General features: G+C 43.1%; 47 protein-coding genes, 2 tRNA genes, 3 rRNA genes and 2 pseudogenes (1 of these 54 only partly in view). 18 read left to right on the top strand and 36 right to left on the bottom strand.

Features of this window, described 5'->3' with window-relative positions:
- Positions 1 to 506 precede the first annotated feature (506 nt).
- From FVA72_RS00260 to repM, 5 genes are all read right to left on the bottom strand, one after another.
- Positions 507 to 2,066 (bottom strand): IS66-like element ISAba24 family transposase, encoded by a 1,560-nt coding sequence (locus FVA72_RS00260; RefSeq protein ID WP_000753551.1) that lies wholly within the window; start codon positions 2,064 to 2,066, stop codon positions 507 to 509.
- Between the two features lie 92 nt (positions 2,067 to 2,158).
- The gene (gene tnpB, locus FVA72_RS00265) at positions 2,159 to 2,515 is read right to left on the bottom strand and encodes an IS66 family insertion sequence element accessory protein TnpB (protein WP_000781558.1); all 357 of its coding nucleotides are present in this window, start codon (positions 2,513 to 2,515) and stop codon (positions 2,159 to 2,161) included.
- Positions 2,516 to 2,517: 2 nt separating this feature from the next.
- Positions 2,518 to 2,802, bottom strand: coding sequence for an IS66 family insertion sequence element accessory protein TnpA (gene tnpA / locus FVA72_RS00270; protein WP_000555098.1), 285 nt, complete (start codon positions 2,800 to 2,802; stop codon positions 2,518 to 2,520).
- Between the two features lie 49 nt (positions 2,803 to 2,851).
- Positions 2,852 to 3,193, bottom strand: coding sequence for a plasmid replication DNA-binding protein (locus FVA72_RS00275; protein WP_002026782.1), 342 nt, complete (start codon positions 3,191 to 3,193; stop codon positions 2,852 to 2,854).
- A 66-nt stretch (positions 3,194 to 3,259) separates the two neighbouring features.
- Positions 3,260 to 4,087, bottom strand: a complete 828-nt coding sequence (gene repM, locus FVA72_RS00280; protein WP_000534216.1) for a replication initiation protein RepM — start codon at positions 4,085 to 4,087, stop codon at positions 3,260 to 3,262.
- Here repM and FVA72_RS00285 point away from each other — a divergent pair.
- Positions 4,078 to 4,782, top strand: a complete 705-nt coding sequence (locus FVA72_RS00285; RefSeq protein WP_001067858.1) for an IS6-like element IS26 family transposase — start codon at positions 4,078 to 4,080, stop codon at positions 4,780 to 4,782. The genes repM and FVA72_RS00285 overlap by 10 nt on opposite strands.
- Positions 4,783 to 4,831: 49 nt before the next feature.
- On the opposite strand, the pseudogene FVA72_RS00290 reads toward FVA72_RS00285, so the two are convergent.
- A pseudogene (locus FVA72_RS00290) lies at positions 4,832 to 4,906 on the bottom strand (IS6 family transposase); the annotation flags it as partial.
- 129 nt (positions 4,907 to 5,035) lie between these two features.
- On the opposite strand from FVA72_RS00290, the gene aph(3')-Ia reads away from it, so the two are divergent.
- Positions 5,036 to 5,851: an aminoglycoside O-phosphotransferase APH(3')-Ia gene (gene aph(3')-Ia / locus FVA72_RS00295; protein WP_000018326.1), complete on the top strand. Its 816-nt coding sequence runs from the start codon at positions 5,036 to 5,038 to the stop codon at positions 5,849 to 5,851.
- A 189-nt stretch (positions 5,852 to 6,040) separates the two neighbouring features.
- Here aph(3')-Ia and FVA72_RS00300 read toward each other — a convergent pair whose 3' ends face one another.
- Positions 6,041 to 6,745 carry an IS6-like element IS26 family transposase gene (locus FVA72_RS00300; protein ID WP_001067855.1) on the bottom strand — a complete coding sequence of 235 codons (705 nt, stop codon included), beginning with the start codon at positions 6,743 to 6,745 and terminating at the stop codon, positions 6,041 to 6,043.
- A 24-nt stretch (positions 6,746 to 6,769) separates the two neighbouring features.
- Here FVA72_RS00300 and FVA72_RS00305 point away from each other — a divergent pair, with 24 nt between their 5' ends.
- Positions 6,770 to 8,344: a methyl-accepting chemotaxis protein gene (locus FVA72_RS00305; protein ID WP_071538080.1), complete on the top strand. Its 1,575-nt coding sequence runs from the start codon at positions 6,770 to 6,772 to the stop codon at positions 8,342 to 8,344.
- 152 nt (positions 8,345 to 8,496) lie between these two features.
- Here FVA72_RS00305 and FVA72_RS00310 read toward each other — a convergent pair whose 3' ends face one another.
- From FVA72_RS00310 to asnC, 22 genes and pseudogenes are all read right to left on the bottom strand, one after another.
- Entirely contained in the window at positions 8,497 to 9,144 is a 648-nt protein-coding gene (locus tag FVA72_RS00310) for a TniQ family protein (RefSeq protein WP_425288178.1), read from the bottom strand.
- A 2-nt stretch (positions 9,145 to 9,146) separates the two neighbouring features.
- Positions 9,147 to 10,178 (bottom strand): AAA family ATPase, encoded by a 1,032-nt coding sequence (locus tag FVA72_RS22175; RefSeq protein ID WP_425522858.1) that lies wholly within the window; start codon positions 10,176 to 10,178, stop codon positions 9,147 to 9,149.
- A 20-nt stretch (positions 10,179 to 10,198) separates the two neighbouring features.
- Complete coding sequence (locus tag FVA72_RS22180; protein WP_425522859.1) at positions 10,199 to 10,813, bottom strand: ATP-binding protein; 615 nt, start codon at positions 10,811 to 10,813, stop codon at positions 10,199 to 10,201.
- Positions 10,810 to 11,784 carry a hypothetical protein gene (locus tag FVA72_RS00320; protein WP_425522860.1) on the bottom strand — a complete coding sequence of 325 codons (975 nt, stop codon included), beginning with the start codon at positions 11,782 to 11,784 and terminating at the stop codon, positions 10,810 to 10,812. The genes FVA72_RS22180 and FVA72_RS00320 overlap by 4 nt, the downstream gene beginning before the upstream one ends.
- Before the next feature lie 9 nt (positions 11,785 to 11,793).
- Positions 11,794 to 12,599, bottom strand: a pseudogene (locus FVA72_RS00325) (IS5 family transposase).
- 9 nt (positions 12,600 to 12,608) lie between these two features.
- A complete protein-coding gene (locus FVA72_RS00330) occupies positions 12,609 to 13,790 on the bottom strand; it encodes a DDE-type integrase/transposase/recombinase (RefSeq protein ID WP_256372555.1) in 1,182 nt (393 codons plus the stop codon).
- Entirely contained in the window at positions 13,777 to 14,598 is an 822-nt protein-coding gene (locus FVA72_RS00335) for a TnsA endonuclease N-terminal domain-containing protein (RefSeq protein ID WP_001029679.1), read from the bottom strand. The genes FVA72_RS00330 and FVA72_RS00335 overlap by 14 nt, the downstream gene beginning before the upstream one ends.
- Positions 14,599 to 14,757: 159 nt before the next feature.
- On the bottom strand, positions 14,758 to 16,590 hold the full coding sequence (gene glmS / locus FVA72_RS00340; RefSeq protein WP_110592757.1) for a glutamine--fructose-6-phosphate transaminase (isomerizing): 1,833 nt from the start codon (positions 16,588 to 16,590) through the stop codon (positions 14,758 to 14,760).
- A 207-nt stretch (positions 16,591 to 16,797) separates the two neighbouring features.
- Positions 16,798 to 18,168, bottom strand: a complete 1,371-nt coding sequence (gene glmU, locus FVA72_RS00345; RefSeq protein ID WP_094962007.1) for a bifunctional UDP-N-acetylglucosamine diphosphorylase/glucosamine-1-phosphate N-acetyltransferase GlmU — start codon at positions 18,166 to 18,168, stop codon at positions 16,798 to 16,800.
- 126 nt (positions 18,169 to 18,294) lie between these two features.
- Positions 18,295 to 18,720, bottom strand: coding sequence for a F0F1 ATP synthase subunit epsilon (locus FVA72_RS00350; protein ID WP_004906291.1), 426 nt, complete (start codon positions 18,718 to 18,720; stop codon positions 18,295 to 18,297).
- A 21-nt stretch (positions 18,721 to 18,741) separates the two neighbouring features.
- Positions 18,742 to 20,124, bottom strand: coding sequence for a F0F1 ATP synthase subunit beta (gene atpD / locus FVA72_RS00355; RefSeq protein WP_004906293.1), 1,383 nt, complete (start codon positions 20,122 to 20,124; stop codon positions 18,742 to 18,744).
- A 34-nt stretch (positions 20,125 to 20,158) separates the two neighbouring features.
- Positions 20,159 to 21,022 (bottom strand): F0F1 ATP synthase subunit gamma, encoded by an 864-nt coding sequence (atpG, locus tag FVA72_RS00360; RefSeq protein WP_004906295.1) that lies wholly within the window; start codon positions 21,020 to 21,022, stop codon positions 20,159 to 20,161.
- A gap of 51 nt (positions 21,023 to 21,073) precedes the next feature.
- Entirely contained in the window at positions 21,074 to 22,615 is a 1,542-nt protein-coding gene (gene atpA / locus FVA72_RS00365; RefSeq protein ID WP_004906297.1) for a F0F1 ATP synthase subunit alpha, read from the bottom strand.
- Between the two features lie 14 nt (positions 22,616 to 22,629).
- Positions 22,630 to 23,163 (bottom strand): F0F1 ATP synthase subunit delta, encoded by a 534-nt coding sequence (gene atpH / locus FVA72_RS00370; RefSeq protein ID WP_004906300.1) that lies wholly within the window; start codon positions 23,161 to 23,163, stop codon positions 22,630 to 22,632.
- A gap of 12 nt (positions 23,164 to 23,175) precedes the next feature.
- Complete coding sequence (atpF, locus tag FVA72_RS00375) at positions 23,176 to 23,646, bottom strand: F0F1 ATP synthase subunit B (protein ID WP_004906301.1); 471 nt, start codon at positions 23,644 to 23,646, stop codon at positions 23,176 to 23,178.
- 58 nt (positions 23,647 to 23,704) lie between these two features.
- Complete coding sequence (gene atpE, locus FVA72_RS00380; protein WP_004093904.1) at positions 23,705 to 23,944, bottom strand: F0F1 ATP synthase subunit C; 240 nt, start codon at positions 23,942 to 23,944, stop codon at positions 23,705 to 23,707.
- 48 nt (positions 23,945 to 23,992) lie between these two features.
- On the bottom strand, positions 23,993 to 24,811 hold the full coding sequence (gene atpB / locus FVA72_RS00385; RefSeq protein ID WP_004906316.1) for a F0F1 ATP synthase subunit A: 819 nt from the start codon (positions 24,809 to 24,811) through the stop codon (positions 23,993 to 23,995).
- Positions 24,812 to 24,844: 33 nt separating this feature from the next.
- Complete coding sequence (gene atpI / locus FVA72_RS00390) at positions 24,845 to 25,222, bottom strand: F0F1 ATP synthase subunit I (RefSeq protein ID WP_004906317.1); 378 nt, start codon at positions 25,220 to 25,222, stop codon at positions 24,845 to 24,847.
- A 601-nt stretch (positions 25,223 to 25,823) separates the two neighbouring features.
- Positions 25,824 to 26,444 (bottom strand): 16S rRNA (guanine(527)-N(7))-methyltransferase RsmG, encoded by a 621-nt coding sequence (gene rsmG / locus FVA72_RS00395; RefSeq protein ID WP_110592756.1) that lies wholly within the window; start codon positions 26,442 to 26,444, stop codon positions 25,824 to 25,826.
- Between the two features lies 1 nt (position 26,445).
- Positions 26,446 to 28,335, bottom strand: a complete 1,890-nt coding sequence (mnmG, locus tag FVA72_RS00400; RefSeq protein WP_110592755.1) for a tRNA uridine-5-carboxymethylaminomethyl(34) synthesis enzyme MnmG — start codon at positions 28,333 to 28,335, stop codon at positions 26,446 to 26,448.
- A 377-nt stretch (positions 28,336 to 28,712) separates the two neighbouring features.
- Complete coding sequence (mioC, locus tag FVA72_RS00405) at positions 28,713 to 29,153, bottom strand: FMN-binding protein MioC (RefSeq protein ID WP_110592754.1); 441 nt, start codon at positions 29,151 to 29,153, stop codon at positions 28,713 to 28,715.
- Positions 29,154 to 29,244: 91 nt separating this feature from the next.
- Positions 29,245 to 29,706, bottom strand: a complete 462-nt coding sequence (gene asnC, locus FVA72_RS00410) for a transcriptional regulator AsnC (protein WP_004906326.1) — start codon at positions 29,704 to 29,706, stop codon at positions 29,245 to 29,247.
- 161 nt (positions 29,707 to 29,867) lie between these two features.
- On the opposite strand from asnC, the gene asnA reads away from it, so the two are divergent.
- Positions 29,868 to 30,860 carry an aspartate--ammonia ligase gene (gene asnA / locus FVA72_RS00415; RefSeq protein ID WP_004906329.1) on the top strand — a complete coding sequence of 331 codons (993 nt, stop codon included), beginning with the start codon at positions 29,868 to 29,870 and terminating at the stop codon, positions 30,858 to 30,860.
- Here the strand turns inward: asnA and viaA are convergent, their stop codons facing one another.
- Positions 30,861 to 32,318, bottom strand: a complete 1,458-nt coding sequence (gene viaA / locus FVA72_RS00420; RefSeq protein WP_110592753.1) for an ATPase RavA stimulator ViaA — start codon at positions 32,316 to 32,318, stop codon at positions 30,861 to 30,863.
- 2 nt (positions 32,319 to 32,320) lie between these two features.
- The gene (gene ravA, locus FVA72_RS00425; RefSeq protein WP_096863683.1) at positions 32,321 to 33,838 is read right to left on the bottom strand and encodes an ATPase RavA; all 1,518 of its coding nucleotides are present in this window, start codon (positions 33,836 to 33,838) and stop codon (positions 32,321 to 32,323) included.
- A gap of 280 nt (positions 33,839 to 34,118) precedes the next feature.
- On the opposite strand from ravA, the gene rbsD reads away from it, so the two are divergent.
- The 6 genes from rbsD to rbsR all read left to right on the top strand — a co-directional run bounded on the left by rbsD (position 34,119) and on the right by rbsR (position 39,943).
- Positions 34,119 to 34,538, top strand: coding sequence for a D-ribose pyranase (gene rbsD / locus FVA72_RS00430; RefSeq protein WP_094962013.1), 420 nt, complete (start codon positions 34,119 to 34,121; stop codon positions 34,536 to 34,538).
- Between the two features lie 7 nt (positions 34,539 to 34,545).
- The gene (rbsA, locus tag FVA72_RS00435) at positions 34,546 to 36,060 is read left to right on the top strand and encodes a ribose ABC transporter ATP-binding protein RbsA (RefSeq protein WP_096863684.1); all 1,515 of its coding nucleotides are present in this window, start codon (positions 34,546 to 34,548) and stop codon (positions 36,058 to 36,060) included.
- Positions 36,057 to 37,019 carry a ribose ABC transporter permease gene (gene rbsC, locus FVA72_RS00440; protein ID WP_004906340.1) on the top strand — a complete coding sequence of 321 codons (963 nt, stop codon included), beginning with the start codon at positions 36,057 to 36,059 and terminating at the stop codon, positions 37,017 to 37,019. Before rbsA ends, rbsC begins: the two co-directional genes overlap by 4 nt.
- Positions 37,020 to 37,037: 18 nt before the next feature.
- A complete protein-coding gene (gene rbsB / locus FVA72_RS00445) occupies positions 37,038 to 37,928 on the top strand; it encodes a ribose ABC transporter substrate-binding protein RbsB (protein ID WP_004906343.1) in 891 nt (296 codons plus the stop codon).
- Between the two features lie 80 nt (positions 37,929 to 38,008).
- Entirely contained in the window at positions 38,009 to 38,938 is a 930-nt protein-coding gene (rbsK, locus tag FVA72_RS00450; RefSeq protein WP_004906346.1) for a ribokinase, read from the top strand.
- 3 nt (positions 38,939 to 38,941) lie between these two features.
- Positions 38,942 to 39,943, top strand: coding sequence for a ribose operon transcriptional repressor RbsR (gene rbsR, locus FVA72_RS00455; RefSeq protein ID WP_164564183.1), 1,002 nt, complete (start codon positions 38,942 to 38,944; stop codon positions 39,941 to 39,943).
- On the opposite strand, the gene mdtD is transcribed toward rbsR, so the two are convergent.
- Together mdtD and FVA72_RS00465 are read right to left on the bottom strand one after the other, a co-directional pair.
- Positions 39,940 to 41,343: a multidrug transporter subunit MdtD gene (gene mdtD / locus FVA72_RS00460; protein ID WP_004906350.1), complete on the bottom strand. Its 1,404-nt coding sequence runs from the start codon at positions 41,341 to 41,343 to the stop codon at positions 39,940 to 39,942. The two genes, rbsR and mdtD, sit on opposite strands and share 4 nt — an antisense overlap.
- 47 nt (positions 41,344 to 41,390) lie before the next feature.
- Positions 41,391 to 42,089 carry a FadR/GntR family transcriptional regulator gene (locus FVA72_RS00465; protein WP_096863685.1) on the bottom strand — a complete coding sequence of 233 codons (699 nt, stop codon included), beginning with the start codon at positions 42,087 to 42,089 and terminating at the stop codon, positions 41,391 to 41,393.
- A gap of 638 nt (positions 42,090 to 42,727) precedes the next feature.
- Here FVA72_RS00465 and FVA72_RS00470 point away from each other — a divergent pair.
- From FVA72_RS00470 to FVA72_RS00495, 6 genes are all read left to right on the top strand, one after another.
- Positions 42,728 to 44,267 (top strand): 16S ribosomal RNA (locus tag FVA72_RS00470).
- A 65-nt stretch (positions 44,268 to 44,332) separates the two neighbouring features.
- Positions 44,333 to 44,409: transfer RNA gene (locus FVA72_RS00475), tRNA-Ile, on the top strand.
- 122 nt (positions 44,410 to 44,531) lie between these two features.
- Positions 44,532 to 44,607 (top strand) — tRNA-Ala (locus tag FVA72_RS00480).
- A 326-nt stretch (positions 44,608 to 44,933) separates the two neighbouring features.
- Positions 44,934 to 47,842 (top strand): 23S ribosomal RNA (locus FVA72_RS00485).
- Between the two features lie 144 nt (positions 47,843 to 47,986).
- Positions 47,987 to 48,102: ribosomal RNA gene (gene rrf / locus FVA72_RS00490) — 5S ribosomal RNA — on the top strand.
- The 16S, 23S and 5S rRNA genes sit together here with 2 tRNA genes alongside, the layout of an rRNA operon.
- 1,917 nt (positions 48,103 to 50,019) lie before the next feature.
- Entirely contained in the window at positions 50,020 to 50,448 is a 429-nt protein-coding gene (locus tag FVA72_RS00495) for a hypothetical protein (RefSeq protein WP_165119629.1), read from the top strand.
- 266 nt (positions 50,449 to 50,714) lie between these two features.
- On the opposite strand, the gene actP is transcribed toward FVA72_RS00495, so the two are convergent.
- The 3 genes from actP to acs form a co-directional block, all read right to left on the bottom strand.
- On the bottom strand, positions 50,715 to 52,364 hold the full coding sequence (gene actP / locus FVA72_RS00500) for a cation/acetate symporter ActP (protein ID WP_110592751.1): 1,650 nt from the start codon (positions 52,362 to 52,364) through the stop codon (positions 50,715 to 50,717).
- Complete coding sequence (locus FVA72_RS00505; RefSeq protein ID WP_004263244.1) at positions 52,361 to 52,672, bottom strand: DUF485 domain-containing protein; 312 nt, start codon at positions 52,670 to 52,672, stop codon at positions 52,361 to 52,363. Before FVA72_RS00505 ends, actP begins: the two co-directional genes overlap by 4 nt.
- Positions 52,673 to 52,867: 195 nt before the next feature.
- Entirely contained in the window at positions 52,868 to 54,823 is a 1,956-nt protein-coding gene (acs, locus tag FVA72_RS00510; protein WP_004263242.1) for an acetate--CoA ligase, read from the bottom strand.
- 417 nt (positions 54,824 to 55,240) lie between these two features.
- Here acs and sodA point away from each other — a divergent pair, with 417 nt between their 5' ends.
- Both sodA and FVA72_RS00520 read left to right on the top strand, forming a co-directional pair.
- Entirely contained in the window at positions 55,241 to 55,867 is a 627-nt protein-coding gene (gene sodA / locus FVA72_RS00515; RefSeq protein ID WP_004906628.1) for a superoxide dismutase [Mn], read from the top strand.
- Positions 55,868 to 56,061: 194 nt separating this feature from the next.
- Positions 56,062 to 57,671 carry the 5' portion of an Hsp70 family protein gene (locus FVA72_RS00520; RefSeq protein WP_036958621.1) on the top strand. 97 nt of this gene lie beyond the right edge of the window, so only the first 1,610 of its 1,707 coding nucleotides appear in the window; the start codon lies at positions 56,062 to 56,064; its stop codon lies beyond the right edge, outside the window.

A 57,671-nucleotide genomic window follows, 5' to 3' on the forward strand; every position in this document is an offset into this window, starting at 1 on the left:
ATGCTTGATATTTCTCTTTAAATATCATTATATTAACGTAAGCCGTTCTGGAGTATAGGGCACCAGAACGGCTTTTTATTGATTATTCATGTTCCACGATCACTAATTGAGCGATGTTCCACGGTTTTATTCAGTTTTAATAAACATCATCCGGTTTTTTGAGGAGTCATTATTTCAAGTGCTTGCACTGAAATTGGCTCTTCAAAAAACTGGAGTCTTGGCTAACCATATGGAAGGAAAAAGCGGCTTAGGAAGCCTCTCTTCTTCTGTTCTGGTTCAACATGCTCCGGGATAGGAATACGCTTATTGTCTTGCTGAGGAGTAGTCAATTCGTCATAGTTCGTTGCTAGTTCCGACCGAGGATCCGTTGCTATATCCTGTTTAAAGCTCTGATCGGTAAAGGTAGTCATATTGGCTTTTGGTGCTTCTAGTAAGCGCTGCATAGCTTCAATCTGTTCTTGATAAGTAAGCGTAACACCAACCACACCTTGCGGTGTGGCTGTTGATCAGTAAGGCAGTAGTTGTTGCAATTGCTCGTGGGTATTGGCTTTGGGCAACTCTGTCAGCAACCGGCATAAGTAATCATAGGGTTCCAGACCATTGATTTTGGCGGTTTCGACCAAGCTGTACAATGCGGCACTGGCCTGTGCACCCGACTTGGTATTGGCAAACAGCCATGCCTTGCGACCAATCACGAACGGTTTGATGGCGCGCTCAGCGCGATTGTTGTCGATATTCAACCTGCCATCATCCAGATAGCGCATCAGCTTGGGCCACTGGTTCAGGCTATACGTAATAGCGGCTCCCAGTAAACTTTCTTTCGTGACACTCTCGCTTGATTTATCCAGCCAGCTTTTGAATTGTTCTAACAGTGGCTTGGCTAGCGTTTGTCTGGCGTCATATTTCTTATCAGGCGGCACGGTTTTTAATTGACTCTCCAGTGCATAGAGTTTCTGGATATGGTTAAGGGCCACATCCGCCTTACCCGTTTTGCCTTTACCCTGCGCTTTTTGTGCTTCAACGAACTTACGTCTGGCATGTGCCCAGCAGCCGACTAAGGTTGCATGGGTTTTCTCATATCCGGCATAACCATCAACCTGCAGATAGCCGGCAAACCCCGCCAGGAAGTCGGTGGGATGTATGCTGCTGCGACTATCCTGATAATCAAACAGCACCAGTTTGGGGCCAGTACTTTGCTCTAAGCCACAGCCATATACCCACATGTAGCAGGTGCTTTTCTCAACATCCAGCACATTAACCGTGGTTTCATCTGCCCATAGCACCGGCTGTTTCAGAAGCTCAGCTTTCATTAACGCCAGTAACGGTTTCAGTTTCTCTGCACAGCTTATCAGCCAGCGGCTCATCGTTTGACGGCTAAGCTCAATGCCGGCCTGATTAAACAACTGCTCCTGACGGTACAGCGGCAAGCCATAGTGCATTTTGCTGCTGATGATTTGGGCAAGCAGACTCGGTGTGGCCATGCTTTTCGGGATAACTGCTGGCGGCACATCGGCAATTTTTATCTCGACCTTGGTGCCGTTGGTCTCACACTGCCGGCAGCTGTATTTCAGCCGCACGTTTCTAAGCACCCGGATTTGTGCTGGGACGAACTCGAGTTGCTCACTGACTTCTTCACCCATTTGATGCAGCGCATGGCCGCAGCAGGTACAGGTTTTATCGTCAATATCATGGATAACATCAACGCGCGGCAGCTCAGGGGCAATCCGTGGGCGGCGTGGCTTAGCGGCTTTCTCAGCGCTCTCGGTCGTCTGATTATCTGGCTCTGTCGCTACTGACTCGTCTTCAATCAGCTGTTCGGCCTCATTTAAGACTTCGCCATCACCTTCGTAGGTCTCGCTGCTGGGGCTAAATTTCTGGTACTTCTTCAGGTTGTAACGCTCCAGCAATTGCTGCAGCTTGTCCGACAGTTGCTGGTTAACCCGCTCTAATTTGGCGATGCGTTTATCTTTTTGCGCCAGTTTCCGCTCAAGCTTTTGCGTCTGCTCAAGCAGCATTTTCTTGAGCAGTTCAACATCATCAGGTAAGGATTGAGGTGTCTTTTTCATGGCCGCTATTGTAACGGCCAATTGGACTAAGTGCTTGGTAAGATTTAGATTGTTTTGGATGCGATCACAAGGATTTATAGCCGATCGTCATATCAGCCCACACTCTGGTAATGCAGTGGCTGATGGGCGGTGATTTTTTGAATATCGACACCTTGCAACAGCCAATGCCACTGTTGTTCGCTAATAGACAGGATTTTGCCAGGCATCTGCCTTGGCCAGCGGAACTTGTCTTTTTCAAGCCGCTTGTACCACAAGCAAAAGCCTGTGCTATCCCAGTACAGTACTTTTAACCGGGTACGCTGCTGATTGCAAAATACAAACAGTGCGCCACTAAAAGGCGAGAGCTGCATCTCTTGCTCAACTAGCAACGATAAACCATTAATAGATTTACGAAAGTCGACCGGCTGTTTATGCAAATAGACCTGGGGCACATCAAGAAACATTTTCATGGTCAGAGCGCTCTGAGCAAGGCCGCTAACCACAGCACATCAGTGCCGGCTGGAAACTGCAATTCCACATCACGCTTACGTAGTAAAATGGATTTATTCAGCTGCAAGCCCTGTGGCGTCAGCTCAATAAAGCCACCGTCATCATCCTGAAACGCCAACAATTGTCTCTTGCGATAACTAAAATATGTAGGAATGATGCCCTGACGTTTTGCAAATTCAGTTTGGGTGAGGCCACTTTGGGCTTGCTCGGCGAATAAAGCGAACCATTGTTCTTTGGTGCGGTGCATGATGATTACCCTGGCAGTTGATAATGGCAGACAGGGTAAAGTTGATCAGTTAGGATTGGAATGTGTGGTTGGCGTTACGCTTACCTTGATAAAACGATTCACGTTCTAAAGATTGATTTTCTCTCTGTATTGCCTGATTTAATTGTTTTTCCAGTATGTCAACTTGACGTTTTAGTAAGTCAACTTCTGTCAAGTTTTGACTGTTAATTGATTGACTTTGATTGACTGTATCCTCTTTTTTTTGTGGTTCCCCAAAAACTCTTAGGGCCTCTGAAAAGTCAATTAATCCATCAGATCCTTTAGATAAATTTCCTTTGTTTATATGTGCATATATGGCTTGTCTTGAATATCCATAAAGCTTAGCTAACTCTGAAACTGACAGTTTTTTCATTATGTAAACCAGTTTTCAACTTGTGTTAATACCTGACTGTTAACTTAACAATTTCAATTAACAATGTCATTGAAATCCTAATTTTCTGAGTAAAGGAAGTAATTCCTTAAATTTCTCTGCATCTTGCAGCATGGCAGCTATACGTACAGCAAACTGCTGATAGCTTTCTGTGCCTTGTGAATATTTACTCATCTCAGGAAGCTCTGAGAGCTTGTTGGCGAATAGATGGCGTTGTTTATCTGTTATTTTTGAAAAGAGGTCTAATGTATTCGGATCTCTTTTAGATTCGACTGAATGCGTGGCTGATTTTTTCTGTTTAAAGCTAAATGAAAAACCAGTAATAGATCTACCTGTTTTATGCTGTTCAACTTTGACAATAATATCGGTATGTTCATTTACTTGTTTTAATGCAATGTCTAAAACATATTTTTTAAAATCATACATTCGTTTGTATTCAGTCTCGAGTACACCTATTTTTTGTCTAAAATCATACATAGTTATGAGAGGCGTTTTTCCAGTACTACGCCATGCAATCAATATTTCATATAAACGAACAGCATAAGCACTTGTTAAATTACTTATTTGTTGTATTTCATACTTTGTAAATTGTTCTTCTAACCTAGTAATTAAAGGCACAATAGCAGGGGCAAAAATAAGTCTAACGACAGCTTCATTATCAATATAAGCCACCTCGCTCACCCATCTTGATTTGTGATTAATAGTGTTACCTTTTTCACTAAGACTCTGATAACTGAATTGTCTTGCAAACAAGTCATCGCAAGCATCTTTTAACGCCTGATAAGCCGTATTTCGATGTACACGGCACTGTTGCAAATAGTCGGTGGTGATAAACTTATCATCCCCTTTTGCTGATGGAGCTGCACATGAACCCATTCAAAGGCCGGCATTTTCAGCGTGACATCATTCTGTGGGCCGTACGCTGGTACTGCAAATACGGCATCAGTTACCGTGAGCTGCAGGAGATGCTGGCTGAACGCGGAGTGAATGTCGATCACTCCACGATTTACCGCTGGGTTCAGCGTTATGCGCCTGAAATGGAAAAACGGCTGCGCTGGTACTGGCGTAACCCTTCCGATCTTTGCCCGTGGCACATGGATGAAACCTACGTGAAGGTCAATGGCCGCTGGGCGTATCTGTACCGGGCCGTCGACAGCCGGGGCCGCACTGTCGATTTTTATCTCTCCTCCCGTCGTAACAGCAAAGCTGCATACCGGTTTCTGGGTAAAATCCTCAACAACGTGAAGAAGTGGCAGATCCCGCGATTCATCAACACGGATAAAGCGCCCGCCTATGGTCGCGCGCTTGCTCTGCTCAAACGCGAAGGCCGGTGCCCGTCTGACGTTGAACACCGACAGATTAAGTACCGGAACAACGTGATTGAATGCGATCATGGCAAACTGAAACGGATAATCAACGCCACGCTGGGATTTAAATCCATGAAGACGGCTTACGCCACCATCAAAGGTATTGAGGTGATGCGTGCACTACGCAAAGGCCAGGCCTCAGCATTTTATTATGGTGATCCCCTGGGCGAAATGCGCCTGGTAAGCAGAGTTTTTGAAATGTAAGGCCTTTGAATAAGACAAAAGGCTGCCTCATCGCTAACTTTGCAACAGTGCCGTATTTGCAGTACCAGCGTACGGCCCACAGAATGATGTCACGCTGAAAATGCCGGCCTTTGAATGGGTTCATGTGCAGCTCCATCAGCAAAAGGGGATGATAAGTTTATCACCACCGACTATTTGCAACAGTGCCGATAAAAATATATCATCATGAACAATAAAACTGTCTGCTTACATAAACAGTAATACAAGGGGTGTTATGAGCCATATTCAACGGGAAACGTCTTGCTCGAGGCCGCGATTAAATTCCAACCTGGATGCTGATTTATATGGGTATAGATGGGCTCGCGATAATGTCGGGCAATCAGGTGCGACAATCTATCGATTGTATGGGAAGCCCAATGCGCCAGAGTTGTTTCTGAAACATGGCAAAGGTAGCGTTGCCAATGATGTTACAGATGAGATGGTCAGACTAAACTGGCTGACGGCATTTATGCCTCTTCCGACCATCAAGCATTTTATCCGTACTCCTGATGATGCATGGTTACTCACCACTGCGATCCCCGGGAAAACAGCATTCCAGGTATTAGAAGAATATCCTGATTCAGGTGAAAATATTGTTGATGCGCTGGCAGTGTTCCTGCGCCGGTTGCATTCGATTCCTGTTTGTAATTGTCCTTTTAACAGCGATCGCGTATTTCGTCTCGCTCAGGCGCAATCACGAATGAATAACGGTTTGGTTGATGCGAGTGATTTTGATGACGAGCGTAATGGCTGGCCTGTTGAACAAGTCTGGAAAGAAATGCATAAGCTTTTGCCATTCTCACCGGATTCAGTCGTCACTCATGGTGATTTCTCACTTGATAACCTTATTTTTGACGAGGGGAAATTAATAGGTTGTATTGATGTTGGACGAGTCGGAATCGCAGACCGATACCAGGATCTTGCCATCCTATGGAACTGCCTCGGTGAGTTTTCTCCTTCATTACAGAAACGGCTTTTTCAAAAATATGGTATTGATAATCCTGATATGAATAAATTGCAGTTTCATTTGATGCTCGATGAGTTTTTCTAATCAGAATTGGTTAATTGGTTGTAACACTGGCAGAGCATTACGCTGACTTGACGGGACGGCGCTTCCCTACCCTCATGGCCGCCTCCCAGGAATCGACCCAGGTGCTTATCGTGGACATAATCCTTTACTCATAAATTGGCACTGTTGCAAAGTTAGCGATGAGGCAGCCTTTTGTCTTATTCAAAGGCCTTACATTTCAAAAACTCTGCTTACCAGGCGCATTTCGCCCAGGGGATCACCATAATAAAATGCTGAGGCCTGGCCTTTGCGTAGTGCACGCATCACCTCAATACCTTTGATGGTGGCGTAAGCCGTCTTCATGGATTTAAATCCCAGCGTGGCGCCGATTATCCGTTTCAGTTTGCCATGATCGCATTCAATCACGTTGTTCCGGTACTTAATCTGTCGGTGTTCAACGTCAGACGGGCACCGGCCTTCGCGTTTGAGCAGAGCAAGCGCGCGACCATAGGCGGGCGCTTTATCCGTGTTGATGAATCGCGGGATCTGCCACTTCTTCACGTTGTTGAGGATTTTACCCAGAAACCGGTATGCAGCTTTGCTGTTACGACGGGAGGAGAGATAAAAATCGACAGTGCGGCCCCGGCTGTCGACGGCCCGGTACAGATACGCCCAGCGGCCATTGACCTTCACGTAGGTTTCATCCATGTGCCACGGGCAAAGATCGGAAGGGTTACGCCAGTACCAGCGCAGCCGTTTTTCCATTTCAGGCGCATAACGCTGAACCCAGCGGTAAATCGTGGAGTGATCGACATTCACTCCGCGTTCAGCCAGCATCTCCTGCAGCTCACGGTAACTGATGCCGTATTTGCAGTACCAGCGTACGGCCCACAGAATGATGTCACGCTGAAAATGCCGGCCTTTGAATGGGTTCATGTGCAGCTCCATCAGCAAAAGGGGATGATAAGTTTATCACCACCGACTATTTGCAACAGTGCCCCAAAAGATGCCAATATTCTTTCGACTACCTCCCCTCAAAGCCATATCACGTACGTTAATCCTGACTTCATTAAAATCAGTGGTTTCACTGAGGAAGAACTATTAGGCCAGCCTCACAACATCGTAAGACACCCAGATATGCCGCCTGCTGCATTTGAGCATATGTGGAGTACATTAAAATCTGGCCGCTCATGGATGGGGCTAGTAAAAAATCGCTGTAAAAATGGCGACCACTATTGGGTAAGTGCTTATGTAACGCCAATAGCTAAGAATGGTTCGATTGTTGAATACCAGTCTGTAAGGACCAAGCCTGAACCTGAGCAGGTTTTGGCTGCGGAAAAATTATATGCTCAATTGAGAAGCGGGAAGGCCGCGAGGCCGAAATTGGCTGCTAGCTTTTCCGTGAAAATACTCTTGCTCATATGGGGTAGTATTATATCAAGCGCAATGGCTGCCGGCATGCTTACTGATACATCAATAAGCAGCTTATTGTTAGCCACTTTAATGTCAGGAAGCTTAAGCTCTGTTAGTGTTTTGGCTATTCTCTCTCCTCTTGGAAGACTGGTTGAAAGAGCCAGGAATATTTCCAATAACCCATTAAGTCAATCCCTCTACACTGGGCGCACCGATGAGTTTGGCCAAATAGAGTTTGCTTTACGAATGATGCAAGCTGAAACAGGCGCCATAGTAGGTCGCATAGGTGATGCATCAAATCGGCTTAGCGAACACACCCGAGGCCTACTAAAGGATATTGAGTCAAGCAATGTACTTACAGTTGAGCAGCAGGCAGAGACAGATCAAATAGCAACGGCAGTAAACCAAATGGTGGCAAGCATTCAAGAGGTTGCGAGCAATGCACAGCATGCTGCAGATGCGGCCGGAAGAGCAGACACTGAGACGGCATCTGGCCAGCGTCTGGTAGCCCACACAAGCCAGTCAATCACTGCCCTTGAAGGTGAAATTAGGCAAGCCACTCAGGTTATTCATGAGCTTGAAGGTCAAAGTAACGAGATATCAAAAGTTCTTGACGTTATACGAGGGATCGCCGAGCAAACGAATTTGTTGGCACTCAACGCAGCAATTGAGGCCGCGCGTGCTGGTGAGCAGGGGCGTGGTTTTGCTGTTGTCGCCGATGAGGTTCGCAGTCTTGCTGCTCGCACACAGCAATCGACAACGGATATTCAAAGCATGATCAGCGCTCTACAAGAGCGAGCGCAATCCGCTGTTACAGTCATGGAGCAAAGTAGTCGGCAAGCGCACACGAGTGTAGCTCACGCAGAGGAAGCAGCTACAGCTCTTGATGGAATTGGCCAACGCGTTAACGAAATTACCGACATGAACGCGCAAATAGCGACTGCGGTCGAGCAGCAGGGAGCAGTAAGTGAAGACATAAACCGCAGTATTATCAATATACGCGATGCTGCTGATACCAATGTACAGACCGGGCAGAATAATTTGCAAAGTGCGAAATCTGTCGCTCAGTTAACTAGCGCTCTGAGCGAACTGGCAAAACAGTTTTGGGAAAAACGAGGATAACGCTTTTCAGTATCTCGACAGGGATAACTTACTTTACCATCGGTTATCCCTTTTAGCCGCACAAATTTTAGCCATGGCTTTTCAGGAAGTCAGGGCTATCAGAATGGCCTTAGAAAGCCTAGTCAAAGAGCTGTCACGAGAACACCGTTAGCTTAGCGTACGATTTTTTCCGAATTCTGCGGTTCCCCCTCTAACAGAGGGGCTATATAAGCAGCTAGTGCTGTTAATTGAGATAGGGAGTCTTTGGGGTAGTCTGAAAGCAGCTCAGTATGACCCAAAGCCCAAAATTGATGTCGGTGATCATCTACAGCTCTATCAAAGAAGACTAAAGCACCGTGTTTTGGACAATATGGCAAAGCGGGCAAATACCAATCTCGTTGCCAAAAGGCTTCCCCATACCTATTTAGCTGAAGAGCAACGCAATCAGGGCAGTATCTAAAGCGGTTATCGCTCTTAACTCTAGAAGCAGCGACTCCTAGCATTAAATGCACCGCACCTTGCGCTTGGTACTCCATTAACCGAATAGCTTCGTCTCGGCGCTCCTTGCCTACAAACGGAGCATATAAAGGGAATAAGGTATGCTCATAAATAAGCTGCTGAACAGCGTAACGTCCTGTTTGATGTAGATGTCTTGCTATCACACCTAAATGCGAGGGCAGACCTAAGGTAGCGACCACCTTGCGGTTGCCATACACCTCATCCAACAGCTGCTTAGGACTAACAATCCCTTGATAAACGCCTGCCCGTGCAATAGTGCTATAAATCAGCTCATTCGAGTACGGAACAGGAAAGTTTCTCATGGCTAACCTGCTTGTTTAAATAAGCTCGCCATATCCACTATTACCCCTTTCCCTTTTAACCGTTCATGCATGGTTTTTTCAGGTTGGCGTTGTGAATAGATATAACGTAAATCCGTATCAGGCAAGCTATCCCAGTCGCTGGGCTTGACTACCTTTATAGCCGAAACCTTTTTACTCTTGGAGGGCTTTTCTAGTTCTGACACTACCGTTTCGCCTTCCATCAACCACTGCAAAACAAGAGGCAGTAACTTTTGTCTTGTCATCGTTGGATTCTGGCTAAACGCTTTTTTAATAGTGGGAATTAACAGGCTTGAATCGTAATCCTCTTTCAGCATCAGATATAAATGACGCTGATCTTCGGTATCTAACTCTTGAAGGGCTTTTTCTTCTGGTGTTTGTTCTTGTATCGCTGCGATATCTAGCTGAAGTTGGATTAACCGTTTATCAATCTCGGGAACGACTAGATCAGAATAACGAGCAATGCGTTCTGGGATACCCGAGCGTAATGCCTCTAGCATGGGGTGCACAGGCTTTAACTCATCTTGATACACTTGCCGCAATAAACCAGCGGTAATACGCTCATTGCCTAAAGCTAGCGCACGGAGCTGAGCGAGTACAAAAAGTTTTACTACAATGTCCATCACTCCTTGGCTTAGCTCATACCACACATCACGGACCTCATCCGATAACAGCGCATCTTTGCGTTGTAAAAGCTGTAATTGCCAAAGATTATCCGTAAAAGCGATCCACTCTTGATTGGGCTTTCCACGTTGCGTTTGTTGTATAGGATCCCAGAATATAGCTCCAAACCCTGCCCCTCTACGTGCAGACCGCAAATCAGCCTCAAAAATCTCTCGTGCTTTAGGGGTACCAATCAACATCACTGGTACGCCAATAATATTCACCATCGTCACAAAAAAGTTCAGCATCTCTTGAGATCCACCCGAACGAGAGCGGCTTAAATGCTGAATTTCATCAATAACCAACAACCCTAAAGCATGTGCATTGGCTATTTGCGACATCAAAGCCAACATGGTTTCTATACCATGACGTTTTAAGCCATAACGACGCTCATAGTTCGAGCCAAGGCTCGATCCAACGCTCTGAAAAAATTCAAGCAGATTTCTTTTAGCGAACCATTATGCGAGCAGTCTATTTTCAAATACACCACCTGCTCTACATTGAGTTCACGATGGTAAATCACCTGAGGATACGTGGCTAGAATACGATGAAGAGAGGTCGTCTTCCCACTACCAGAACAACCAATTAACAATAAGCTTTGTGCCGTAGATCGTGCCTCCTCAAAGCGAAATGTCTCCAACTCTCCCGTTTGAACACGCTCATAACCATTTTGTAAATGCTTTTGTAAATCTCCTGTTTTAGGATTTCTGCCTACGTAGCCACCTCGAATCATGACCGAAATACGCTCACTTAGTAGCAAATGCGTACCTAATGGCTGAAAATAGTCATCTGGAATACGACAAATGGTATGAGCTCTGATAACACGGGACTTTTGCAAGTCAGAGGAAGTAAGCTGTAAAGAGGATTTCAGTGATGCAGCACTATTCACTGACTCTTGTAATGGTGGTAAGGCCTCGATAAAAGGATTATCACGATAAGCCTCTACCCCCGTATCACGATAAACTGCTTGAATCCGGGTAGCACTCATGACTCATCCTTTTCTGGTGGATCCTGAAATAATTCAGGCACGTATGTGGGTAGGCTGTAATCTTCTTGATCATCCGCTTCCACTGCGTTGAAAGGAATAACTTTAGCCTCATCACCTGAAGAGCTTGGCTTCAAATGCTCCGCACGTTTTTTACGCTCCGAGGTCACGGCTTCTTTTTTATTAGTTTTAATCTGCTTAATGCGTGTTGATTTGGGCTCAGTAGTACTGGGCGTTAACTTATTCGCTTTCTGAATGGTTTGCTGAATAAACGCCTCAAGCTCCCTGCGTTTAGTTAACTCATCCTGCTTCGCATTGGCTTTATTGTGTTTTTCTTGTGCTTGTATATCCCAAACCTCCCAAAATGAGAGACCTTTAAACTGCCGACTACGTTCCGTCAGATTACAGCGCCAAAATACACGGCTGCCAACTTGCGGAAACAAATAAATCGTATCAACCAGCACTGGGTCATAAGCCGCTTCTAAATGTTGAGGTCTAGCTATATCAGTGCTCCGCTGCAACCAACCCTCACGCAGAATCTCTGACCCCGAGTAATACAAACCCCACAAATTAACGCCAAATGAAGAAATAGAGACCTTTCGGCGAGGCAGTAACGCTACTCGCAACTGCTCTTGCTCCACAGCCCTTAAACTACCTGTACGATGCTGCATACCCCATTGCCATAGCTGGACAGGAATAGACGGTAAATCTGTAGGAAAATCAGCATCTCGATCGTATTTATCCATCACCAGATGGTTATTTCTGAATAAGATCGTACGCAAAATAATTTGTGTGAACTCAAATACCGACAGAGATGCATCTAACCTATAGTCTGTTTCACCATGGCTTTTGATCCGACTGCCCTCTACAATGCCAGGTGCAAAGGACTTAAACTCGGCTTGTAGTGTTCTAAAAGTGCTTTCCACTATGCCTTTAGCATCGCCACGTCTAGGTGGAGCACTTTCCACTCGCACATTAAGAACCTATCCCAAAAGGATTTTATTCCAGATAATGATGGCACAGGCAAGATGCAGCATTGCCTCGTAATTTTCGACCTTTTTCTCCCAACGAGTCAGGACACGACGGTAGCGATTCATCCAACTGTGTGTTCTCTCTACAACCCAGCGGTGGGCCTTAAAATCCGTGTTTTTGATGGCTTCTGATTCATCCTTCCGTGACTGGACATGAGGCTCATAGCGACGACTTCTCAGATACGATCCCAACCATTCCGCTTCATACCCTTTGTCCATGCACAACCGGAGCCTCTTGCCCGGTCTGCCCGTCTGGAGGGCATCGAGCGTATCCGCAACCAGCTTTATGTCGTGCGTATTTGCTCCAGCGACAACCAGTGCAAGCGGAAGCCCGTTCCCGTCAGTCATCAGACTGCGCTTTACGCCCCGTTTCCCTCGGTCTGTTGGGTTCTTGCCTGTTTTTTTGAGCCTGCCAGCGGTGATTTGGTCATACAACCATCCATCGACAGCCACGACCAGTCAATAGCGTCCAACTGTTCGCAAGCAAGCAACCCGTTTTGCCAGAAGCGTTCAAATACGCCAGCATCCCGCCACTCCTGAAATCGGCGATGAGCAGAGCTTGACGAGCATATACCGGTGGCATTTAGCGCATTCCACTGGCAACCCGTCCTGAGTACGAAGAAAATGGCGTTCATTGCAGCGCGATTATCAACCCGCTTGCGGTGCGTACCCAGCGGGTGTTGAGTTCTATGCTCCGGGATGAGAGGAGCCATTTTCTCCCAGAGTTCATCACTGATTTGCCACTTATTACCTGCCATACGTTGCCCTCATAAATTATCATTATGTATTATCTGACAATTCCTTTTGGGATAGGTTCTAAAACTAGAAACTAAGGCTTCGACCTGATGACTCATTAATTCGCCACGGTCCGCTAGCAACACATCTGGCAAACCTACACACGGCCAGTCTGAGCTACTAATCTCAATATCATGCTGGGCACAAATGGCCGTTTTGTCAGAGCAAGCATTTACAAAAGCCTGCATCGCCACCACATAAGACGGATTTTCAAAGCCGATATAAAAGCCCGTGATCATCCGACTAAACACATCAATCACAATGTAAAGCGTTGGTCTTCCTATGATTTTTTGGCGATCATGATGATCCACTAAATAAATATCAGCAATCGTGGCATCAATCTCATAACGACTCCCAGGGCCTAACGCCTGAGAAGTGGCTGTACTACTTAAGGGTCGTACGTCTTTTTTATATACCCCTGCTTTAACTCTAGACTTTAAGCGCTGAGCTTTAGGGTATTCTCGATCATAAAAATAACGAAACTGACGTAGTGTTGGGTAATCCTCTTGGGGAATGCGAGGAAAATACTGAGCAAACAAGTCCACAAATCGTCTATAGGCAACGGTGGTCTTTGTACCTTTTTGATTTAACAGGTGCTTTTCTATGGTCAACCTAAAAAGGCGTTCAATCTCGGGCGTTACCTTGGTTCCTTCACCCTTACCATATTCTCTGGCTCGGCCAATCTTTGCTGTTCCTGTCGCTGAACGTCTTTCCCCTGGTGCACCGCTGTTTTTGTAGTCAGGAATTAATGCATTAGGCGTTTGACCACGCTGCCAGTAACGGCGTAACAACTTATAAACTGTAGCCTTAGTAACCTTATGTTCTTGGACCACATGCTCAACGAGTTCGCTTCTGACTTTAGGGTCGAAACGATCCTTACTATTAATAATAGGAAGAATTTTTCGATAATCCTCCTCGCGCTTCTGGAAGCTGACAGAATCTACAGACGGCTCTTCTAAATCAAGATGTACATAAGGGTCATCAGTTCTAACTAAGCGGCCTTCATCTAAATACTGCATTAGCAACAACTCAGCCCTAGCTTGTGGAACTCCTTTATCAGCGCTTATTTGCATCCAGACAACTTGGCCATCCTCTATAGCCAAAATGCGATACGGATCATTATCAAATAGCACAACCTCATTAATTTGCCACATAGCGCAACTCCTCCATATTCACTACTTGGCTAATACAGAGATCTGCACACTTATTTGCCCTGAAAGACTTATAAATATTGAACTTAATAAAACCATTTGCGGTTAAGGCTCGTATCTCACTCAATGTTTTGCCTAACTCCAAATCATAAGCAATATCAACCTGCTTACAGACATTGATAATGTTTTCATCTCCTTTTTCTTGCAGGATATGGGCCAATGGGGATAGTTGTGCTAAAAGCTCCGCAGAAACTTCTTCTGTTTTCACTGAATAAAGCCATTCAATATTTTCTTTTACTACGGGATTTATTTCTTTATCAGTAAAAATGAACCAAGGAATTTGCTTTTGCTGCCAATAGCGACGCTCTAGTTCTAGTTTTTCTAAGGTACGCTCGTCTTGTAAGGCTGCTGCAGGTTTGACTTGAATAGCAAACTGCTCAAAAGGACCATCTTTGCAGTCCACTAAAAAATCAGTAGACATAACCTGATCTACACCACGAATAACAGGATGCTTAATACCACTATCTATTGCAATCTGCCTGGTATCACTAGGTAATAAGGGGAACTGCTCGCGTATATCTAGCACGCTGCTCTCCCACTCAAGACTGAGAAAAACAGCAAGCTCTAAGTCAGATAGCAAATGATGGACTCGTCCCGTCTTATGAGAATAAATACGGTGGGAACGACCTGAAGAAGGAACTTCTTGTACTGTTAGCCATGGAATATAGTCTTTACCATGCCCTTGGCCACGCCCCTCTTTAATACGACGGGCAATTTGCACTTCAGAAAATGAAGAGTTTGCTTTAGCCATAACAAAAGTCCAGTATGCTTTTTCACAGCATAACTGGACTGATTTCAGTTTACAACTATTCTGTCTAGTTTAAGACTTTATTGTCATAGTTTAGATCTATTTTGTTCAGTTTAAGACTTTATTGTCCGCCCACATATCAGGACTAGTCAAATTTATTGATTACTCAACCGTCACCGACTTCGCCAAGTTACGTGGTTGGTCAACGTCTGTGCCTTTAATCAATGCAACGTGATAAGACAACAGTTGCAGAGGAACAGTGTAGAAAATTGGTGCGATCAGTTCTTCAACATGAGGTAGCGAAACAATTTTCATATTTTCACTGGCTTCAAAGCCTGCATCTTGGTCAGCGAATACATACAGCAAACCACCACGCGCACGGACTTCCTCAATGTTTGATTTCAGTTTTTCTAACAGCTCATTGTTAGGTGCAACGATGATAACAGGCATATCGGCATCAATTAACGCTAATGGGCCGTGCTTTAACTCACCCGCTGCATATGCTTCTGCGTGAATGTAAGAAATCTCTTTTAATTTCAGAGCCCCTTCAACTGCAATAGGGAACTGATCACCGCGACCTAAGAACAATGCGTGATGTTTATCTGAGAAATCTTCTGCCAATGCCTCGATAACTTTATCTTGCGATAACATGCTTTCAATACGAGCCGGTAGCGCATGTAGAGCGTGAGAAATGTTTTCTTCGAGCTCAGGGTTAGCACCTTTCAAGCGGCCCATATACGCAACTAACATCAGTAAGACGGTTAACTGTGTGGTAAATGCTTTAGTGGATGCCACACCAATTTCTGCCCCTGCCTTGGTCATCAAAGCAAATTCAGATTCACGTACCAGTGAAGAACCTGCGACGTTACATACCGCTAAAGAGGTCAAATAACCTAACTCTTTCGATAAACGCAATGCTGCCAGTGTATCTGCGGTTTCACCTGATTGGGATAACGTAATCATTAAGCTATTTTTACGGTGCGCAGGGTTACGGTAGCGATACTCTGAAGCAATTTCCACATCACATGGAATACCGGCCAAAGACTCAAACCAATAACGTGCAACCATGCCAGCATTGTAAGATGTCCCGCAAGCTACAATTTGGATATGTTCAACTTGAGATAAAATTTCACTCGCACGAGGACCTAACTCGCTTAAATCAATGCCATTATCTTTGCTAAAACGCCCTTCAAGGGTGTTTTTAATCGCCATCGGCTGTTCATAAATCTCTTTTTGCATGTAATGACGGTAAACGCCTTTATCGCCCGCATCATATTGAACGTTTGATTCAATTTGCTCGCGATCGACAGCTTCACCATTTTTATCAAAAATACGAACAGTACGACGAGTGACCTCGGCAACATCCCCTTCTTCAAGGTAAATAAAGCGACGAGTCACAGGCAACAGCGCTAATTGGTCTGATGCTAAAAAGTTTTCACCCACACCTAAACCAATAACCAATGGGCTACCAGAACGTGCGGCGACTAATAATTCAGGAATACGGCTATCCATAATCACAGTACCGTAAGCACCGCGCAATTGTGGGATAACACGTTGAACTATTTCCACCAGCGAACCGCCCTTTTGTTGCTCATGGTGAACAAGGTGCGCAATCACTTCAGTGTCAGTTTCTGAACTAAAGACATAACCGAGTTTTTTCAGTTCATCTTTCAGTTCTAAATAGTTTTCAATAATGCCGTTATGAACAACTGCAATATAACCAGAGGTATGCGGATGAGCATTGCGTTCACTTGGAATACCATGAGTCGCCCAACGGGTATGTGCAATCCCCGTTCCACCCAATACTGGGTTTTTCTCCGCTTCTTCAGCTAGCATTTGCACTTTGCCGACTTCACGTAAGCGTTGCAAATGACCTTCGTGATCAACGACAGCCATACCGGCTGAATCATAACCACGATACTCAAGACGACGAAGACCTTCTAACAGAATTTCTGCAATATCACGTTGTGCAACAGCACCTACAATTCCACACATATTTTTTTGATTCCTAGACAAAAGGTTCCTTTCTTGAGAAACCTTCATTTGTCGCAACCTAATTGTTGTACAGTTTTCACTGCTCCCCAGCCTTGTAGAAAATGGGGATATTATTTTTATATTGCTACCTTGAGTAGCTATTTTAATTTTCGCGATTAATTCGCATTTATAATAGGAGAGATATCGCTACCTCTCCTCAATATTTACTTATTTTTTCTTAACTGGACGTTGCCAGTTTTTAATATGCATTTGTTTTACACGGCTAACGACAAGTTCGTCTTCATTCACATCACGTGTAACCGTCGTGCCAGCGCCTATTGTTGCACCTTTGGCAACAGAAACTGGCGCAACTAACTGAGTATCAGACCCTACAAACACATCATCACCAATAATGGTTTTATGTTTATTGGCACCATCATAATTACAAGTGATGGTACCTGCGCCAATATTCACATTATCACCAATTTGGGCATCCCCGAGGTAACTTAAATGACCCGCTTTAGAACCTAAACCTAAAGAGGCATTTTTCATTTCGACGAAATTACCGACGTGTGCTTTGGCTGCTAATTTAGCACCTGGACGTAAACGCGCAAAAGGGCCAACTGTACATTCGGCTGACAATTCAGAGTTTTCTATCACTGAATATGGGCTGATAACCGAGTTATCACCAATCACACAGTCTTTTAATATACAGCCAGATTGAATATGTACGTTATTCCCTAATGTGACATTACCTTCAATAATCACGTTAGTATCAATAATAATATCGCGACCATGAGTCAGCGTTCCGCGCAAATCAAAACGTGCAGGGTCAATCAACATCACGCCGGCTAATAACAGTTTTTCCGCTTGTTCTTTCTGATAAACTCTTTCTAACGCAGCTAGTTGTAGGCGGTTATTCACGCCTTCCATCTCACTTAAATGTTTAGGATGAACGGTTGCAATTTTATTACCTTCTTTATGTGCTAATGCAATAATATCAGTAATATAATATTCGCCTTGTGCGTTATCGTTGTTCAGCTGTGCCAACCAACGTTTAAAATCTTTGCCACTAGCAACCATAATTCCTGTATTGATTTCTTGGATTTTACGTTGCTCTTCACTGGCATCTTTTTGCTCAATGATACCGACAACTTCATTATTTTCACGAATTATACGGCCATACCCTGTTGGGTTATCTAAGATAACCGTCAGTAAACCAATACCGCCTTGTGGTTTGACTTCAATCAGCCTGTCCAAGGTATCTTTAGCGATTAATGGCACGTCACCATAGAGCATGACAATATCTTCATCATCTTGGAAGCTAGGGGCAGCTTGTTGCATCGCATGGCCCGTACCGAGTTGCTCCGCCTGCAATACCCAATTGAGGTTTTGCTCACCCAGTTTTTCTTTCAGTAAATCACCGCCATGTCCGTATACCAGATGAATATCTGATGCACCAATGGATTTTGCTGTATCTATAACATGCTGAACCATTGGTTTGCCTGCAAGCAAATGCAAAACTTTAGGTAGCTCTGAATACATCCGTGTGCCTTTACCGGCAGCTAAAATCACGACACTTTTTCTTTGCACAGTCATTTTTCCTGAAACTCCAACTTAGGGATGAAAGTAAACCTATTTCCTTTATAAATTACTACATATTTCGCTCAAATAAAAAAGCCAGTTAGACTTAACCAACTGGCTTTTTTTACTATACCGCTATCATTACATTAGCTTTTTAGTTAACTCGATGACTCGAAGTTTCGCTATTGCTTTTGCAAGTTCTGCTGATGCCTGAGCATAATCAACATCGCCGTGAGCTTTACGGACGTGTTCTTCCGCTTTGCGTTTAGATTCCACTGCACGAGCTTCGTCTAAATCTTTACCACGGATCGCTGTATCAGCGAGTACGATAACACCATTTGGTTGCACTTCTAAAATACCACCGGAGAGGTAAATTAGCTCTTCTTCACCAAACTGTTTGGTAATACGTACCATGCCCGGTTTTATGGCAGTCAGCAGCGGGGTATGCTGCGGATAAATCCCCAGCTCACCTTCACTACCTGTCACCTGAATTTTCTGTACCATGCCTTCAAACATTTGTTTTTCAGCACTCACTACAGTCAGGTGGTATGTCATTGCAGCTACCATATCAACCTCCTGTCAGCTGGATTAAAGCTTTTTAGCTTTTTCCACAGCTTCTTCAATGGTACCAACCATATAGAACGCTTGTTCTGGCAGGTGGTCGTAATCACCGTTCAGGATCCCACTGAAGCCACGGATAGTGTCTTTCAGAGAGACGAACTTACCTGGTGAACCGGTAAATACTTCAGCAACGAAGAATGGTTGAGACAGGAAGCGCTGGATCTTACGAGCACGAGCAACAACCAGTTTGTCTTCTTCAGACAGTTCATCCATACCCAGGATTGCAATGATATCTTTCAGTTCTTGGTAACGTTGCAGAATAGACTGAACGCCACGAGCAACATCATAGTGCTCTTGACCAACAACCAGTGGGTCAAGTTGACGGCTAGTAGAATCCAGAGGGTCAACCGCAGGGTAAATACCCAGTGATGCGATTTGACGGCTCAGAACTACCGTTGCGTCTAAGTGAGCAAAGGTGGTTGCTGGTGATGGGTCAGTCAAGTCATCCGCAGGAACGTAAACCGCTTGAACGGAAGTGATAGAACCTGTTTGAGTTGAGGTAATACGTTCTTGCAGAACACCCATCTCTTCCGCCAGCGTTGGCTGATAACCTACCGCTGAAGGCATACGGCCTAACAGTGCTGATACTTCAGTACCTGCCAGTGTATAACGATAGATGTTGTCAACGAACAGCAGTACGTCACGACCTTCGTCACGGAATTTTTCAGCCATAGTCAGACCAGTCAACGCAACGCGCAGACGGTTTCCTGGTGGCTCGTTCATCTGGCCATAAACCAGTGATACTTTATCCAAAACGTTTGAGTCGGTCATTTCATGATAGAAGTCGTTCCCTTCACGAGTACGCTCACCAACACCAGCGAATACTGAGTAACCTGAGTGCTCAATCGCGATGTTACGGATCAGTTCCATCATGTTTACTGTTTTACCAACACCCGCACCACCGAACAGACCAACTTTACCACCTTTCGCGAATGGACAGATTAAGTCCATTACTTTGATACCGGTTTCCAGCAGTTCTGTTGAGTTAGCTAATTCTTCATAGCTAGGTGCAGCACGGTGAATTGACCAGCGCTCTTCTTCGCCGATATCACCTTTCATATCAATAGGTTGACCCAGAACGTTCATGATACGTCCTAAAGTTGCTTTACCTACTGGTACTTCAATTGGGTGCTCTAAGTTTACAACTTCTAAACCACGGCTCAGGCCATCTGATGTACCCATTGCGATACAACGGACAACACCACCGCCTAACTGTTGCTGAACTTCCAACACCAGTTTTTCTTTACCGTTAACAACCTCAAGAGCGTCGTACACTTTTGGTACGTCATCTTGAGGGAACTCGACGTCCACAACGGCGCCGATTACCTGGATAATCTTTCCAGTAGCCATCTTGAATCCTCTACGTAATTCGTAAACCTAGCTGTTAAACCGCGGAAGCACCCGAAACGATTTCGGTAAGCTCCTGAGTAATGCTGGCCTGACGAGCTTTGTTGTAAACCAACTGTAACTCTTTGATCAGGTTTCCACCATTATCAGTAGCGGCTTTCATCGCTACCATTCGTGCGGCCTGCTCACTAGCCAGGTTTTCAACGACGCCCTGATAAACCTGCGACTCGATATAACGACGTAGCAGGGTATCCAGCAACGCCTTAGGATCGGGTTCGTAAATGTAATCCCAAGACTTCTTCTTCAGTGTTTCATCATCACTTGCAGGCAATGGTAACAATTGAAGAATAGTTGGCTCCTGAGACATTGTATTGATGAACTTATTCGTCACCACATACAGTTTATCCAAACGCCCTTCATCATAGGCTTGTAGCATAGTGTTAACTGGACCAATCAAGTCCGAAAGCGTTGGGTTATCCCCCATTCCGGTAACTTGAGTCACGACATTGCCGCCCACAGACCCGAAGAATGATACCGCTTTAGAACCGATTAAAGCCAAATCAACCTGAACGTTTTTCTCAGACCATAACTTCATATCTGCTAACAGTTTTTTGAACAAGTTAATGTTCAAGCCACCACACAGACCACGGTCTGTTGAAACAACCAGATACCCGACACGCTTAACTTCACGCTCTTCGAGATATGGATGTTTATATTCCAGATTACCTAACGCTAGGTGACCAATCACACTGCGCATGGTTTCTGCATAAGGACGGCTGGCCGCCATGCGTTCCTGCGTTTTACGCATTTTGGACGCAGCGACCATTTCCATCGCTTTAGTGATCTTTTGTGTATTTTGTACACTTCCGATCTTGGAACGTATCTCTTTTGCGCCGGCCATTTCTGCTTCTCCTTATTAACCAGACGGCCCTAAGAACTGGGCCGAATAGTATTACCAGGACTGAGTTGCTTTAAATGATTCGAGCAGTTTTTTCAACTTGCCTTCGATATCATCGTTATAGCTACCAGCCGGGCCAATTTCGTTCATAAGGTCAGCATGCTCGCGCTGTGCAAAAGAAACTAAAGCAGCTTCAAACGCACCAATTTTCGCTAACTCAACATCATCCAAGAACCCACGTTCTGCCGCGAACAGAGACAGTGCCTGCTCTGCTACTGACATAGGTGCATACTGTTTCTGTTTCAGCAGTTCAGTTACTTTCTGACCATGACTTAACTGTTTACGAGTCGCGTCATCGAGGTCGGAAGCAAACTGAGCAAACGCTGCCAGTTCACGATACTGAGCAAGTGCGGTACGGATACCACCAGACAGTTTCTTGATAATTTTAGTCTGAGCAGCACCACCAACACGAGATACTGAAATACCTGGGTTAACCGCTGGACGAATACCAGAGTTAAACAGGTTAGATTCCAGGAAGATCTGACCATCTGTAATCGAAATTACGTTTGTTGGTACGAATGCAGAAACGTCACCAGCTTGGGTTTCAATGATAGGCAGAGCTGTCAATGAACCTGTTTTGCCTTTAACTTCACCTTTAGTAAAGTTTTCTACGTATTCAGCGTTAACGCGAGCAGCACGCTCAAGTAAACGTGAGTGCAGATAGAAAACGTCACCTGGGTAAGCTTCACGTCCTGGTGGACGACGCAGCAACAGTGAGATTTGACGGTACGCAACAGCCTGTTTAGACAGGTCATCGTATACGATCAGTGCATCTTCACCGCGGTCACGGAAATATTCACCCATCGCGCAACCAGCATATGGTGCTAAGTATTGCAGAGCAGCTGATTCAGATGCTGTAGCAACAACAACGATAGTATTTTGCAGTGCGCCGTGCTCTTCCAGTTTACGAACTACGTTAGAAACGGTAGACGCTTTCTGGCCGATAGCTACGTACACACATTTGATGCCTGAGTCGCGTTGGTTGATGATTGCATCGATAGCCAAAGCAGTTTTACCTGTTTGACGGTCACCGATAACAAGCTCACGCTGACCACGACCGATTGGAATCATGGCATCGACTGATTTATAACCAGTTTGAACTGGTTGATCAACAGATTGACGGTCGATAACACCTGGAGCAATAACTTCTACAGGAGAGAAGCCATCGTTATCAACAGGACCTTTACCATCAATTGGTTGACCCAGTGTATTCACAACACGTCCTAGCAGGCCACGGCCTACTGGAACTTCAAGAATACGACCAGTACATTTAACTTTCATGCCTTCTGCCAAGTCGGCATAAGGACCCATGACGACCGCACCAACAGAGTCACGCTCTAAGTTCAGTGCGATAGCGTAACGGTTGCCAGGCAGCGCGATCATTTCACCCTGCATGACTTCGGCTAAACCGTGAATACGAATAATACCGTCATTAACGGATACAATCGTACCTTCATTGTGAGCTTCACTCACAACATCGAACTGAGCAATACGCTGTTTGATCAGTTCGCTGATTTCGGTGGAATTCAGTTGCATATGCTCCAGTCCCCTTAAGACTGCAAGACGTCAGTTAAACGCTCTAAGCGACCGCGGATACTCCCGTCAATAACGAGGTCTCCAGCACGAATGATCACTCCAGCAATAACAGACTTATCAATTTTGCAATTCAGCTTAACTTTGCGTGACAGACGTTTTTCCATCGCTGCAGAAATTTTAGCTGACTGCTGTTCACTCAGTTCGTTAGCAGAAATCACATCAACTTCAATGGTTGATTCCAGAGAATCGCGCAATTGGATAAATTGCGTTAACACTTCTGGTAGCGTCGTTAAACGCCCGTTATCTGCCATAACACGAATCAGATTCTGAACATGCTCGTCAATTTCATCTCCACAAACAGAGATAAACGTTTTAGCTAATGTTTCTGGTGCAATAGAACCAGAAAGCAGCTCTCCAACCTGTTCATTGCGCGTCACCTCAGCGGTGAAGGCTAGCATTTCCTGCCATTTAGCAACAGCTTGGTTTTCCACAGCAAAGTCAAAAGCTGCTTTGGCGTAGGGGCGAGCTACAGTAGCAATTTCAGACATGCCCCTCCCTCCTTACAGTTCAGCGACTAGTTTATCAACGATGTCGCTGTTAGCAGCTTCATCCACGGAACGTTCGATGATCTTCTCGGCACCTGCGATAGCAAGCATCGCAACCTGTTTACGTAACTCTTCACGTGCACGTTTGCGCTCAGCATCAATTTCAGCTTGCGCTTGCGCGACGATTTTTGCACGTTCTGCTTCCGCTTCTGCTTTTGCTTCATCAATCATTTGAACGCGCTGTTTATTCGCTTGTTCAATGATGACTTGTGCTTCAGCTTTCGCTTTTTTCAGTCGGTCGGTTGCGTCGGTTTGCGCCAGTTCCAGGTTCTTTTTAGCACGTTCTGCGGAAGATAAACCGTCAGCAATTTCTTTTTGACGTTTTTCAATGGCCGCCATAATCGGTGGCCATACATACTTCATACAGAACCAAACAAACAGGACAAACGCGATAGCCTGGCCGAGGATTGTTGCATTTAGATTCACAGACAATACCTCATATTCATTAGTGAATTAATGTTCTTACAGTGTTCCGTAACGTTAATTAGGCAACAGCGAACATTACATACAAGCCCAGACCAACAGCAATCATCGGAATAGCATCGACCAGACCCATTACGATAAAGAACTGTGTACGCAGCAGAGGAATTAAATCTGGCTGACGAGCAGCACCTTCTAAAAATTTACCACCTAGGATGCCGATACCGATCGCAGCACCGATCGCCGCTAAGCCCATCATCACAGCGGCAGCCATGTACAGCAGATCCATACTCAGGTTTTCCATGACAGTCTCCAGTTTGTTTCAGTTAATACAATTATTGATAAAATTAAATTAGTGTTCTTCAGATGCCATCGACAGATAAACAACCGTCAGAACCATAAAAATAAAGGCTTGTAGCGTAATAATCAGTATGTGGAAGATAGCCCAAGGTAGGCTTAACAACCACTGTGACCACCACGGAAGCAGAGCCGCGATAAGAATAAAGATCAATTCACCTGCATACATGTTACCAAACAGTCGCAGACCGAGTGATACAGGTTTTGACAGCAGGCTTACCCCTTCAAGAATCAAGTTGACTGGAATGAAGACAGGATGGTTAAAAGGCTGCATTGTGAGCTCTTTTGTAAATCCGCCAATTCCTTTCATTTTGATGCTGTAGAAGAGGATTAGGATAAACACACCAATAGCCATCGATAATGTGACACTAACATCTGCGGTTGGTACTGCACGTAATGCAGGTAACCCGAGATAATGCTCAGCAATATACGGAAGGAAATCAATTGGGAGTAAATCCATTAGGTTCATTAAGAATACCCAGACGAACACAGTTAATGCTAAAGGAGCAATAACTTTGCTCTTGCCGTGATACATATCACGGACTGAGTTATCAACGAAACCAATGATCAGTTCTATTGCAGTCTGTAACTTACCGGGTACGCCACTAGTCGCATTGGCTGCAACTCTTCTAAATAGCCACAGGAACAGAGCCCCGAGAACTACCGAGAAAAAAAGCGAGTCAATGTTCAACGTCCAAAATGTTGGACTAGCGTGGGGATCGACCAACTTAAAGGTACTCAGGTCCAACTGAAGGTTTTTCAGATGGTGGCCTATGTAATCCTCTGTAGTCATCACTTCTCCTGATGCAGACATGATGCCTCTTACCCTTTTGTAGTTTAAAAATACTTACCGTTTAAAAACGGCTGGTGCAACAATCTGAACAATTAGCACCGCTAAATAGGTCAAACCCAGTGGTGTTAATGACGCTTTGAACACACCGAAAGCAACAACTAAGACAGCGATAGTTGTAACAACCTTTAGCCCTGCTCCTAATGCTAAGAACCAGGCAATGCGGACAGGTTCATCCTCTCCTTTTGCTTTCTGAAATTGTGCTAGCAGCATAAATACGATATTTGGTAACCAGCATGCTAACCCACCAGCAAGAGCAGAGGCCCCCCATTCTATACTATTTGCACAGAAAGCCCCACTGAGGATCACTAAAGTTATAAACTGAACAGACAACTGCTTTGCAGCGTGTTTGTTGTCATAAAGGGATACAGACATAACTTTTTGTTTACTCCCAGCTCTTCTCAGCCTCAGAAACGCTAAGTGTTGTATAAAACTGCCTTTGCGTAAATGTGTCAAGAGACAAAAACGTGCAAATTATACGGGCAGGCGAAATGAATTCAATCAGTAAGTAGCGAAAAGGTGAATAAATATTTAATTTTTTCGAGTTGGCGCAGAATTGTCGCTGTAATAATTAATAAATAGTTAATGAATTGCTGCATATATTCACATTAATGTGATAAATATCACATTTGACTTTATCCTCTTTATTTATTCTTTCAACTTTACTGACAACAAAAAATAGATTTAATCTGTAAATCAAACAATTAAAGAATTAGTTTTTTAAGTTAAATTTAAACGTGATAAATCAAATATTTCACTGTTAACTATTTACCTAGCTAAATCGATTAAGTAAAAATTGCCAATTAGCCAGCATTTTTTCTATCAACACTTTATTTTTGAAGCTTATTCGTTATTTCCATGTAAATAACACGTGAAATATAAGTATTTATTCTTTAGCTAAAAATAAAAATAGCCGGTGCTTTTTAACACACCGACTATCGCTCTAAAAGACAAAATATTTTGACAGAAAGCAACTTTATTTTATAGAAACTTTAACTAAATGGCGCTGCTCATCAAGTTCAGGTACTTCAAGCTCTGTAATAGATTCAATCACAAAACCTTCTGGTAGCACCATTTCATCATCACGAATGACACCTTTAAGTGCATAAAAGCGCCCTTCAGATGAAGGTAAATGATGGCACCAACTCAACATATCATTCAGCGAAGCAAATGCGCGGCTAATCACACCATCAAAACCATCTTCAACTGGATATTCTTCAACACGTGATTGAACAGGCTCAATATTAGTTAGCCCTAACTCATGTTGAACCTGTTTTAGAAAGCGTATGCGCTTCCCTAAGCTGTCCAGTAAAACAAAATGGGAATCAGGTCGAACAATTGCTAAAGGAACACCAGGCAAACCAGGACCGGTTCCTACATCAATAAATTTTGTTCCGTTGAGTTGACCGTTCACCACTATGCTATCCATGATATGACGGATTAACATCTGCTGTGGGTCACGTACCGATGTCAGGTTATAGGCTTTATTCCATTTCGCTAATAACCCAACATAATCAACTAACTGCTGTTTTTGCTTTTCCGTTAAGTCGATATCGGTTTTTACTAGCAATTGATTAAGTTTTGATAATAAATCCACGTTAAGCGCTCCGGCGTAGCATGCCTTGTTTTTTCAGCCAAACAAGTAAAATAGAGATTGCAGCAGGCGTGATCCCTGAAATTCGCGATGCTTGACCAATAGATGTTGGTTTATGATCGTTTAGTTTCGCCATCACTTCGTTAGACAACCCTTTGACTTGTTTGTAATCAAGGTCAACAGGCAACAAGGTATTTTCATTACGCAGTTGTCTTTCAATTTCTTCTTTTTGACGAGCAATATACCCTTCGTATTTAACTTGGATTTCCACTTGATCCGCAGCTTGAGGATCATCAATACCCGGTGCAAAAAGGTTGAGTGAAGTTAACATCTTATACGTCATTTCTGGGCGACGGAGTAAATCTTCCCCATTTGCTTCTTTAGATAATGGAACGGTTAAAATTCCATCTATTTCTATGTGGTTATCCGATTTAGGATGAACCCAGATATCTTTTAAGCGCTGACGCTCTTTTTCAATCAATTCGACTTTGTTATTAAAATGCGCCCAGCGAACATCATCAACTAAACCTAACTCTCGGCCTTTTTCTGTCAGACGTAAATCTGCATTGTCTTCACGAAGCATCAAACGGTATTCAGCACGTGAGGTAAACATACGGTAAGGTTCTTTTGTCCCTAAAGTACAAAGGTCGTCAACGAGAACACCGATATAAGCTTGGTCACGACGAGGGAACCAACCTTCTAAACCAAAGGCATGTTGTGCAGCATTAAGCCCAGCTAGTAGCCCTTGGGCCCCTGCTTCTTCATAACCTGTTGTACCGTTAATTTGGCCAGCAAAAAATAAGCCATCAATAAATTTACTTTCAAGCGTTTGTTTTAGATCTCTAGGGTCAAAGAAATCATATTCAATAGCATAACCAGGACGAATGATCCTTGCATTTTCCATTCCTTTCATGGAATGAACAATTTGCATTTGAACATCAAATGGTAAGCTGGTGGATATCCCGTTAGGGTAAATTTCATTGCTTGTTAAGCCTTCTGGCTCTAAGAAGATCTGATGTGAGTCTTTATCGGCAAAACGCATAACTTTATCTTCGATCGAAGGGCAATAACGTGGGCCGATCCCTTCAATAACCCCTGCATACATAGGGCTACGATCCAAGTTATTTCTGATCACTTCATGGGTTTTTTCATTGGTATAGGTGATATGACAAGGCATCTGCTGTGGATGTTGATCTTGTGAACCTAAAAATGAAAATACCGGCATTGGATCATCACCTAGCTGTTGAGCTAACTGACTGAAATCAATAGTTCTTGCATCAATACGTGGTGGCGTTCCTGTTTTTAAACGATTAACACGTAAAGGCAATTCTCTCAAACGTTGAGAAAGTGAAATTGAAGGGGGATCACCTGCACGACCACCACTGTAATTTTCTAAACCTATATGAATTTTGCCATCAAGGAAAGTACCAACGGTTAATACTACAGCTTTGGCTTTAAATTTTAAGCCCATGCGAGTAATAGCCCCTGTAACTCGATTGTTTTCAACAATTAAGTCTTCTACAGGTTGTTGGAAAATCATCAAATTAGGCTGATTTTCTAAAGCCATTCTGACAGCTTGGCGATAAAGAACACGGTCAGCTTGTGCTCGGGTTGCACGAACTGCAGGCCCTTTGCTGGCATTTAATGTTCTAAATTGAATACCTGCTTTGTCTGTTGCTGTGGCCATTAGACCACCAAGGGCATCAATTTCTCTAACCAGATGCCCCTTACCGATCCCACCGATGGCTGGGTTGCAAGACATCTGGCCCAATGTATCAATATTGTGAGTCAGTAATAGGGTTTGACGCCCCATACGTGCAGCTGCCATTGCTGCTTCAGTACCGGCATGACCACCACCAATTACGATGACGTCAAATTGCTCTGGATAAAACATGTGTGGACCTTAAACGTTAGAAAATGCGGATTGTGCATTTGAGGAGAGAATTCTACTCAAGTTTGAGGAAGAGACCAAGCTTTAGGTTTCTCCCCTATATAATATAAAGATCTTTTTATTTAAAGATCTCTTTATTAGATCTTTTATTAGGATCACTCGTTTCTGTGGATAAGTGGATTTTCACTTTAAAGATCATGAAAGTGTAAAGGATCATATACTGTGAATGATCCGTGATCCATTTGCGTATAAGCTGGGATCAAAAAGGGTACTTATGCACAGGGCATGGGGAACCTAAAACTTATACTCTGGATAACTACGGGTTAATACCGGGATCTTCCCTGAGTTATCCACAGTTGATTGCTGTTATTTTAATCAAATTAGAGTTTGTTTGCCCAAATTTTAACCCATTCCCCTGCGGGATCTTCGGGTATTTCGTGTTGTTGGACATCAATTTCCAAACATTCACCGATCCTTTTAGCCCCTTGCTTGGTTAACAAGTCATCTATTTTATGGATCGCACCACAAAAAGTGTCATATTCAGAGCTACCGATCCCTACCGAGCCAAATTGAACTTGGCTTAGATCAGGAGCACTTTCTTCTATTGAATCAAAAAGAGGTTGAATATTTTCAGGGAGATCACCTGCACCATGTGTTGAGCTCACCACCAGCCATATGCCTTCAAGTGTTAAGTCATCAAGCTCCGGGCCATGTTGAATTTCGGTTTCATGACCGAGTTCTTCTAAAATCTCAGCCATGTGCTCGGCAACATACTCCGCACTGCCCATTGTACTGCCACTTATTAAGGTTACTTTTGTCATGGTGATTCTCTTTCACAATAATAGGGCGCTATTGTACGCTGTGAATGAGCTGGGATCTACCTGTGGATAATGTGGTTATATCATTTTTTTTCTACGGATTGATTGTTCGTAAGATCGGGTTTTGTAAGGAGATCAGTGTTTCTGTGGATTGTATCTCATCAATGGTTTGAATTTTGTTGATAAGTACGTCTTGTAAAGAATCGATAGAACGGCACATTACTTTAATAAAAATGCTGTATTGCCCTGTTGTATAGTACACCTCGACAACTTCTTCTAAGGCATCTAATTTTTTTAGTGCGGTTGGGTAATCTTTTGCACTTTTTAAAATAATGCCAATAAAGCAACAAACATCGAACCCTAATTGTTTTGGGTTTATATCAATACGTGTGCCTTTAATAATTCCTGCTTGTTTCATTTTTTCGACACGGACATGAATTGTCCCGGGGCTAACAGCGAATTTTTTGGCTAATTCAGCATACGGTATGCGTGCATTTGCCATTAATTCGTGAAGTATGTCACGATCGAGATTATCGATTTGATAATTTTCTGGCATTATTTCACCTCTATTTTAACGATTATTCATTTTTATACCTGTTTTTTTATTCAAAATAAACAGTAAAGGCTTTTTTTAATGATGGATATTGAATTTATACCTCATTTTGTTGCTTAATCTATACATCAGCTAATACAGCTAATAAATTATGGGAATAAATTATGGACAAGTCATTTATCGAACATCAGCAACAAATTAGTTTTGTGAAATCATATTTCTCACGTTTACTTGAAAAAGAATTAGGGTTAATTGAAGTTCAAGGGCCAATCCTAAGCCGCTTAGGGGATGGTACTCAAGACAACTTATCTGGCAGCGAAAAAGCCGTTCAAGTGAAAGTGAAATCAATTCCAGGTGCAACCTTTGAAGTGGTTCATTCTTTGGCTAAATGGAAACGTAAAACCTTAGGGCGTTTCGGTTTTAGTAAAGGCCAAGGTTTATACACTCATATGAAAGCGTTGCGTCCGGACGAGGATCGCTTAACCCCAATCCACTCCGTTTATGTTGATCAGTGGGATTGGGAAAAAGTGATGGCAGATGAGGAACGTACACTTCCTTATCTGAAGCAGACAGTGGGTAAAATCTATAAGGCAATAAAAGAAACAGAAGCTGCCGTAAGTAAAGAATTTGGGTTGGCACCGTTCCTGCCTGACCAAATCCACTTTATTCACAGTGAAGAGTTGTTACAGCGCTACCCTGATTTAGATGCGAAAGGGCGTGAACGCGCAATCGCAAAAGAATTAGGCGCAGTATTCTTAATTGGTATCGGTGGTAAGCTATCTAGCGGTGAATCACATGATGTTCGTGCGCCAGACTACGATGACTGGACAACAAAAAATGAAGACGGTTTTTGTGGTTTGAACGGCGACATCATTGTGTGGAACCCTGTTTTACAGGACGCATTTGAGCTTTCTTCAATGGGAATTCGCGTAAGTCCTGAGTGTTTAACTCGTCAATTAAGTTTAACTGGCGATGAAAAACGTATGGAATTAGAGTGGCACCAAGCGTTAGTGAAAGGTGAAATGCCACAAACTATCGGTGGTGGTATTGGCCAGTCTCGCTTAGTTATGCTACTTCTTCAACGCCAACACATTGGCCAAGTGCAATGTGGTGTATGGGGTGCTGAAATGCAAGAATCCGTTGAAGGTATGCTGTAATTAGCGGCTAAAGCGGCGTAACAGCCTGCTTTTTAACCCAGTATCAAAACGCCAAATATGGTCAAAGATCTTCATGATACTGGGTTTCCCATAATTTGATACAGATACCGCATGGAAGCGGTATTTACCTTTCTTCTGCATAGTCTTTATTTTCTGAATTAACTCATCCGGTAAACGCTGAGCAACAAAATCAGAAATCACCACGGCATCTGCATCAATCCACTGTTTTGATTCCAATTTTATTGCGGTTTCTTGCAAACAAGCCGCAAGGTCAGTCCCACCTTTAAATGTTTGATGTAAAAAACGAATACATTGCTCTAAGCCATCAATAGAAAGTAAATCGTAATGCACAATTTCTGTGGAAAATAACATCACATGGCATGAGCGATTATCCGCCAGCGCAATTTTCATTAGCGCGAGGCAAAATGCTTTGGCGCAGCGTTCATTTAAACCGCCCATCGAACCCGATGTATCAATACATACAACAAATGGTCCTCTTGGCTGTTCTTCATTATGGTGGTGGGTAATAGGGCGCAGAACTTTTCTTTCTTGCCAGCTATCTCCTTGTAACCGATAAGTTAGAAGCTGTTTTTCGAGTAATTTTCGATAGAACTCAAATTCAATATCTTCAAGGCCTAACATAGCGAGTTCTGCAGGTAATAACCGTAAAATATCATCACTCTGATTTAAGCCATTAACTTGCTCAGGAACCGTTTCTGGCACTTTTTCCATGATAGTCATTGGTTCAAGAAAAACACTATCATCAGGAATGGATTGAGCGGATTGGCTACGGCCTAATAATTGGGCTATTTTTTCTAATTCAGGCTGCTGACGTAAAAATTCACTGTATCGGCTTAATAATTGGTCATTATAAGCGGAAGTCATGTTCACACCTTTGGTTAAATCCCACAGCCGGCCAGCAGCACGATCATTTTCGCCAAGAATATCTTCTAAATTACCACTTAGAGCCAGTCGGCGTTGTAATTCTGCCAATAATTGTTCTTTTTCCTGTTCTAGTAGCTCTTTATGTAGTGTTGTAACTTGTAAAATTAAGCTAATACGCCATCTTTGAACAAATAATGATTGTCTTGCACTGCGGTTCTCTATTTTCCCACTCTGTAGCTGATATGCCTCACGGTAAAAAGGGGAATCCAGTTGGTGAAGTTTTGCGATGACATTAGGTAATCGGATAAAAAAGGCATCTGTCGAAATCCCAAGGGACTGACGATAAAGTTCAAATTCTTCTGAAAGTTGTGCGGGAACAAGCGCATCTTGCATACGCTGTTTGAGATCCTTTTTCCAATCCGATAAATCTTTGAGTAAAGCTTTTTTTAATCGAGGATGTTTTTCAAAAAATACCGCTAATTGAGGAGTTGCTAGCAAAGATATAATTATCTCTTCAATTAATTGGCCTTCATTAACCGAAAGCAGCATTTCTAATGTGGCTAAACTCATCATCGCTATTCGGCCACTTTACCCGTGATTTGGTTACGTAATTGGTTTAGCTTTTCAGTGAGCTTTATAAAACTTTGTTCAATATCCGCAAGCCAGTGTGGTTCAATAAATAAGTTGGGCTGCTGTTTTTCAAACTGATAGCGCGCGGCTTGAATCTCACCTTGAATTTTATCTAGCTTGTCTAGCCACTCTTGGTTATTTGTATTTGGCGCAAGTGACGAGGTTTTATCTTGAATATATAAAGTAGATGATTGATGACTTACATCTAATAACTGTATCTGGTTTAAATTATTTACCTCAGCAGCAATGTCTTGCGCAAAACCAATCCCATTTAGATGAGCGGACAGTGTCGTTCCTTTATTTAAGAAGGTTATTAGTGACTTTTTATCAGTTGTTACAAAGGTAACTTTCATATTATGCAGTTGAAGTGGACGATGTAAAAACAGGGTAATTCGACCGTCACTGATATTTTCGGGCAATACGTAAGACGCTTTACGAGCAAACATCGCATTGTTTTTATTGACTTTAAATGCATCTTGGTTGTTTTGGTCTTGGGTCGATGACATCCATTGCTGATAAATTTGCTCTATTTCGCGAGTTAACTTTCTCTGTTGCCAGCCATCTTCTTGTAATAATGACTGCAATAGTTGCGGTAAAGTATTCATCGATTGCATGTCATGCCACAGACAATCCTTTAATAACACAAGATCTAGAGGAGATACGCTGTTGCGACCATTAAAGAAAGCACTTGCTTGTAATAGGTAAACTGCTTTTTTCCAGCGCCTATCGGAAACATAAAGTTGTTTATCTGTAGCATCTAACTGCTGGCGTAATTGGTAAATAAGTTCAAAACAGTGATCGGGTAGCGTAATTTTAGGAATTTCTTGTTGCCACTGTTGGTACTCTTCATCACTGATTTTTAAATGCTCTGGCATTTGAGATTCATTCAGCGATGATTTTCCTGTTAACAGTGCGCGAAAATTTTGTTTCTCTTGTACTTTATCCAACCAAATACGTACTAGCATTCTGTCAAATAGCGCCTCGAGGCTATTATCTGCATCGGGTAATTCATTTGATGCAGTTACTAATAACCGCATAGGGATGGATTTTTCTTCATCACCATTACGGAACTTGCGCTCATTTACCGCCGTTAATAAGGTATTTAAAATGGCTGGGCCCGCTTTCCATATTTCATCAAGAAATACGACTTCAGCGTCTGGTAAATAACCTTTGGTTAAACGTTCATATCGTCCTTCATCTTTTAGCGCCTGTATTGAAAGAGGACCAAAGATTTCTTCCGGTGTTGAAAATCGCGTCATTAAGTACTCAAAAGCGTTTGCGTGACGAAAAGCATATTTCATTCTTCGTGCAATTAAGCTTTTGGCAATACCTGGAGGGCCTAATAGAAATACGCTTTCACCGCTTAATGTGGCTAATAAGCACAAACGAATAGCTTGCTGGCGTTCATATAAACCGCTTTCAAGGTAATTGCTTAATTGGGCTATTCGTTCAGCAAGCTGCATATTCATTCCTTTTATTGTAGAAGCGTTGATATTAAAACTATCAATTTCTTTTATTACATACTGCGACCTATTTTTCCATTTTTCTTTGATATGCTCCAAGAAATTAGAAAAAACGATTCAGCTATAAGTGATTCAATAAGTTATTGTTTTTAAACTTTCTCAACACGAACGAAACGTTTCGATATTGATCACAAATATTAATCATCAATATTGAGTTGTGACTTATCTTTACTATTATTACATGAGCGAAACGTTTCGCTTACTGGAATGGCGGTGAAAAATGAAAAAGGGTGTTTTACTTAATGCCAACGTTACCTCTGTAATCGCAAGATTAGGTCATACAGACCAAATAACGCTTGCTGATGCAGGTTTACCCATTTATCAAGGAACGGAACGTATTGATTTAGCCATTACGCAAGGTTTACCAGATTTCATGTCAGTTTTAAGTGTCATCACCCAAGAGATGCAAGTTGAAAAAGCCATTCTAGCAGAGGAAATCAGCACCATTAACCCACAAATGGAAGCCGCTATTTTGGCTCATTTACAACAGTTAGAAGTCACTCAAAACAATACGATTGAAATTATTTATTGCAGTCATGAACGTTTTAAACAACTCACTCATGACAGTAAAGCAGTGATCCGAACAGGGGAATGTTCACCGTTCGCTAACGTTATTCTTTGTTCTGGTGTGACTTTCTGAGGTGACTATGCAACCTTTATTAGAACTTATCGGGATTGATAAATCATTTCCAGGGGTAAAAGCCCTCAGTGGTGCGACATTGAATGTCTATCCAGGGAAAGTCATGGCGCTGGTGGGGGAAAATGGGGCTGGCAAATCAACCATGATGAAAGTGCTGACAGGTATTTATAAAAAAGATGCCGGGCAAATCCGCTATTTAGGCAAAGAAGTGGCGTTTAATGGGCCCAAAAGTTCCCAAGAGGCGGGTATTGGGATTATCCACCAAGAACTCAACCTGATCCCTGAATTAACCATCGCTGAAAATATTTTTCTAGGCCGAGAGTATGTTAATGCATTTGGCAAAATTAACTGGAAAAAAATGTTCAGTGAGTCTGACAAACTGCTTAAACGGCTTAACCTTGATTATGATAGCCATCAAACTATTGCAGAGCTTTCTATCGGCGAACAACAAATGGTCGAAATCGCCAAAGTCCTTAGCTTCCAATCACAAGTGATTATCATGGATGAACCCACTGATGCGCTAACGGACACGGAAACAGAATCCTTATTTAGAGTTATCGAAGACTTAAAAGCTCAAGGCTGTGGCATTGTTTATATTTCTCATCGTTTAAAAGAAATTTTTGAAATTTGCGACGATGTAACGGTGTTTCGCGATGGCCAGTTTATTGGTGAGAAACCCGTGAGTGAATTAGAAGAAGAAAAACTCATTGAAATGATGGTTGGTCGTAAACTTGAAGACCAATATCCAAGGGTTGAGGTAGAAACTGGAAAAATTAGGCTGCAGCTTGAAGATGTATCTGGACCTGGTGTAACAAATGCCAATTTCACCCTAAAGAGTGGGGAAATTTTAGGTGTATCTGGTTTGATGGGCGCGGGGCGTACAGAGTTGATGAAAATCATCTACGGCGCGGCGACAAAAAAATCAGGTACGATAAAACTGGAAGGCAAACCCGTAACACTGAAAACACCACAAGATGGCTTAAACAGTGGCATTGTTTATATTTCAGAAGACCGTAAACGTGATGGATTAGTATTAGGCATGTCAGTGAAAGAAAATATGTCATTGACGGCATTACGTTATTTTAGTCGTGCGGGGGGAAGTCTCAAGCATGGTGAAGAGCAGCAAACCGTTAGCGATTTCATTCGGTTATTCAATATTAAAACCCCGTCTATGGACCAAATAATTGGCAACCTTTCTGGTGGTAACCAGCAAAAAGTGGCCATTGCGCGCGGTTTGATGACAAGACCAAAAGTACTGATCCTCGATGAGCCAACTCGTGGTGTAGACGTTGGTGCTAAAAAAGAAATTTATCAACTAATTAACCAGTTTAAAAAAGAAGGGCTGAGTATCATTTTAGTTTCTTCAGAAATGCCTGAAGTAATAGGAATGAGTGACCGCATTTTGGTGATGCACGAAGGTCATATCAGCGGCGAATTTTCAGCCAAAGACGCGACTCAGGAAGCCTTAATGGCTGCCGCAGTGGGTAAAAATTATGGCTCAGTTCAGGAGTTATCAGTATGAGTTCAACTACCGCATCATCAAAACGCTGGTTCAGCAAAGCATGGCTGATGGAGCAAAAATCATTAATCGCACTATTAGTTTTGATTGCAATCGTATCAACATTAAGCCCGAATTTTTTTACGGTTAATAACCTATTCAATATCTTACAACAAACCTCCGTCAACGCCATTATGGCGGTTGGGATGACATTAGTTATCTTAACGTCAGGAATCGACCTTTCTGTTGGGTCCTTATTGGCCTTAACGGGAGCGGTTGCAGCCTCCATGGTCGGGGCGGAAGTTAACGCATTAGTGGCTGTTGCGGGAGCACTAGCACTTGGTGCTGCTATCGGTGCATGTACAGGAGTGATTGTTGCAAAAGGAAAAGTCCAAGCTTTCATTGCGACTTTAGTCATGATGCTACTACTGCGTGGTGTGACACGAGTTTATACAGACGGCAGCCCTATCAATACAGGATTTAGTGATAACGCAGATTTATTCGGTTGGTTTGGTATTGGCCGTCCATTTGGTATTCCAACTCCAGTCTGGTTAATGATCATCGTTTTTGCTGCTGCGTGGTATATGTTGCATCATACTCGCCTTGGTCGTTACATCTACGCACTTGGTGGGAATGAAGCGGCTACCCGTCTTTCTGGTATTAATGTTGACCGTATTAAAATAGTGGTTTATGCCTTATGTGGACTGCTAGCGGCATTGGCGAGTGTCATTGAAGTTGCACGTTTATCATCAGCTCAGCCAATGGCAGGTAATGGGTATGAACTTGATGCTATCGCTGCGGTTGTACTTGGTGGTACCAGCCTTGCTGGTGGTAAGGGGCGTATCGTCGGAACATTGATTGGTGCGCTTATCCTTGGTTTCTTAAACAATGGATTAAACTTATTAGGTATTTCGTCAAACTACCAGATGATTGTTAAAGCTGTCGTCATCTTACTCGCTGTACTTGTTGATAATAAAAAGTAACCCTACAGGAAAATTATTATGAAACTGAACAAACTAGCAACGTTATTATCTGCAGTTGCACTGAGTGCAACCGTTAGTGTCAATGCGATGGCGAAAGATAGCATTGCACTCGTAATTTCTACATTGAATAACCCGTTCTTTGTGACGATGAAAGATAGCGCACAAAAAGAAGCGGATAAATTGGGTTATGAGCTGATTGTTTTAGATTCCCAAGATAATCCAGCTAAAGAATTAGCCAACGTTCAAGATTTAACCGTTCGTGGTACAAAATTAATGTTAATTAACCCAACGGATTCAGATGCGGTGGGTAACTCAATATTAATGGCTAATAAAGCAAATATACCTGTCATCACTTTGGATAGAGCAGCTAACAAAGGTGAAGTTGTCAGCCATGTGGCATCAGATAACCGCATGGGCGGGAAAATGGCTGCCGACTATATTGCACAAAAAACAGGCAATGAAGCGAAAGTGATTCAATTAGAAGGTATTTCAGGTACATCAGCAGCGCGTGAGCGCGGTGAAGGTTTTAGTACTGGAGCAAAAGAGCACAAATTCAATTTACTGGCGAGCCAACCTGCTGATTTCGATAGAACAAAAGGCTTGAACGTAATGCAAAACTTGTTAACGGCACATCCCGCTGTTCAAGCGGTATTTGCTCAAAATGATGAAATGGCATTAGGGGCATTAAGAGCTTTACAAACCGCAGGCCGTACTGATGTTCTGGTTGTCGGTTTTGATGGAACAAATGATGGTATCAAAGCTGTTGAAGGTGGAAAATTAGGTGCAACTATTGCACAGCGCCCAGACCAAATTGGGATTGTTGGTGTTCAGATTGCAGATAAAGTCTTAAAAGGCGAAAAAGTGGATTCAACGGTTCCGGTTGAATTAGAATTAGTGGTAAAACAATAAGATAAAAACCGCCGCGGCATACTGCGGCGGTTTATTTTAGTTTGCAATTCATTGGGTCATCAAAAAAGGAAATAAACGTTATGGGTACAGCAAAACTGGTGGTTCTCGGTAGTATCAATGCGGATCATATATTAAATGTTAAGCATTTCCCTCAGCCGGGTGAAACCGTTAGAGGCGATCATTACCAAGTTGCATTTGGCGGGAAAGGCGCCAACCAAGCTGTTGCAGCAGGTCGCAGTGGTGCTGACATAACGTTTATTGCTTGTGTTGGTGATGACGATATTGGTGTGAGTATAAAAAAACAGTTATCTCTCGATAATATTAAAACTGAATGTATTGATGCAATTGAAGGTGAAACGACAGGTGTCGCCCTCATTTATGTGAATCAACAAGGGGAAAATACAATTGGCATCAATGCAGGTGCAAATGCGCAACTAACCAAGGCAAGGTTAGCTCATTATCAGCAAAAAATTGTGGAAGCGGACGCGGTATTGATGCAACTGGAATCCCCCATTGAAACAGTACAAATGGCCGCTGAAATAGCTAAGAAAAACAATACGAAAGTCATTTTGAACCCTGCACCTGCTCAATCATTACCTGATTCATTATTATCATTAGTTGATATCATCACACCAAATGAAACAGAAGCTGAACACTTAACAGGTATTGCGGTTAATGATAATCAAGGTGCTCAGGATGCAGCTGAAGCCTTACATCAAAAAGGTATTAGTAAAGTGATGATAACACTTGGTTCTCGAGGTGTTTGGTATAGTGAAAAAGGTGCAGAAGGTAAAATAATTTCTGCATTTCGCGTAAAAGCAGTGGATACTATTGCCGCAGGTGATACATTCAATGGGGCTTACGTTACTGCACTGCTTGAAGGTAAGGCTGACGAAGAAGCGATTATTTTTGCTCATGCGGCGGCGGCGATAGCTGTGACTCGCCCAGGAGCTCAACCGTCTGTTCCATGGCGTAAAGAAATTGACCAGTTTTTGACTCAACAGGATTAACTTGTGGCAACAATGAAAGATGTGGCACGCCTTGCGGGGGTGTCGACATCCACCGTCTCTCACGTTATTAATCAAAATCGCTATGTCAGCGAGAGCATTACCACTCGCGTTAAAAATGCGATTGAAGAGTTAAACTATGCCCCTTCTGCGTTAGCGCGTAGTTTAAAAATGAATCGTACTAATACGATTGGGATGTTACTGACAACAAGTAATAACCCATTCTACGCAGAAGTAGTGCGGGGGGTAGAGCGGAGTTGTTACGAACGCGGTTATAGTTTGATTTTGTGCAACACTGAAGGTGACCTTCAGCGGATGAATCATAGTTTAGAAACGTTGCTACAAAAGCGTGTTGATGGGCTATTGATTATGTGCACAGAAGTTCAAGGGCCATCAAAAAATGTTTTGGCTCGTTACCCCGCTGTGCCAACGGTTATGATGGACTGGTCACCATTCGAATCAGATGGCGATATCATTCAAGATAACTCTTTTCTTGGTGGGGAAATAGCCACTCGTTACCTTATTGAATCTGGTTTTACCCGTATTGCATGTATTGCAGGACCACAAGACAAATCACCAGCAAGGGCACGCCATCAAGGTTTTATTCAAGCCATGACAGATGGCGGCATTAATATTTATGATGATTATATCATTTTCAGTGATTTTGAATTTGCTGGTGGGTTTGAGTCTATGAATAAACTGCTTAGCTTACCTGTCCCTCCCGAGGCTATTTTTGCCGGTAATGATGCGATGGCGGTGGGAGCTTATCAAGCGATATACCAAAAGGGCTTGAAAGTACCTGATGATATTTCAATTATTGGTTATGATGATATCGATCTTTCACCTTATATGATCCCACCACTAACAACAATTCATCAGCCAAAAGATAAGTTAGGCCAACAGGCTGTTGACCAACTTATTTATCGTATGGATAACCCAGAGGCAAAGGCGAGCGTTTTGGTTCTTACCCCTGAGCTAATTGAGCGCCAATCGGTTAAAAAATATTAATTCTTCGCTTTTTTGGTTTTGTTTTTTATTAAATTATCACCGTCTGTCTTACTTAATAATAAGAAGACAAAAGCTGAGATAAGCGTAATGACACCAACGGTAATAAAAGTGTAGTGAAAATTATCGACCGTATTGCTATTAGGTTGTCCACCATAGAAGTTTAAGATTGCAGCACTGACTGCAATACCGAAGCTTATCGATAGTTGCTGAGTCACCGCTAACATACTATTTCCCGCACTTGCATTATTGTCTGTTAAATCAGCCAAGCAAATAGTATTCATTGCGGTGAACTGCACTGACATTACCATTCCTAAAATGAATAAAGGTACGATTAACAGGTAAATCGACATACTTGGTGATTGTAAGGAAAACTGTGCGATCATTAATCCAATAATAATGGTGATAACAAATAATGTATTACGGTAGCCATACTTAGTTAGGACCCGAGTAACTCCCGATTTAGCAGTGATTGACCCTATTGCTAGTGGTGCCATCATCATTCCTGCCACAACGGCTTCGTAACCAAAACCCACCTGCAACATTAATGGCATTAAAAATGGAATACTGCCTGTTCCTAAGCGTGTCGCGATATTACCACTGATCCCAATAGAAAATGTACGCGTTTTAAATAAATTCAATGGGATTATTGCGTGCTTAGTGCGTCTTGCATGGAAAATATAAACAAATAAGAAGAGAAAGCCGACTAAGACAATAGTGACTGGAATCGATGTTGAAAGAGATTTATCACTGAATAAGTCTAAGCTGACAGATAGCATGACTAAGCCGGAACCAAACAATAAGAACCCTAAAGTATCAAATTTACGTTTTGGCATTTTAAAGTCAGGCATATGTTTTAAGGCATAAAAAATACCTAAAACACCAATAGGAATATTAATGATAAATATCCAATGCCAAGTTGCATAGGTTACTAAGATACCACCTAATAGAGGCCCCAATATTGGCCCAACTAAACCAGGGATGGTGACGAAATTTAAGATAGGTAATAACTCACTTCGAGGGTAAGCCCTTATTAAGGCTAAGCGGGCGACTGGCATCATCATTGCCCCACCAATTCCTTGAATAACCCTAGAGGTCACTAAGAAATTTAAGGAAGGCGAAAGGGCACAAAGTAATGAACCAAGAGAAAATAAAGAAACCGCTAAAATAAATATACGTCTTGTACCAAATCTATCTGCAAACCAGCCGCTAACAGGAATCAATAGAGCAACAGTAAGCGTATAACTGACTACGGCTGATTGCATCGCAAGCGGCGAGTGATCAAGGCTTCTTGCAATATCAGGTAAAGCCGTATTCAAAATTGTGGCATCAAGCGCTTGCATGAAAAAGGCCATTGCCGCAATCCATGGAAGGCCAGACATATTTTTCGCTGTTTTGAACATCAGTTACCTATACAAATAAATGAAAGCTTTAATGGAATATTGTTTTGTTAGTCTTGCTTTTGGGTAATCGTTAGTAAGTTATAGCAAAGGTCGAGTGCTACTGTACTTTTACCATGAATAATTGCATTGGCAAGTTGTTGATGAATTTCGACCTCTATAACCTCATTATTAGTAATGACATCAAAGTAACGCAGATAAATAGAACGGAATAAATTAGCAAAAGAAATTAAGAAAGGATTGGCACAAGCTTTGTAAATAGTTAAATGGAAATGATAATCAACTTTCACCCAATGCGCTCTGTCAAATTCTTTGGCTAGTAATTGCATTTCACTTGCTAACAGTTGTAATGATTGCTTTTGTTCTTTTGTTGCATGTATAGCTGCAAGATAACAAGCTTGAGGTTCTATCGCTAGTCTAACCATTTTAAAGTGTTCCATCACGACAGATTGCTCTTCGATATTGGACCACCATGTTAAGAGATCTTGGTCTAAAAAATTCCAATTTGAGGGAGGCATAACCCGGGTACCTATTTTGGGGCGAGCTAATACCATACCTTTTGCAGCTAATATTTTTATTGCTTCTCTTATTGCTGTTCGACTTGCTTGGAATTGTTCTGATAATTCTAATTCGCTGGGTAAAATGGAATCAGGTAAATAGGCGCTGGTTAAAATCAACTGGCCAAGATTTTCTGCAATAATATAAGAGCGATTTTTTTGTGAGGCTGTTTGTTGCTTACTTAATTCCATAATTCATCTCAAAGCATAATTCTTAGATGCATATATTACGTGAGTAGATGTGTGATTGCTGCTTAAATAGTCAACATATAGACCTAATTTAACTTATAAATATGTTTTTGGCTAAAAAAAACACGAACAAAATAAAAACGCAAAAAAACACTTGCGAGAATTTTTCGACTCCCTATAATGCGCATCCGTTGTCACGACAAACCGGTTAGAAGAAAGCTTCATAACCCAGTGATAACAGAGGTGAGAAAGAAAAAGTTGAAAATAAACGCTTGACTTTCTAAATGAAAAACGTATTATACGACACCTCGCGACAACGACCTGATTCACAAAATCCGGTTCAAAAATCGAAAGATTCAGTCGCAACGCTCTTTAACAATTTATCAGACAATCTGTGTGGGCACTCACAGGACACTATCAAAAAAATATTTGATTTTAAGTCTTGAAGAGTGACTAACACGTTAATTCATATATATGAAATAAGGTAGTAACGCTTATTTTGGAAGGATAACGCGAAGGCAAGCAGAGATAACCCGAGACAGTACTTAGGTACGGCGAGGGGAAGCGATGCGAAGCCGACAAAGTTAGCCGAACAAAAGAACGTTACGGTCAGTAAGACATTCTTTGAGCATCAAGCTTTTTAATTGAAGAGTTTGATCATGGCTCAGATTGAACGCTGGCGGCAGGCCTAACACATGCAAGTCGAGCGGTAACAGGGGAAGCTTGCTTCCCGCTGACGAGCGGCGGACGGGTGAGTAATGTATGGGGATCTGCCCGATAGAGGGGGATAACTACTGGAAACGGTAGCTAATACCGCATAATCTCTCAGGAGCAAAGCAGGGGAACTTCGGTCCTTGCGCTATCGGATGAACCCATATGGGATTAGCTAGTAGGTGAGGTAATGGCTCACCTAGGCGACGATCCCTAGCTGGTCTGAGAGGATGATCAGCCACACTGGGACTGAGACACGGCCCAGACTCCTACGGGAGGCAGCAGTGGGGAATATTGCACAATGGGCGCAAGCCTGATGCAGCCATGCCGCGTGTATGAAGAAGGCCCTAGGGTTGTAAAGTACTTTCAGTCGGGAGGAAGGCGCTGATGCTAATATCATCAGCGATTGACGTTACCGACAGAAGAAGCACCGGCTAACTCCGTGCCAGCAGCCGCGGTAATACGGAGGGTGCAAGCGTTAATCGGAATTACTGGGCGTAAAGCGCACGCAGGCGGTTGATTAAGTTAGATGTGAAATCCCCGGGCTTAACCTGGGAATGGCATCTAAGACTGGTCAGCTAGAGTCTTGTAGAGGGGGGTAGAATTCCATGTGTAGCGGTGAAATGCGTAGAGATGTGGAGGAATACCGGTGGCGAAGGCGGCCCCCTGGACAAAGACTGACGCTCAGGTGCGAAAGCGTGGGGAGCAAACAGGATTAGATACCCTGGTAGTCCACGCTGTAAACGATGTCGATTTGAAGGTTGTTCCCTAGAGGAGTGGCTTTCGGAGCTAACGCGTTAAATCGACCGCCTGGGGAGTACGGCCGCAAGGTTAAAACTCAAATGAATTGACGGGGGCCCGCACAAGCGGTGGAGCATGTGGTTTAATTCGATGCAACGCGAAGAACCTTACCTACTCTTGACATCCAGAGAATTTAGCAGAGATGCTTTAGTGCCTTCGGGAACTCTGAGACAGGTGCTGCATGGCTGTCGTCAGCTCGTGTTGTGAAATGTTGGGTTAAGTCCCGCAACGAGCGCAACCCTTATCCTTTGTTGCCAGCGATTCGGTCGGGAACTCAAAGGAGACTGCCGGTGATAAACCGGAGGAAGGTGGGGATGACGTCAAGTCATCATGGCCCTTACGAGTAGGGCTACACACGTGCTACAATGGCGTATACAAAGAGAAGCGACCTCGCGAGAGCAAGCGGAACTCATAAAGTACGTCGTAGTCCGGATTGGAGTCTGCAACTCGACTCCATGAAGTCGGAATCGCTAGTAATCGTAGATCAGAATGCTACGGTGAATACGTTCCCGGGCCTTGTACACACCGCCCGTCACACCATGGGAGTGGGTTGCAAAAGAAGTAGGTAGCTTAACCTTCGGGAGGGCGCTTACCACTTTGTGATTCATGACTGGGGTGAAGTCGTAACAAGGTAACCGTAGGGGAACCTGCGGTTGGATCACCTCCTTACCATTGAAGTGTTTTTGTGAAGTGCTCACACAGATTGTCTGATGAAATAGAGTAGCGGTATCGATAGGCTTGTAGCTCAGGTGGTTAGAGCGCACCCCTGATAAGGGTGAGGTCGGTGGTTCAAGTCCACTCAGGCCTACCAAAATCGAATTGATGCGTCGTTATAGATTAGCTCACTTACCTAAGTAAGCTTCGCCAATCTATGCCTTGCCTGAATTCGATTTGTCATTTAATGACTTATATTGATACCGAAAATACCTTTATGGGGCTATAGCTCAGCTGGGAGAGCGCCTGCCTTGCACGCAGGAGGTCAGCGGTTCGATCCCGCTTAGCTCCACCATAAATTTTTCTGATTATTCAGAATAGATTAGTAATAGTCTATTGCGAATAATTATGCTCTTTAACAATCTGGAACAAGCTGAAAATTGAAAACAACGCACATTGTTTATCGCTTAAACAATGTGAGAGTCTCTCAAAATTTCAGACCTGAAATTTTCGGTCACTTTAGCGAGTGGCATGAGCGAGCAGTCAGTCCTTCGCGGCGGCCAGCGCACAGCAAGCGCAGCATACATAAGTATGTGAGCATTGCGAGCACTGCCCAACAAAGAAGGAATGCACGCACAGCCATGACAGTAAGGTGAACGTTGAAACAATTTCGGGTTGTGAGGTTAAGCGACTAAGCGTACACGGTGGATGCCTAGGCAATCAGAGGCGATGAAGGACGTGCTAATCTGCGATAAGCGTCGGTAAGGTGATATGAACCGTTACAACCGACGATTTCCGAATGGGGAAACCCAGTGCAATTCGTTGCACTATCGTTTGATGAATACATAGTCAAACGAAGCGAACCGGGGGAACTGAAACATCTCAGTACCCCGAGGAAAAGAAATCAACCGAGATTCCCCTAGTAGCGGCGAGCGAACGGGGAGCAGCCCAGAGTCTTAATCAGCATTAGCATCAGGAGAACGGTCTGGAAAGTCCGGCAGTAAAGGGTGATAGCCCCGTATCCGAAGATGTTAGTGTTGTGAACTCGACGAGTAGGGCGGGACACGTGTTATCCTGTCTGAATATGGGGGGACCATCCTCCAAGGCTAAATACTCCTGATTGACCGATAGTGAACCAGTACCGTGAGGGAAAGGCGAAAAGAACCCCGGCGAGGGGAGTGAAATAGAACCTGAAACCGTGTACGTACAAGCAGTGGGAGCCTTGATTTATCAGGGTGACTGCGTACCTTTTGTATAATGGGTCAGCGACTTATATTCTGTAGCAAGGTTAACCGTATAGGGGAGCCGTAGGGAAACCGAGTCTTAACTGGGCGAATAAGTTGCAGGGTATAGACCCGAAACCCGGTGATCTAGCCATGGGCAGGTTGAAGGTTGGGTAACACTAACTGGAGGACCGAACCGACTAATGTTGAAAAATTAGCGGATGACTTGTGGCTGGGGGTGAAAGGCCAATCAAACCGGGAGATAGCTGGTTCTCCCCGAAAGCTATTTAGGTAGCGCCTCGTGAACTCATCTTCGGGGGTAGAGCACTGTTTCGACTAGGGGGTCATCCCGACTTACCAACTCGATGCAAACTACGAATACCGAAGAATGTTATCACGGGAGACACACGGCGGGTGCTAACGTTCGTCGTGAAGAGGGAAACAACCCAGACCGCCAGCTAAGGTCCCAAAGTCATAGTTAAGTGGGAAACGAAGTGGGAAGGCTCAGACAGCCAGGATGTTGGCTTAGAAGCAGCCATCATTTAAAGAAAGCGTAATAGCTCACTGGTCGAGTCGGCCTGCGCGGAAGATGTAACGGGGCTAAACTATGCACCGAAGCTGCGGCAGCGATATGTAAATATTGTTGGGTAGGGGAGCGTTCTGTAAGCCTGTGAAGGTGTGCTGTGAGGCATGCTGGAGGTATCAGAAGTGCGAATGCTGACATAAGTAACGATAATGCGGGTGAAAAACCCGCACGCCGGAAGACCAAGGGTTCCTGTCCAACGTTAATCGGGGCAGGGTGAGTCGACCCCTAAGGCGAGGCAGAAATGCGTAGTCGATGGGAAACGGGTTAATATTCCCGTACTGGTGATAATTGCGATGGGGGGACGGAGAAGGCTAGGCTATCCGGGCGACGGTTGTCCCGGTTTAAGAATGTAGGCAGGTGAATTAGGCAAATCCGGTTCACTACATGCTGAGGTTCGATGACGAGTCACTACGGTGATGAAGTAGCTCATGCCCCGCTTCCAGGAAAAGCCTCTAAGCTCTAGATTATCATTAATCGTACCCCAAACCGACACAGGTGGTCAGGTAGAGAATACTCAGGCGCTTGAGAGAACTCGGGTGAAGGAACTAGGCAAAATGGTGCCGTAACTTCGGGAGAAGGCACGCTGGCATTAGGTGAAGTGATTTACTCATGGAGCTGAAGCCAGTCGCAGATACCAGCTGGCTGCAACTGTTTATTAAAAACACAGCACTGTGCAAACACGAAAGTGGACGTATACGGTGTGACGCCTGCCCGGTGCTGGAAGGTTAATTGATGGGGTTATCCGTAAGGAGAAGCTCTTGATCGAAGCCCCAGTAAACGGCGGCCGTAACTATAACGGTCCTAAGGTAGCGAAATTCCTTGTCGGGTAAGTTCCGACCTGCACGAATGGCGTAATGATGGCCAGGCTGTCTCCACCCGAGACTCAGTGAAATTGAACTCGCTGTGAAGATGCAGTGTACCCGCGGCAAGACGGAAAGACCCCGTGAACCTTTACTATAGCTTGACACTGAACATTGAGCCTTGATGTGTAGGATAGGTGGGAGGCTTCGAAGCGTGGACGCCAGTCTGCGTGGAGCCAACCTTGAAATACCACCCTTTAATGTTTGATGTTCTAACGTTGCCCCATTATCTGGGGTGCGGACAGTGTCTGGTGGGTAGTTTGACTGGGGCGGTCTCCTCCCAAAGAGTAACGGAGGAGCACGAAGGTTGGCTAAGCATGGTCGGACATCATGCGGTTAGTGCAAAGGCATAAGCCAGCTTGACTGCGAGAGTGACGGCTCGAGCAGGTACGAAAGTAGGTCTTAGTGATCCGGTGGTTCTGAATGGAAGGGCCATCGCTCAACGGATAAAAGGTACTCCGGGGATAACAGGCTGATACCGCCCAAGAGTTCATATCGACGGCGGTGTTTGGCACCTCGATGTCGGCTCATCACATCCTGGGGCTGAAGTAGGTCCCAAGGGTACGGCTGTTCGCCGTTTAAAGTGGTACGCGAGCTGGGTTTAGAACGTCGTGAGACAGTTCGGTCCCTATCTGCCGTGGGCGTTGGAAGATTGAAAGGGGCTGCTCCTAGTACGAGAGGACCGGAGTGGACGCACCACTGGTGTTCGGGTTGTCATGCCAATGGCATTGCCCGGTAGCTAAGTGCGGAAGAGATAACCGCTGAAAGCATCTAAGCGGGAAACTTGCCTTGAGATGAGTCTTCCCTGACTCTTTAAGAGTCCTAAAGGAACGTTTAAGACTAAGACGTTGATAGGTTGGGTGTGTAAGCGTAGCGATACGTTGAGCTAACCAATACTAATGAACCGTGAGGCTTAACCTGACAACACCGAAGGTGTTTTAGAGAGATAGAGTTGTTTTCGAGAAGTGAGAAGCCGAAAGGTGAAGGACACGCAGCTTGTTTGAGATTGAGGTTCTGGTTTAAGGAAGGTGAAAACCAAATTAAACGGGAACAAAACAGAATTTGTCTGGCGGCAATAGCGCGGTGGTCCCACCTGACCCCATGCCGAACTCAGCAGTGAAACGCCGTAGCGCCGATGGTAGTGTGGGGTCTCCCCATGTGAGAGTAGGGAACTGCCAGACATTAAATTAGTGAGAAAGCCACCCATTGGGTGGCTTTTTTGCGTTTGGAGAAAAAAAGAAAAACAGTGGGTGTTGAGGTTAGGTGGTGGGGGGCCTAAGCTTTAGTTCCTCAGTTCCTTAATGCTTTACTCCCTAATTTTAATTCCCTTTTTATCGCTTACTTTCTCATTAGACGATGTATTACACATCTCTTCATCTTTTTTAGCTACTCTTGGGGCTCCCCTCTATCTATCACCATCATTAATGAGAGTGCGTGATGCAAAGTAGTGAGTAACAGCTCACAGGTTGTTTAGGGTAGTGAAATTTTAATAAAATCAAATAAATATTGTGGATTGGATGCTTGCCCATCACGGTGATGAATGACATCGCTTGAATCAAAGATATCAGTAACAACTCACCTCTTTTTTGACCGGGACGAGGTGGGTAGGAGGAAAAACTCAATTCCTTGTATTTAAATGATGGATGCGATTAATAAACATAAAGTAGTCAGTAACAACTCACTTGTTGAAGGAGACGGTGGCTGTTGGTGAAGGTGTGATAACAGGGGTAGGAGAAGTAATGGAGGGGGAGCGGTTGTATTGGTGCGCTGAATGGATATTGTGAATGCAAAGTAGTGAGTAACAGCTCACAGATTATTTAGGGTAGCGAAATTTTAATAAAATCAAATAAATATTGTGGGTTGGGTGTTTCCCCATCACGGTGATGAATGACATCGCTTGAGCCAAAGTAGTCAGTAACAACTCACTTGTTGAAGGAGACGGTGGCTGTTGGTGAAGGTGGGATAACAGGGGGTAGGAGAAGTAATGGAGGGGGAGCGGTTGTATTGGTGCGCTGAATGGATATTGTGGATGCAAAGTAGTGAGTAACAGCTCACAGGTTGTTTAGGGTAGCGGAATTTTAAGAATATCACGAGAGTACTGTGGATTGGATGTTTGTCCATCACGGTGATGAATGACACCGCTTGAGTCAAAGTAGTCAGTAACAACTCACTTGTTGAAGGAGACGGTGGCTGTTGGTGAAGGTGGGATAACAGGGGGTAGGAGAAGTAATGGAGGGGGAGCGGTTGTATTGGTGTAATGAATGGATATATTAAATGCAAAGTAGTAAGTAACAACTCACCTCTCTTTTTAGCCGTATAGAGAATGGGCGAGGAGGGTAGGAGGAAAACTCAATTCCCTGTATTTAAGTGATAAATGTGATTAAGAAACATAAAGTAGCAAGTAAAAGCTCATAAATTGTGATGACAAAGAATATATATTTAGTGATGACTATATTTCAGGTTTCGTAATTATTGTATTGGGAGATTGAGATGGTAAATGTAATTGAAGGGGGCAAAATAGTAAATAACAGCTTTACAGCAAAGGTAGTAGAGGTAGGTTAGATAAGTTTATATCTCTGAGTGCAATTGCTGTGTGATTTGACTCTCTGGTTGATAGATAATCTATGATCTATTAAAAATAGTAATGACTTAATAAAACTATCTGACAGGATTACTCTTAACTTATCCTATAATGTTTATAGTTTTAATGGTTTTTATGGTGTTAATTAAGTAACGCAAGTAAGTCATTATTTGAACAATAAATTCATTAATATCAATAGATAAAAATAAAATAACCAATTTTACTCATAAATAAATTAACTATTTTGTTTGCATATTTTTAATGAATAAGCGCACGATTGTTTATTTTTTTATATAAAAATTGTTAAATTGATGTTTCAATTTCTTACATTTATACTGTGTTAGGTAGTTAATGGTATATCTAGCTATCACGTTACCGATGAAGTTTGCTTATAAGTGAAATTTTCAAAGGAAAGAAACTTACATCCAGATATGAAAGATAGGCCAGCTAAGCAAGTTATACCTTTTAATGAATGGTATTTCGTGTAAACAATATTTGTATAGCAAAGGTGGGTCAGATGAATAAATCAAAAAGCGCTAATCATCGAATTTTCGACCAAATTATTTCTGTAAATAAACAGAAAGAAAATGAATTTAATAATGGGCAAGACGGTGCAACGATTCTTTCTTTATTAGTGATGTTTTTTGTTCCTTTTTTACTGTTAAATACAGTGAGAAATACCCTTGGCATTGACTATAGCTTTGTCACTGTCATTGGAATGCTCGCTATCAGTGGGTTGATTACAGTAGTGCTGTATAAAAAATTAAAACTAGGTTCCCAATTCGCAGATAAAAATATTGTATTAGGCCAGTTACTTTCTCGTTATACGCCGAAAAACAAGCAAGAATTTAAAAAATTACAAGAAGAAAGAAAAACAAGTTCAGCAGAGTTTTATTCATTAGTAGAAAATTGGGTTGATGTAGAAAGACAACACTATGCAAGATAGTATCGAATAACGAAAACAAAAATAAGTTCTTCAATATTATTAATATCCTTCTTTTCTCTACGTAGAAAGAAGGATTTTTTTTATATAAAACTTCTGATAATAAGAGTTAAATATACTATCAACTCCTTTATGTGATTTTATTTATCATATTGATTTATAAGATAATATAAAGAGAAATAATGATGAAACTAAAAGAGGTTTAAATAAACTATTAATAAAAAACGGCTCGATACACTGAGCCGTTTGGTGTGGCAATAAAGTTAGGTTTAGTGTGATTTACCCTGCTCAATACCGAGTCCAATTTGTGAACGAACAAATTGCTCTTTAAAGCGCTCTCTTTCCATTTTTCCTTGTTCTGAATTATCAGTTACAGAGAATAGCCATGAAGCAACAAATGCAACAATCATGGAGAAGAAGGCTGGGTACTCATATGGATAGATTGGTTTTTCATGGTGAAGAATACTGACCCAGATGGTTGGTCCTAAAATCATTAAAACAACAGCAGTAATTAGCCCTAACCAACCGCCAGCCAATGCACCGCGAGTTGTCAGCTTACGCCAGTACATCGACAGTAAAATGATTGGGAAGTTACAACTAGCCGCAATAGAGAATGCTAAGCCAACCATAAAGGCAATGTTTTGTTTTTCAAACAAAATACCGAGGCCAATTGCAACAAAACCTAAGATAACAACGGTAATTTTAGAGACACGTAATTCATCTTTTTCATCCGCTTTACCATTTTTCATTGCCATCGCATACAGGTCATGGGAAACCGCGGAGGCGCCTGCTAAGGTTAAACCAGCAACAACAGCAAGGATAGTGGCGAATGCAACTGCAGAAATAAAGCCTAAGAAGAAATTGCCACCGACGGCATCTGCAAGGTGAACAGCAGCCATGTTTGTTCCACCGATAAGTGCTCCAGTAGCATCTTTAAATGCAGGATTGGAACTGACTAGAACGATGGCACCAAAACCAATAATAAAGGTTAAGATGTAAAAGTAACCGATAAATCCAGTGGCATAGAACACACTTTTACGAGCTTCTTTAGCGTCACTAACGGTGAAGAATCGCATAATAATGTGAGGGAGGCCAGCGGTACCAAACATCAATGCAAGACCAAGGGATAAGGCGGATATTGGGTCGGAAACCAGTCCTCCTGGGCTCATAATGGCAATACCATTTTTATGAACTTCAACGGCTTCTTTAAATAAGGTATTAAAGTTAAAGCCAACATGCTTCATAACCATAACGGCCATGAATGTTGCACCCGCTAATAACAAGATGGCTTTAATAATTTGCACCCAAGTTGTGGCTAACATTCCACCAAATAGGACATATAGCACCATCAATATACCCACAATAACAACCGCGACGTGGTAATTGAGACCAAATAACAATTCAATTAATTTACCCGCACCAACCATTTGAGCAATAAGATACAGTGCAACAACAACCAGAGAGCCAACCGCAGATAGAATACGAATTGGTCTTTGTTTTAATCGATAAGAAGCAACATCAGCGAAGGTATAGCGACCTAAATTACGTAAGCGCTCGGCAATTAAGAATAGAATGATCGGCCAGCCAATTAAGAAGCCAATCGAGTAGATTAAGCCATCATAGCCAGAGGTATAAACCAGAGCAGAGATCCCTAAGAAGGAGGCAGCAGACATAAAGTCACCCGCGATAGCCATCCCGTTTTGGAAACCGGTAATTTTCCCGCCCGCAGTGTAGTAATCAGAGCGAGAACGCGTTCTTTTTGACGCCCAGTAGGTAATATATAAAGTGAAGCCGACAAACAGTAAGAACATCACAATCGCCTGAATATTTACAGGCTGGCGTTCAACATCCCCTGTCAATGCATCAGAAAACGCCATTGATGAGGTAAAAAAGATAATGAGTGAGAGCAATATTTTCATTTTTCTACCTCTTTTAAAATTTCTGCCGTTAAGCGGTCATATTCACCGTTGGCTCGGATGACGTAAAGCCCAGTGAGTACAAACGAAATGACGATTAGCCCTACACCAACAGGGATCCCTCTTGTTATGTATGAACCTTCGGATATTGGTGTTCCAAGCCAGCTTGGGTCAAAAGCGATAAGAAAAATAAAACCCACATACAGCACGAGCGTTATTGCAGATAACAACCATGAAAAGCGACTACGTTTCCTAACCAGTTCTTGAAAGCGAGGGTTATCCTCTACCTTTTCGTAAGCAGTAGCATTCATCAGAGTTCTCCTCTGTTATACTCGTCATACTTCAAGTTGCAGCTTTGTTGACTGCACTCACTCACACGAGTCACATACTTATGTATGCTCCTCGTGTTTCGTTCGCTTGTCGCCTAGCTGCACCTCGAATTATTTAGAGTAAACCATCTTGTTGGGATGTATGTAAGGCCGCCTCTATGAGTTGGCCTTTTGGCGTTATGACATACTCATAGACTGTTTTTCTTCGAGTAGTTTTTCGACAACACCTGGATCAGCCAGAGTGGAGGTATCTCCGAAATTACTGGTGTCTCCTGATGCAATTTTTCGTAGGATGCGACGCATGATTTTACCGGAACGGGTTTTGGGTAGTGAATCCGTCCAGTGAAGTACATCCGGGGTGGCAATAGGGCCGATTTCCTTACGAACCCAGTTGCGAACTTCGGTGTATAGCTCTGGTGATGGCTCAACCCCAGATATTAATGTGACATAAGCATAGATTGCTTGGCCTTTAATATTATGAGGAATACCGACCACGGCAGCTTCAGCCACTTTCGGATGTGCAACGAGCGCTGATTCTATTTCTGCGGTACCTAAACGGTGGCCCGAAATATTCAGTACATCGTCAACACGGCCAGTGATCCAGTAATAACCATCTTCATCACGACGAGCACCATCACCACTAAAGTACATGCCTTTAAAGGTTGAGAAATAGGTTTGCTCGAAGCGTTCGTGATCGCCGAATAAGGTTCGGGCTTGGCCCGGCCATGAATCAACAATCACTAAGTTACCTTCTGTGGCGCCTTCGATAGGTTCACCAAGGTTATCGACTAATGCAGGGCGAACACCAAAGAATGGCAATGTTGCAGACCCTGGCTTTAACATGGTTGCCCCTGGAAGTGGTGTGATCATGAAACCACCTGTTTCGGTTTGCCACCATGTATCGACAACAGGGCAGCGGCTGTTACCAATTTTTTTATAGAACCATTCCCAAGCTTCAGGGTTAATGGGTTCCCCCACGGAGCCGAGAATTCGTAATGAGCTGCGATCTGTACCTTCAATGGCTTTATCGCCTTCGGCCATTAATGCGCGGATAGCCGTTGGGGCAGTATAAAGGATATTGACTTGGTGTTTATCAACCACTTGGCTCATTCGGTTAACTGCTGGGTAATTAGGTACCCCTTCGAACATTAATGTTTTAGCGCCATTGGATAATGGCCCATATAACAAATAGCTATGGCCTGTTACCCAGCCTACATCTGCAGTACACCAATAGACTTCACCTGGATGGTAGTCGAAGGTGTATTTAAATGTCAGTGTGGCATAGACTAAATAACCGCCAGTGGTATGCAGAACGCCTTTCGGTTTACCTGTAGAGCCAGAGGTATATAGGATGAACAGTGGGTCTTCTGCGTTGATTTCTTCTGGAGGGCAATCTGCACTGACGCCTTTGATGACGTCGTGCCACCAGAGATCACGGCCTTCGACCCAGCTCGGTGCATTGCCTGTACGTTGGTAAACAATCACATTAGAAACCGTAGTGACTTGCGGGTTAGCGAGTGCGTCATCCACATTTTTCTTTAATGGAATTGCACGGCCAGCACGTAAGCCTTCATCTGCAGTGATGATTAGCGTTGCTTTACAGTCAATAACGCGACCAGAGACCGCCTCAGGGGAGAAACCAGCAAAAATGACCGTATGTATAGCACCAATACGAGCACAAGCTAGCATCGCGACAGCGGCTTCGACAACCATCGGCATGTAAATGGCGACAACATCGCCTTTACGGATCCCTTGTTGTTTTAGGACATTCGCAAACTGACAAACATCATGGTGCAGTTCGCGGTAAGTGACATTTTTTGACGATGAAGGGTCATCGCCTTCCCAAATAATCGCAGTTTGGTCGCCTTTTTCAGCCAGATGGCGATCCAAACAGTTAGCACTTAAATTTAATGTACCATCTTCAAACCAGCGGATGTCGATGTGCCCGGGGTCAAAAGAGGTGTTTTTAACTCGAGTGTACGGTTTAATCCAATCAACGATTTTTCCTTTTTCGCCCCAAAATCCTTCAGGGTCTTGAATCGAGCGTTGGTACTCATCGTTATACTGTTGTTCGTTTATCAGGGCATTTTTTGCAATTTCAGCAGGAACGGGATGTTTAGTTATTTGAGTCATATTATTATCTCCTTGCAGATGTTAATACTATGTCAAAAAATGGTTAACTAAAGCACGATTTTTAAATTTGTTTTTCTTTTGCGCGGAAGATCACGTATTAATTGTAATGAGATTTGCAGGATTATCATTTGATGCTAAATGTCAAATTGATATATAAATCTAAAAATATAATAAAAGGTAGATTTAAAGAAAAATAAATGGCGGGGTTGTTGGTATTAGTTACTGAATAAACAAGTTCTCATAGCGAATATAAATATCCATACATTTCTCATGGGTTTGATAATGATTTTCATTAACAGTAAAATAACTATAATAGATAGTTATTCACAAGGTGCGAAGTTACGCAAGTGTTTACCCTATGAGCCTTGTGGTAAAAATGAGAAACATAGCGGTATTTACGTCACTGGAGACAATAATATGAGTTATACATTACCTGCTTTACCTTATGCTTATGATGCGTTGGAACCACATTTTGACAAGCAAACCATGGAAATCCACCATACTAAGCACCATCAAACCTATGTGACTAACACCAATACAGCGTTAGAAAAACTACCTGAATTAGCAGGTTTAGATATCGATGTTCTGATTCAAAAATTAGACCAAATTCCTGCTGATCAACGTACGTTTGTTCGTAACAACGCAGGTGGCCACTCAAACCATAGTCTGTTCTGGAAAGGTTTGAAATTAGGTACTGAATTAAAAGGCGAATTAAAAGCTGCGATTGAGCGTGATTTCGGTAGCGTTGATGCATTCAAAGAACTGTTTGAAAAAGCAGCTGCAACCCGTTTCGGTTCTGGTTGGGCGTGGCTGGTTCTGAAAGATGACGGTAAATTAGCTGTAGTTTCAACAGCAAACCAAGACAGCCCATTAATGGGTGAGGCTATTTCAGGCGTATCTGGTTACCCAATCATCGGTTTAGACGTATGGGAACACGCTTATTATCTGAAATTCCAAAACCGCCGTCCTGATTATATTAAAGCATTCTGGTCAGTTGTGAACTGGGATGAAGCAGCAGCACGTTTTGCAGCGAAAGCTAAATAATCTTATAAGATAACGTAATTTGCTATAAGCGCAGCGTTAATGCTGCGCTTTTTTTATGCCTACAATTTGATATCGATTCCAAAACTTTACTTTTTATTATTAAATAAAACTCATTATCATTTAAAATATTGGTTATTAATTTATTTCAATAATGATATGGATTTAATTTTTTGATAAATAAGGAATAAATCAAAATGGATTGTTTGGCAACACACTTAGTCATGGGGATTGACCTTGGGACAAGTAACAGTGCGGTAAGTTTGTGGTTAGATGGCAAATCAGTCCTAATTCCTAATCTACAAGGAAACGTTCTAACGCCTTCTGTGGTTGGTTTAGATGATGAAGGCCAGATTATCGTAGGACAAGCTGCTCATGAACGTTTACAAAGTCATCCTAATATAACTAAAGCGAGTTTCAAACGTTATATGGGAACCGATGCCACTATAACACTAGGTAAGCTTGTATTTCGTGCTGAAGAAGTCTCCGCTTTGTTGCTACGTCAACTTAAAGATGATGTTGAAGCATGGTTAGGTTATGCCGTCAAAGACGCCATAATTACAGTTCCTGCTTATTTTAATGACGTCCAGCGCCGCGCAGTTAAAACAGCGGGGCAGCTTGCTGGGTTGAATGTTGTAAGGTTATTAAATGAGCCAACAGCCGCTTCACTTGCTTTTGGGTTACTCGAAAATAAAGAACATAAATACCTCACATTTGACCTAGGAGGGGGCACGTTTGACGTATCGATCATCGATATGTTTGAAGGCGTTATCGAAGTTTGTGCTAGTAGTGGTGATGTACGCTTAGGCGGTGATGATTTTCGTGAAGTGATTTATCAGTGGATGTTGAAAAAGTACCCCGAATTACACAAAGATCAGTTTCTGATACGGCCTGAATTATTGAAATTGGCGGAACATCTCAAGTTAGCCTTGAGCCAAGCACCAGAATGCTATGTTTCTATGCATTGGAATGAGTCAGATTTTGAATGGAAAATGACAGAACAAGAGCTAGCTACTTGTTGTCAGCCTTTATTAGCTCGCCTTCAACAACCTATTTTACAGGCATTGCATGACTCCCGTTTTTCGCTTAATGATCTTGACGATATATTGCTAGTGGGAGGGGCGACACGTATGCCTCTCGTTAGACAAACCGTAGCTCGTCTTTTCGGGCGATTTCCACGGCATGATTTAAATCCTGATGAGGCAGTTGCTTTAGGGGCTGGTGTCCAAGCAGGTATGGTAATGGCAGATTGCGCTTTGGATGATATCGTTTTAACCGATGTCATGCCATTTTCATTGGGGGTTGATACCACGAAACAGCATGGTGAGCGTTTTGAATTTGGTTACTATCTTCCTATTATCGAACGCAATAATTTCTTGCCTATCAGTAAAATGCAGGAGCTAAGTACAATTGTAGATAACCAAGAGCATATTTTACTCAAGGTATATCAAGGTGAAGCTCGCCTAGTCAAAGATAATGTTTTCCTTGGGGAATTAAAGATAGATATTCCTCCACGACCAGCCGGGGAAGTGACGATTGAAGTTAGGTTTACTTACACGGTTGATGGTTTACTTGAAGTTGAGTGTCATTATCAAGGTAGCCCTAAGGTTTATCGGTTATTGATTGAAAAGGTACCTGGCCAAATGAGTGAGACACAAATTTCAGCCAGCTTGGCAAAAATTGCAGGGTTAAAGCAGCATCCAAGGGATATGCCTGAAAATAGAGAATTGTTAGCCCGTTGTTCTCAATTATATGAATTCTTGCTCGGTGATGACAGACTTTGGGTCGATAAGATAACAACTGAGTT

The sequence above is a fragment of the Providencia sp. PROV061 genome, assembly GCF_011045655.1.
GTDB classification, from domain to species: Bacteria; Pseudomonadota; Gammaproteobacteria; order Enterobacterales; family Enterobacteriaceae; genus Providencia; species Providencia hangzhouensis.

Bases quoted from the DNA above. Each gene is read 5' to 3' on its own strand.
- mnmG (WP_110592755.1), bottom strand. From the start codon at position 28,335: ATGTTTTATCCAGAGCAATTTGACGTCATCGTAATTGGTGGTGGTCAT.
- FVA72_RS00275 (WP_002026782.1), bottom strand. From the start codon at position 3,193: ATGAAAAAACTGTCAGTTTCAGAGTTAGCTAAGCTTTATGGATATTCA.
- atpA (WP_004906297.1), bottom strand. From the start codon at position 22,615: ATGCAACTGAATTCCACCGAAATCAGCGAACTGATCAAACAGCGTATT.
- FVA72_RS00495 (WP_165119629.1), top strand. From the start codon at position 50,020: ATGAATAAATCAAAAAGCGCTAATCATCGAATTTTCGACCAAATTATT.
- FVA72_RS00285 (WP_001067858.1), top strand. From the start codon at position 4,078: ATGAACCCATTCAAAGGCCGGCATTTTCAGCGTGACATCATTCTGTGG.
- atpB (WP_004906316.1), bottom strand. From the start codon at position 24,811: ATGTCTGCATCAGGAGAAGTGATGACTACAGAGGATTACATAGGCCAC.
- tnpA (WP_000555098.1), bottom strand. From the start codon at position 2,802: ATGCACCGCACCAAAGAACAATGGTTCGCTTTATTCGCCGAGCAAGCC.
- mioC (WP_110592754.1), bottom strand. From the start codon at position 29,153: ATGACAAAAGTAACCTTAATAAGTGGCAGTACAATGGGCAGTGCGGAG.
- actP (WP_110592751.1), bottom strand. From the start codon at position 52,364: ATGAAAATATTGCTCTCACTCATTATCTTTTTTACCTCATCAATGGCG.
- FVA72_RS00505 (WP_004263244.1), bottom strand. From the start codon at position 52,672: ATGAATGCTACTGCTTACGAAAAGGTAGAGGATAACCCTCGCTTTCAA.
- atpH (WP_004906300.1), bottom strand. From the start codon at position 23,163: ATGTCTGAAATTGCTACTGTAGCTCGCCCCTACGCCAAAGCAGCTTTT.
- asnC (WP_004906326.1), bottom strand. From the start codon at position 29,706: ATGCCAGAAAATTATCAAATCGATAATCTCGATCGTGACATACTTCAC.
- FVA72_RS00310 (WP_425288178.1), bottom strand. From the start codon at position 9,144: ATGAGAAACTTTCCTGTTCCGTACTCGAATGAGCTGATTTATAGCACT.
- FVA72_RS00305 (WP_071538080.1), top strand. From the start codon at position 6,770: ATGATAAGTTTATCACCACCGACTATTTGCAACAGTGCCCCAAAAGAT.
- FVA72_RS22180 (WP_425522859.1), bottom strand. From the start codon at position 10,813: ATGAGTGCTACCCGGATTCAAGCAGTTTATCGTGATACGGGGGTAGAG.
- rbsA (WP_096863684.1), top strand. From the start codon at position 34,546: ATGCAACCTTTATTAGAACTTATCGGGATTGATAAATCATTTCCAGGG.
- FVA72_RS00330 (WP_256372555.1), bottom strand. From the start codon at position 13,790: ATGTGGCAAATTAATGAGGTTGTGCTATTTGATAATGATCCGTATCGC.
- repM (WP_000534216.1), bottom strand. From the start codon at position 4,087: ATGGGTTCATGTGCAGCTCCATCAGCAAAAGGGGATGATAAGTTTATC.
- atpE (WP_004093904.1), bottom strand. From the start codon at position 23,944: ATGGAAAACCTGAGTATGGATCTGCTGTACATGGCTGCCGCTGTGATG.
- ravA (WP_096863683.1), bottom strand. From the start codon at position 33,838: ATGCAGCTTGCTGAACGAATAGCCCAATTAAGCAATTACCTTGAAAGC.
- rbsC (WP_004906340.1), top strand. From the start codon at position 36,057: ATGAGTTCAACTACCGCATCATCAAAACGCTGGTTCAGCAAAGCATGG.
- rbsD (WP_094962013.1), top strand. From the start codon at position 34,119: ATGAAAAAGGGTGTTTTACTTAATGCCAACGTTACCTCTGTAATCGCA.
- atpI (WP_004906317.1), bottom strand. From the start codon at position 25,222: ATGTCTGTATCCCTTTATGACAACAAACACGCTGCAAAGCAGTTGTCT.
- atpD (WP_004906293.1), bottom strand. From the start codon at position 20,124: ATGGCTACTGGAAAGATTATCCAGGTAATCGGCGCCGTTGTGGACGTC.
- viaA (WP_110592753.1), bottom strand. From the start codon at position 32,318: ATGATGAGTTTAGCCACATTAGAAATGCTGCTTTCGGTTAATGAAGGC.
- FVA72_RS00350 (WP_004906291.1), bottom strand. From the start codon at position 18,720: ATGGTAGCTGCAATGACATACCACCTGACTGTAGTGAGTGCTGAAAAA.
- asnA (WP_004906329.1), top strand. From the start codon at position 29,868: ATGGACAAGTCATTTATCGAACATCAGCAACAAATTAGTTTTGTGAAA.
- FVA72_RS00335 (WP_001029679.1), bottom strand. From the start codon at position 14,598: ATGGCTAAAGCAAACTCTTCATTTTCTGAAGTGCAAATTGCCCGTCGT.
- mdtD (WP_004906350.1), bottom strand. From the start codon at position 41,343: ATGTTCAAAACAGCGAAAAATATGTCTGGCCTTCCATGGATTGCGGCA.
- glmU (WP_094962007.1), bottom strand. From the start codon at position 18,168: ATGACTGTGCAAAGAAAAAGTGTCGTGATTTTAGCTGCCGGTAAAGGC.
- atpG (WP_004906295.1), bottom strand. From the start codon at position 21,022: ATGGCCGGCGCAAAAGAGATACGTTCCAAGATCGGAAGTGTACAAAAT.
- FVA72_RS22175 (WP_425522858.1), bottom strand. From the start codon at position 10,178: ATGTTGGCTTTGATGTCGCAAATAGCCAATGCACATGCTTTAGGGTTG.
- FVA72_RS00300 (WP_001067855.1), bottom strand. From the start codon at position 6,745: ATGAACCCATTCAAAGGCCGGCATTTTCAGCGTGACATCATTCTGTGG.
- sodA (WP_004906628.1), top strand. From the start codon at position 55,241: ATGAGTTATACATTACCTGCTTTACCTTATGCTTATGATGCGTTGGAA.
- FVA72_RS00260 (WP_000753551.1), bottom strand. From the start codon at position 2,066: ATGAAAAAGACACCTCAATCCTTACCTGATGATGTTGAACTGCTCAAG.
- rbsK (WP_004906346.1), top strand. From the start codon at position 38,009: ATGGGTACAGCAAAACTGGTGGTTCTCGGTAGTATCAATGCGGATCAT.
- acs (WP_004263242.1), bottom strand. From the start codon at position 54,823: ATGACTCAAATAACTAAACATCCCGTTCCTGCTGAAATTGCAAAAAAT.
- rbsB (WP_004906343.1), top strand. From the start codon at position 37,038: ATGAAACTGAACAAACTAGCAACGTTATTATCTGCAGTTGCACTGAGT.
- glmS (WP_110592757.1), bottom strand. From the start codon at position 16,590: ATGTGTGGAATTGTAGGTGCTGTTGCACAACGTGATATTGCAGAAATT.
- tnpB (WP_000781558.1), bottom strand. From the start codon at position 2,515: ATGAAAATGTTTCTTGATGTGCCCCAGGTCTATTTGCATAAACAGCCG.
- FVA72_RS00465 (WP_096863685.1), bottom strand. From the start codon at position 42,089: ATGGAATTAAGTAAGCAACAAACAGCCTCACAAAAAAATCGCTCTTAT.